The 56,009-nt window shown below is 69.5% G+C and carries 55 protein-coding genes and 1 tRNA gene (2 of these 56 running past the window's edge); 30 read left to right on the top strand and 26 right to left on the bottom strand.

Annotated elements, in window-relative coordinates; genetic code table 11:
* Window positions 1-721, bottom strand: the 5' portion of a protein-coding gene (gene metX, locus M9980_RS11720) for a homoserine O-acetyltransferase MetX (RefSeq protein WP_250751014.1). 392 nt of this gene lie to the left of the window's left edge; only the first 721 of its 1,113 coding nucleotides appear in the window; its start codon is at window positions 719-721; its stop codon lies off the left edge, out of view.
* 170 nt (window positions 722-891) lie between these two features.
* Window positions 892-2,457: a flavin monoamine oxidase family protein gene (locus M9980_RS11715; protein WP_250751012.1), complete on the bottom strand. Its 1,566-nt coding sequence runs from the start codon at window positions 2,455-2,457 to the stop codon at window positions 892-894.
* 75 nt (window positions 2,458-2,532) lie between these two features.
* Between M9980_RS11715 and hisC the strand changes: the two genes are divergently transcribed.
* Together hisC and M9980_RS11705 are read left to right on the top strand one after the other, a co-directional pair.
* Window positions 2,533-3,630, top strand: a complete 1,098-nt coding sequence (gene hisC / locus M9980_RS11710) for a histidinol-phosphate transaminase (RefSeq protein WP_250751010.1) — start codon at window positions 2,533-2,535, stop codon at window positions 3,628-3,630.
* On the top strand, window positions 3,630-4,538 hold the full coding sequence (locus M9980_RS11705) for a prephenate/arogenate dehydrogenase family protein (protein WP_250750997.1): 909 nt from the start codon (window positions 3,630-3,632) through the stop codon (window positions 4,536-4,538). Before hisC ends, M9980_RS11705 begins: the two co-directional genes overlap by 1 nt.
* Before the next feature lie 126 nt (window positions 4,539-4,664).
* Here the strand turns inward: M9980_RS11705 and M9980_RS11700 are convergent, their stop codons facing one another.
* The 4 genes from M9980_RS11700 to ftsE are packed head-to-tail and all read right to left on the bottom strand — an operon-like array spanning window position 4,665 to window position 7,493.
* Complete coding sequence (locus tag M9980_RS11700) at window positions 4,665-5,387, bottom strand: lysophospholipid acyltransferase family protein (RefSeq protein WP_250750995.1); 723 nt, start codon at window positions 5,385-5,387, stop codon at window positions 4,665-4,667.
* Window positions 5,384-5,857 (bottom strand): YdcF family protein, encoded by a 474-nt coding sequence (locus M9980_RS11695; protein WP_250754911.1) that lies wholly within the window; start codon window positions 5,855-5,857, stop codon window positions 5,384-5,386. The genes M9980_RS11700 and M9980_RS11695 overlap by 4 nt, the downstream gene beginning before the upstream one ends.
* 59 nt (window positions 5,858-5,916) lie before the next feature.
* Window positions 5,917-6,795 (bottom strand): cell division protein FtsX, encoded by an 879-nt coding sequence (locus tag M9980_RS11690; RefSeq protein ID WP_250750993.1) that lies wholly within the window; start codon window positions 6,793-6,795, stop codon window positions 5,917-5,919.
* Window positions 6,792-7,493, bottom strand: a complete 702-nt coding sequence (gene ftsE, locus M9980_RS11685) for a cell division ATP-binding protein FtsE (protein WP_250750990.1) — start codon at window positions 7,491-7,493, stop codon at window positions 6,792-6,794. Before ftsE ends, M9980_RS11690 begins: the two co-directional genes overlap by 4 nt.
* 167 nt (window positions 7,494-7,660) lie before the next feature.
* Here ftsE and M9980_RS11680 point away from each other — a divergent pair, with 167 nt between their 5' ends.
* Window positions 7,661-8,443, top strand: a complete 783-nt coding sequence (locus M9980_RS11680) for a zinc-ribbon domain-containing protein (protein WP_250750988.1) — start codon at window positions 7,661-7,663, stop codon at window positions 8,441-8,443.
* A gap of 18 nt (window positions 8,444-8,461) precedes the next feature.
* Here the strand turns inward: M9980_RS11680 and M9980_RS11675 are convergent, their stop codons facing one another.
* Window positions 8,462-9,565 (bottom strand): DUF3667 domain-containing protein, encoded by a 1,104-nt coding sequence (locus M9980_RS11675; RefSeq protein WP_250750986.1) that lies wholly within the window; start codon window positions 9,563-9,565, stop codon window positions 8,462-8,464.
* Window positions 9,566-9,653: 88 nt separating this feature from the next.
* On the opposite strand from M9980_RS11675, the gene M9980_RS11670 reads away from it, so the two are divergent.
* The 13 genes from M9980_RS11670 (at window position 9,654) to M9980_RS11610 (ending at window position 19,050) form a co-directional block, all read left to right on the top strand.
* Window positions 9,654-10,916: a glutamate-5-semialdehyde dehydrogenase gene (locus M9980_RS11670; RefSeq protein ID WP_250750984.1), complete on the top strand. Its 1,263-nt coding sequence runs from the start codon at window positions 9,654-9,656 to the stop codon at window positions 10,914-10,916.
* 31 nt (window positions 10,917-10,947) lie between these two features.
* On the top strand, window positions 10,948-11,199 hold the full coding sequence (locus tag M9980_RS11665) for a CopG family ribbon-helix-helix protein (RefSeq protein ID WP_250750982.1): 252 nt from the start codon (window positions 10,948-10,950) through the stop codon (window positions 11,197-11,199).
* Window positions 11,199-11,480 (top strand): type II toxin-antitoxin system RelE/ParE family toxin, encoded by a 282-nt coding sequence (locus M9980_RS11660; protein ID WP_250754910.1) that lies wholly within the window; start codon window positions 11,199-11,201, stop codon window positions 11,478-11,480. The genes M9980_RS11665 and M9980_RS11660 overlap by 1 nt, the downstream gene beginning before the upstream one ends.
* The gene (locus M9980_RS11655) at window positions 11,477-12,106 is read left to right on the top strand and encodes a nicotinate-nucleotide adenylyltransferase (RefSeq protein WP_250750980.1); all 630 of its coding nucleotides are present in this window, start codon (window positions 11,477-11,479) and stop codon (window positions 12,104-12,106) included. Before M9980_RS11660 ends, M9980_RS11655 begins: the two co-directional genes overlap by 4 nt.
* A 2-nt stretch (window positions 12,107-12,108) precedes the next feature.
* On the top strand, window positions 12,109-12,510 hold the full coding sequence (rsfS, locus tag M9980_RS11650) for a ribosome silencing factor (protein ID WP_422921364.1): 402 nt from the start codon (window positions 12,109-12,111) through the stop codon (window positions 12,508-12,510).
* 19 nt (window positions 12,511-12,529) lie between these two features.
* Window positions 12,530-12,949, top strand: coding sequence for a 23S rRNA (pseudouridine(1915)-N(3))-methyltransferase RlmH (locus M9980_RS11645; protein ID WP_250750979.1), 420 nt, complete (start codon window positions 12,530-12,532; stop codon window positions 12,947-12,949).
* Between the two features lies 1 nt (window position 12,950).
* On the top strand, window positions 12,951-14,147 hold the full coding sequence (locus M9980_RS11640; protein ID WP_250750977.1) for a murein hydrolase activator EnvC family protein: 1,197 nt from the start codon (window positions 12,951-12,953) through the stop codon (window positions 14,145-14,147).
* A 97-nt stretch (window positions 14,148-14,244) separates the two neighbouring features.
* Window positions 14,245-15,588 carry a S41 family peptidase gene (locus M9980_RS11635; protein WP_250750974.1) on the top strand — a complete coding sequence of 448 codons (1,344 nt, stop codon included), beginning with the start codon at window positions 14,245-14,247 and terminating at the stop codon, window positions 15,586-15,588.
* Between the two features lie 64 nt (window positions 15,589-15,652).
* Window positions 15,653-16,069, top strand: coding sequence for a disulfide bond formation protein B (locus M9980_RS11630; protein ID WP_250754908.1), 417 nt, complete (start codon window positions 15,653-15,655; stop codon window positions 16,067-16,069).
* A 56-nt stretch (window positions 16,070-16,125) separates the two neighbouring features.
* The gene (locus M9980_RS11625) at window positions 16,126-16,617 is read left to right on the top strand and encodes a demethoxyubiquinone hydroxylase family protein (protein ID WP_250754907.1); all 492 of its coding nucleotides are present in this window, start codon (window positions 16,126-16,128) and stop codon (window positions 16,615-16,617) included.
* 14 nt (window positions 16,618-16,631) lie between these two features.
* Window positions 16,632-17,030: a hypothetical protein gene (locus M9980_RS11620; protein ID WP_250750971.1), complete on the top strand. Its 399-nt coding sequence runs from the start codon at window positions 16,632-16,634 to the stop codon at window positions 17,028-17,030.
* Window positions 17,031-17,104: 74 nt separating this feature from the next.
* Window positions 17,105-17,620, top strand: a complete 516-nt coding sequence (locus tag M9980_RS11615) for a DUF2306 domain-containing protein (RefSeq protein WP_250750968.1) — start codon at window positions 17,105-17,107, stop codon at window positions 17,618-17,620.
* A gap of 2 nt (window positions 17,621-17,622) precedes the next feature.
* A complete protein-coding gene (locus tag M9980_RS11610) occupies window positions 17,623-19,050 on the top strand; it encodes a hypothetical protein (RefSeq protein WP_250750967.1) in 1,428 nt (475 codons plus the stop codon).
* Here M9980_RS11610 and M9980_RS11605 read toward each other — a convergent pair.
* The 5 genes from M9980_RS11605 to M9980_RS11585 all read right to left on the bottom strand — a co-directional run bounded on the left by M9980_RS11605 (window position 18,979) and on the right by M9980_RS11585 (window position 25,486).
* Window positions 18,979-20,295 (bottom strand): dicarboxylate/amino acid:cation symporter, encoded by a 1,317-nt coding sequence (locus M9980_RS11605; protein ID WP_250750964.1) that lies wholly within the window; start codon window positions 20,293-20,295, stop codon window positions 18,979-18,981. The two genes, M9980_RS11610 and M9980_RS11605, sit on opposite strands and share 72 nt — an antisense overlap.
* 277 nt (window positions 20,296-20,572) lie before the next feature.
* Window positions 20,573-21,697: a molecular chaperone DnaJ gene (dnaJ, locus tag M9980_RS11600; RefSeq protein WP_250750962.1), complete on the bottom strand. Its 1,125-nt coding sequence runs from the start codon at window positions 21,695-21,697 to the stop codon at window positions 20,573-20,575.
* Window positions 21,698-21,807: 110 nt separating this feature from the next.
* Complete coding sequence (dnaK, locus tag M9980_RS11595) at window positions 21,808-23,718, bottom strand: molecular chaperone DnaK (protein WP_250750959.1); 1,911 nt, start codon at window positions 23,716-23,718, stop codon at window positions 21,808-21,810.
* A gap of 173 nt (window positions 23,719-23,891) precedes the next feature.
* On the bottom strand, window positions 23,892-24,311 hold the full coding sequence (locus M9980_RS11590; protein ID WP_250750953.1) for a hypothetical protein: 420 nt from the start codon (window positions 24,309-24,311) through the stop codon (window positions 23,892-23,894).
* Window positions 24,308-25,486 (bottom strand): MBL fold metallo-hydrolase, encoded by a 1,179-nt coding sequence (locus M9980_RS11585; protein WP_250750951.1) that lies wholly within the window; start codon window positions 25,484-25,486, stop codon window positions 24,308-24,310. Before M9980_RS11585 ends, M9980_RS11590 begins: the two co-directional genes overlap by 4 nt.
* A gap of 267 nt (window positions 25,487-25,753) precedes the next feature.
* On the opposite strand from M9980_RS11585, the gene M9980_RS11580 reads away from it, so the two are divergent.
* A complete protein-coding gene (locus M9980_RS11580; RefSeq protein WP_250750948.1) occupies window positions 25,754-26,365 on the top strand; it encodes an opacity protein in 612 nt (203 codons plus the stop codon).
* Between the two features lie 83 nt (window positions 26,366-26,448).
* Here M9980_RS11580 and M9980_RS11575 read toward each other — a convergent pair whose 3' ends face one another.
* Genes M9980_RS11575 through M9980_RS11565 form a run of 3 tightly spaced genes read right to left on the bottom strand, consistent with a single transcriptional unit; the run spans window position 26,449 to window position 29,020 of the window.
* Window positions 26,449-26,769: a hypothetical protein gene (locus tag M9980_RS11575; protein WP_250750945.1), complete on the bottom strand. Its 321-nt coding sequence runs from the start codon at window positions 26,767-26,769 to the stop codon at window positions 26,449-26,451.
* A gap of 53 nt (window positions 26,770-26,822) precedes the next feature.
* On the bottom strand, window positions 26,823-28,343 hold the full coding sequence (locus M9980_RS11570) for a fumarate hydratase (protein WP_250750944.1): 1,521 nt from the start codon (window positions 28,341-28,343) through the stop codon (window positions 26,823-26,825).
* A gap of 11 nt (window positions 28,344-28,354) precedes the next feature.
* On the bottom strand, window positions 28,355-29,020 hold the full coding sequence (locus M9980_RS11565) for a glutathione S-transferase family protein (RefSeq protein WP_250750942.1): 666 nt from the start codon (window positions 29,018-29,020) through the stop codon (window positions 28,355-28,357).
* A 74-nt stretch (window positions 29,021-29,094) separates the two neighbouring features.
* On the opposite strand from M9980_RS11565, the gene M9980_RS11560 reads away from it, so the two are divergent.
* The 11 genes from M9980_RS11560 to M9980_RS11510 all read left to right on the top strand — a co-directional run bounded on the left by M9980_RS11560 (window position 29,095) and on the right by M9980_RS11510 (window position 45,759).
* Entirely contained in the window at window positions 29,095-31,164 is a 2,070-nt protein-coding gene (locus M9980_RS11560; protein WP_250750940.1) for a putative bifunctional diguanylate cyclase/phosphodiesterase, read from the top strand.
* Between the two features lie 55 nt (window positions 31,165-31,219).
* A complete protein-coding gene (gene ligA / locus M9980_RS11555) occupies window positions 31,220-33,301 on the top strand; it encodes an NAD-dependent DNA ligase LigA (protein WP_250750939.1) in 2,082 nt (693 codons plus the stop codon).
* 169 nt (window positions 33,302-33,470) lie between these two features.
* Entirely contained in the window at window positions 33,471-36,242 is a 2,772-nt protein-coding gene (locus tag M9980_RS11550; protein ID WP_250750937.1) for a TonB-dependent receptor, read from the top strand.
* Window positions 36,243-36,400: 158 nt separating this feature from the next.
* Window positions 36,401-37,438: a sensor histidine kinase gene (locus M9980_RS11545; protein ID WP_250754906.1), complete on the top strand. Its 1,038-nt coding sequence runs from the start codon at window positions 36,401-36,403 to the stop codon at window positions 37,436-37,438.
* A gap of 121 nt (window positions 37,439-37,559) precedes the next feature.
* The gene (locus M9980_RS11540) at window positions 37,560-38,366 is read left to right on the top strand and encodes a LytR/AlgR family response regulator transcription factor (RefSeq protein ID WP_250750936.1); all 807 of its coding nucleotides are present in this window, start codon (window positions 37,560-37,562) and stop codon (window positions 38,364-38,366) included.
* Window positions 38,367-38,703: 337 nt separating this feature from the next.
* Window positions 38,704-40,563 (top strand): ABC-F family ATP-binding cassette domain-containing protein, encoded by a 1,860-nt coding sequence (locus M9980_RS11535; RefSeq protein ID WP_250750934.1) that lies wholly within the window; start codon window positions 38,704-38,706, stop codon window positions 40,561-40,563.
* A 47-nt stretch (window positions 40,564-40,610) separates the two neighbouring features.
* A complete protein-coding gene (gene recQ, locus M9980_RS11530; RefSeq protein WP_250750932.1) occupies window positions 40,611-42,383 on the top strand; it encodes a DNA helicase RecQ in 1,773 nt (590 codons plus the stop codon).
* A gap of 10 nt (window positions 42,384-42,393) precedes the next feature.
* Window positions 42,394-42,819, top strand: a complete 426-nt coding sequence (locus M9980_RS11525) for a protein tyrosine phosphatase family protein (RefSeq protein WP_250750929.1) — start codon at window positions 42,394-42,396, stop codon at window positions 42,817-42,819.
* Between the two features lies 1 nt (window position 42,820).
* Window positions 42,821-43,219, top strand: a complete 399-nt coding sequence (locus M9980_RS11520; RefSeq protein WP_250750922.1) for a hypothetical protein — start codon at window positions 42,821-42,823, stop codon at window positions 43,217-43,219.
* 66 nt (window positions 43,220-43,285) lie between these two features.
* A complete protein-coding gene (locus M9980_RS11515; protein ID WP_250750920.1) occupies window positions 43,286-44,245 on the top strand; it encodes a sterol desaturase family protein in 960 nt (319 codons plus the stop codon).
* Complete coding sequence (locus M9980_RS11510; protein WP_250750919.1) at window positions 44,179-45,759, top strand: GMC family oxidoreductase; 1,581 nt, start codon at window positions 44,179-44,181, stop codon at window positions 45,757-45,759. Before M9980_RS11515 ends, M9980_RS11510 begins: the two co-directional genes overlap by 67 nt.
* On the opposite strand, the gene M9980_RS11505 is transcribed toward M9980_RS11510, so the two are convergent.
* The 4 genes from M9980_RS11505 to M9980_RS11490 are packed head-to-tail and all read right to left on the bottom strand — an operon-like array spanning window position 45,751 to window position 49,430.
* Window positions 45,751-46,545, bottom strand: coding sequence for a DUF72 domain-containing protein (locus tag M9980_RS11505; protein ID WP_250750917.1), 795 nt, complete (start codon window positions 46,543-46,545; stop codon window positions 45,751-45,753). The two genes, M9980_RS11510 and M9980_RS11505, sit on opposite strands and share 9 nt — an antisense overlap.
* A 10-nt stretch (window positions 46,546-46,555) precedes the next feature.
* Window positions 46,556-46,999, bottom strand: coding sequence for a lasso peptide biosynthesis B2 protein (locus M9980_RS11500; RefSeq protein ID WP_250750915.1), 444 nt, complete (start codon window positions 46,997-46,999; stop codon window positions 46,556-46,558).
* Window positions 46,993-48,729, bottom strand: coding sequence for an ABC transporter ATP-binding protein (locus M9980_RS11495; protein WP_250750913.1), 1,737 nt, complete (start codon window positions 48,727-48,729; stop codon window positions 46,993-46,995). The genes M9980_RS11500 and M9980_RS11495 overlap by 7 nt, the downstream gene beginning before the upstream one ends.
* Entirely contained in the window at window positions 48,726-49,430 is a 705-nt protein-coding gene (locus tag M9980_RS11490; RefSeq protein WP_250750910.1) for a class I SAM-dependent methyltransferase, read from the bottom strand. Before M9980_RS11490 ends, M9980_RS11495 begins: the two co-directional genes overlap by 4 nt.
* Window positions 49,431-49,535: 105 nt before the next feature.
* On the opposite strand from M9980_RS11490, the gene M9980_RS11485 reads away from it, so the two are divergent.
* Complete coding sequence (locus M9980_RS11485) at window positions 49,536-49,802, top strand: PqqD family protein (protein ID WP_250750908.1); 267 nt, start codon at window positions 49,536-49,538, stop codon at window positions 49,800-49,802.
* Here the strand turns inward: M9980_RS11485 and M9980_RS11480 are convergent.
* The 4 genes from M9980_RS11480 to M9980_RS11465 form a co-directional block, all read right to left on the bottom strand.
* Window positions 49,799-50,653 carry a hypothetical protein gene (locus tag M9980_RS11480; protein ID WP_250750907.1) on the bottom strand — a complete coding sequence of 285 codons (855 nt, stop codon included), beginning with the start codon at window positions 50,651-50,653 and terminating at the stop codon, window positions 49,799-49,801. The two genes, M9980_RS11485 and M9980_RS11480, sit on opposite strands and share 4 nt — an antisense overlap.
* Entirely contained in the window at window positions 50,653-51,510 is an 858-nt protein-coding gene (locus tag M9980_RS11475) for a hypothetical protein (RefSeq protein WP_250750906.1), read from the bottom strand. Before M9980_RS11475 ends, M9980_RS11480 begins: the two co-directional genes overlap by 1 nt.
* A gap of 15 nt (window positions 51,511-51,525) precedes the next feature.
* Complete coding sequence (locus M9980_RS11470) at window positions 51,526-52,758, bottom strand: putative 2OG-Fe(II) oxygenase (protein WP_250750904.1); 1,233 nt, start codon at window positions 52,756-52,758, stop codon at window positions 51,526-51,528.
* Window positions 52,759-52,868: 110 nt separating this feature from the next.
* Window positions 52,869-53,351 (bottom strand): DUF6456 domain-containing protein, encoded by a 483-nt coding sequence (locus M9980_RS11465; protein WP_250750903.1) that lies wholly within the window; start codon window positions 53,349-53,351, stop codon window positions 52,869-52,871.
* 97 nt (window positions 53,352-53,448) lie between these two features.
* Between M9980_RS11465 and M9980_RS11460 the strand changes: the two genes are divergently transcribed.
* On the top strand, window positions 53,449-54,012 hold the full coding sequence (locus M9980_RS11460; protein WP_250750902.1) for a helix-turn-helix domain-containing protein: 564 nt from the start codon (window positions 53,449-53,451) through the stop codon (window positions 54,010-54,012).
* Window positions 54,013-54,066: 54 nt separating this feature from the next.
* Here the strand turns inward: M9980_RS11460 and M9980_RS11455 are convergent.
* From M9980_RS11455 to M9980_RS11445, 3 genes are all read right to left on the bottom strand, one after another.
* Window positions 54,067-54,142: transfer RNA gene (locus M9980_RS11455), tRNA-Val, on the bottom strand.
* 279 nt (window positions 54,143-54,421) lie between these two features.
* Window positions 54,422-55,342: a hypothetical protein gene (locus M9980_RS11450; RefSeq protein WP_250750901.1), complete on the bottom strand. Its 921-nt coding sequence runs from the start codon at window positions 55,340-55,342 to the stop codon at window positions 54,422-54,424.
* A 177-nt stretch (window positions 55,343-55,519) separates the two neighbouring features.
* On the bottom strand, window positions 55,520-56,009 hold the end of the coding sequence (locus M9980_RS11445; RefSeq protein ID WP_250750900.1) for an NAD(P)(+) transhydrogenase (Re/Si-specific) subunit beta. Its footprint extends 1,007 nt past the window's final position; only the last 490 of its 1,497 coding nucleotides appear in the window; its start codon lies beyond the right edge, outside the window; it ends in the stop codon at window positions 55,520-55,522.

The raw sequence follows: 56,009 nt of genomic DNA, 5'->3' as shown, positions 1-56,009 counted from the left end.
GCAGCTTGCGCCCGAATTTCTCGGTGAGGCCCGCTTCCGACAGATAGGTGATGTGCGCGGCCATGCGTGCGACGGCGAGGCCCGCGGTCGGCGGATCGCCGACGTCGTAATAGGCGCCGCCGCGCCACTTCGGGTCGGCCATGATCGCCTGGCGTCCGACCTCGTGAAAGGCGATGTTCTGCGCCGAGTGGCGCGCGGCGCTGGCCAGCACGACGCAGGCGCGGACGCGCTGCGGAAACGTCGCCGCCCAGCTCAGCGCCTGCATTCCGCCCATCGACCCGCCCACGACCGCGGCGAGGGTGTCGATGCCGAGGTGGTCGATCAGCATCTCCTGCGCGCGCACCATGTCGCGGATGGTGATGACGGGAAACGCCATGCCGTACGGCCGCCCGGTCGCGGGATCGATGCTGGCCGGACCCGACGACCCCATGCAGCTGCCGATCACGTTGCTGCACACCACGAACCAGCGGTCGGTGTCGATCGGCTTGCCCGAGCCCACCATCCGCGCCCACCAGCCGGGCTTGCCGGTGCGGGGATGGGCGGAGGCGAGATGCTGGTCGCCGGTCAGCGCATGCGCGACGAGAATCGCGTTCGACGCGTCGGCGTTCAGCGTGCCGTAGGTCTCGTAGGCGATCTGGACCTGCGCCAGCGTGCCGCCGCCGTCGAGTGCCAGCGCACCAAGCGTCGCGCTGCGGTCGAGCCCGAAACGCGTGTCGGTCACGCGGCTGGGCCCACGAATGTTGACAAAGTTGACGCCCGAAACGGGGGGCAGGCGGCCCCGCGCGACCGCTGGTGCGCCGGGACAGCGGGGTGGGGCGGCGCGACGAGCGGCATGGCGCCGCTATGGCACGACTGCGACGATGTAGGACAGAGCGTTTACGCAGATGCGCGTCACCCCATCCGGCGTGCGGGCGCGCGGGCGGCGATGATCGCCTGTGCCGCCAGCCGCCCGGTCTGCGCACCACCGTTCATGTAGCCGGGATAGGCGTCGGACAGATGCTCGCCGGCGAAGATCACCGGGCCGGCGGAGAGTGGGGAGGACGCGACGCCGTTGGCCTCGGTCCAGATCAGGTCGGCGAATTTCGTCAGCTGCCCGGTGCGGAAATTGACATAGCCGCCGCCGGTAAAGGGCTCGTCGTGCCAGTTGGTGCGGCGGACGGTCGCGCCGGTGGCGGCGGCCATGCCGGGCACGCCTGCTTCGGCAAGCTTCGCCCAGCGTAACGCCAGTGCGCGCGCGTCGGGCAGGTCGGCGGCGCGGACCTCGCGGCCCCCGGTGAACCAGGTCCACACGCTGCCGGCGCCCGGCGACGGACGCACGCCGCCGTCCCAGCCGAGCGACGATCCGACGTCGTGCGCGACCTGCCAGATCTCGCCGCCGCGGCCGATCGGTTTTTCCCAGGGCCGCGCGGTCGTCGCGACCTGCACCTTGCCGTTCAGGCCCAGCCCGACCTCGGCGATGAATTGGCGCCACAGCGTCGGCAGCGGCACGCCGTAAGCGACCTTGCTCATCACCGATGCGGGCGTGGTAACGATGACGTTGGCGGCGTCGAAGGTCTCGTCGTTCGAGAAGGTCAGGCGCACGCCCGCACCCTTCGGATCAACGCGGGTCAGGCGGCGATAGGTGACGATGCGGCTGGCCAGCCGCTTGCCCATCGCCTCGACCAGCGTGCTGCTGCCGCCGGAGATCAGGAAGCGTTCGTCGCTGCGGCTGAGCACGTCGATGCGGCGCCCGGCGACCGAGGGCAGGTTGAACACCAGTTCGAGCGCGGAAGCCTGCGCGGGCTCGACCCCATATTCGGTGCGCGCGGTCGCCTCCATCAGGCGCCGTGCCCAGTCGTCGGGCATGAGGGCTGCGTATTTGTCGAGGTAGCCGGTGAACGACAGGCGATCGAGCGCGGCGGCGACCCGCGCATAATCCTTGTCGAGCGCGGCGGCATCGGCGTCGATCTGGCCGGCGATGCCGCGCAGGCCCGCGATCAGCCGGTCGCGCGGCAGCTCGGTGCCGCCATCGAGGATCATCGTGCGGTGGGGCGCGCCCTTGCGATCGATCAGCGCGATGCCGAACGCCTTGCACAGCGCGTGCATGTCGGCGTGCTCGGTGTTGACCAGCTGGCCGCCCATCTCGAACGGCGGCGCGCCTTTCGCACGGGCGGTGTACATGCGTCCGCCCAGCCGCGTGCGCGCTTCGAACAGGCGGGCGTCGATGCCGGCGTTGGTCAGGTGCCATAGCGCCGAGAGCCCGGCGATGCCGCCGCCGATAATCGCGACCGGGCCGCTCGCCGCGGCGCGCACCGGACGCGGCAGGGCGGCGGCCGCCGCCGTGCCCGCCAGCGCCACGATCAACTGGCGCCGCGACAGTCCGTCGCCGCCGGGCACGGGCGCAGGCAGCCCGCGCGCGCGCAGATGCTCCTGCCGCGCCGCCTCCATCGCCTGCCAGAAAGCCGTCGGTCCCCGCATCGTCGCCCCCTTGAGAACTGACGCCATAGCGGCGTCCGCTTGCCAAGGCGACAGCCTCCCGCGCATAGGCGGCACATGACGACAGCACCCGCACCCAAGCCGTGGATCATGGACATCGCGCCCTATATTCCCGGGCGCAGCACGACCGACGATGGCCGCAAGGTCGTGAAGCTGTCGTCGAACGAGAATCCGCTGGGCACTAGCGACGCGGCGCGGGCGGCCTTCGCGGGCGCGGCGCACACTCTGGAGCGCTATCCCGACGCGAGCGGCGCTGAGCTGCGCGAGACGCTGGCGGAGATGCACGGGCTCGACCCGGCGCGGATCATCTACGGCAACGGATCGGACGAGGTGCTGCACCTGGCCGCGGGCGCGTTCGCCGGGCCGGGGGACGAGGTGATCCACGTCCGCTACGGCTTCGCGGTGTACGAGATCGCGACGCGGCGGGTCGGCGCGACGCCGGTCATCGCGCCGGACAACGACTACGCCACCGACGTCGATGCGATCCTGGCCTGCGTCACCGATCGCACCCGGATCGTGTTCGTCGCCAATCCCAACAACCCGACCGGCACCTACACGCCGAAGGCCGAGATCGCGCGGCTGCACGCCGGGCTGCGCCCCGACATCCTGCTGGTGCTCGACCACGCCTATGCCGAGTATATCGAGGGCGATGCCGAGGATGGCGGGATGGCGCTGGCCGAGAGCGCGCCCAACGTGCTGGTCACGCGCACCTTCTCCAAGATGTACGGCTTGGCCGCCGAGCGGATCGGCTGGGGCTATGCGTCGGCGGAGATCGTCGCGGCGATGCACCGTATCCGCCTGCCGTTCTCGATCACCATCGCCGGGACCGCAGCGGCGATCGCGGCGCTCTCCGACCGCGACTTCGTCGATCACACGCGGGCGCATAATGCGCAGTGGCGGGCGTGGTTCGCGGACGAGATCGGCAAGATGGGCAATGCGGGCTTGCGCGCCGTGCCGAGCCAGGCGAATTTCGTGCTGGTGCTGTTCGAGGGCGATCTGACCGCCGAGGCCGCGTACAAGGGGCTGATGGACGCGGGCTATATCGTCCGCTGGCTGCCCGGACAGGGCCTGCCGAACGGCCTGCGCATCACTATCGGCACCGCGGAGGAGACGCAGGGCGTGCTGGCGGCGATCAGGGCGCTGGTAGAGGGCTGATGCTGCCCTTCGCGCGCGTGACGATCATCGGCCTGGGCCTGATCGGGTCGTCGATCGCGCGCGGGGTGCGTGCGGGCATGCCGGGGGTCGCGCTGTCGGGCTATGACGCCGATCCCGAGGTGCGGGAAACGGCGCGGGCGCTGGCGCTGGTCGACGATGTCGCCGATACACCCGGCGCGGCGTTGATCGATGCCGACCTGGTGATCCTGTGCGTGCCGGTCGGTGCGATCGGCGCGGTGGCGGCAGAGATCGCGGCCGACCTGCCTGCAGACGCGATCCTGAGCGACGTAGGGTCGTGCAAGGCAAGCGTGGTCGAGGCGTTGCAGGCAGCACTCCCCGCAGCAACGATCGTGCCGGCGCATCCGGTCGCGGGGACCGAGCGTAGCGGGCCCGAGGCCGGGTTCGCCGCGCTGTTCCACAAACGCTGGTGCATCCTGACCCCGCCCGAGGGCACGCCGGCGGTCGCGGTCGAGCGGGTCGCCGAATTCTGGCGGCGGCTGGGTGCCGACATCGACATCATGGCCCCCGACCACCACGACCGCGTGCTGGCCGTCACCAGCCATTTGCCGCACCTGATCGCCTATACCATCGTCGGCACCGCCAGCGACCTGGAGGAAGTGACGTCGAGCGAGGTTATCAAATATTCGGCGGGCGGTTTTCGCGACTTCACCCGCATCGCCGCGTCCGACCCGACGATGTGGCGCGACGTGTTCCTCAGCAACCGCGAGGCGGTACTCGACATGCTCCAGCGGTTTTCGGAGGACCTGAGCGAGCTGCAACGCGCGATCCGCTGGGGCAAGGGCGACCAGCTGTTCGACACCTTCACCCGCACGCGCGCGGTGCGGCGGTCGATCATCGAACAGGGCCAGGACGACGCACGGCCCGATTTCGGGCGCGGGGATCATTAGGATCGGGCGCGCTCACCCCCCCGCCGTTCGTCTCGAGTAGGGATCGAGCTTGTCGAGAGCCCGTATCAAGAGATGCCTGTCCTGTGGCACGGACCTCTCGATACGCCGTCTCGACAAGCTCGACGGCTACTCGAGGCGAACGAGGTTGTTAGAGTGGGCCGCGCCAACCTCCAGCACATTGATCGCCGCATGCACCAGCGGCTCGACCTCACGCCTGTTCAGCCCCGGCGCGATCGCGGGCTGGAAGGCGAAGCGGATGATGCCGGGGCGCTTGGGACCGTGTTTGGGCCAGACGTGGCCGCTGTCGATCGCGACCGGGACCAGCGGCATCTTCAGCGCGCGGTAGAGGCCGACGAAGCCCGGTTTCAGCTCGGGCATCGCGCCGGGCACGACGCGGGTGCCTTCGGGAAAGATCACCACCGATCGTCCGCTCGCCGCCGCAGCCTCGGCATCGCGCATCATCTGGCGCAGCGCACCCGACGAGCCTTCGCGGTCGACCACGATCATGCCGTAGCGCCGCGCCGCCCAGCCCCATACCGGGATGTCGGCCAGTTCCTTCTTCAGCACGATGACCGGCGCGTCGAGCAGGGCGACCATCTCGAACGTCTCGAACATCGCCTGGTGCTTGCCGGCGTAGAGTGCCGGGGTCGTCGGAATCTCGCCCGACACGACGACGCGCACGCCCTGCACCCAGCGCGCGCAGAACCGGTGGTAGCGCGTCCAGAACACCACCCACCAGCGCAGCGCCGCGGTGCCGAAGAGCGCCATCACCGGCGCCATCAACACGATCGGCACCGATCCGCCGAAGAACGCGGCGTTGAACGCCCAGGTGCGGACGCGCGCGATCATGCGTAGCCGACCAGGAAGGCCGCGCGCCGGACCAGGTATTTGTTGTACTCGCGCACCAGCATGCCGAACGCGGGGTTGCTCGGCACCGGATCGCCGATCACCTCGACCCCGTCGCCGAGCGCCTTCGTCAGTTCGAGGCGCGCGCGCGGCATGTGCCATTCGGCGGTGACGAGCCGGACCGACGTATATTTGTGGCTGCGCACCCAGGCGGCGGTTTCCTCGCCGTTGGAGCGGGTGTCGACCGCCTCCTTGCCGAGGTCGATGCAGCAGGTGAACAGGCGGCGCGGCACCTTGTACGCTGCGGCCAGTTCGGACGGGCGCACCGACGGGTCGGCGCCCGAGATCAGCATGCGCTTCGCTGCCTTGTCCTCCAGCAGCGCCAGCCCGTGCGGGATGCGCCCGGCGCCGCCGGTCAGCACGACGATGGCGTCGGTGCGGCGCGCGTCGGGAATGCCCTTCAGCGACAGCATGAAGGCCGCAAAGCCGAGCAGATAGGCAAGCGCGAAGACCGCGATGAGCCGCGTGATCCTCACAACACGCGCCTCAACGTGCCGACGACGGCGATGCGCGCGGCGAGCGTCGCCAGCAGCGCGAAGGCGAGCGGCAGCGCGGCGAGGATCAGCCAGTCGACGAGCGAGAGCGTTACGCCGCGCACCAGCGTCGAATCGAGCGCCGCGATCTGCGACCCGACCAGCGCCACCGCGACGAGCGCCGCCAGCGTGCCGATGGCACCGCCGGTCAGCGTGTCGAGCGCGATGCGACGCTGGAACAGGCGCGCCACCTGGATATCGGTCGATCCGAGCATGTGGAGCACATCGATGGTGTCGCGGTGCGTGTCGAGTCCCGACCGCGCCGTCAGCAGCACGATCGCCGACGTCGCGGTCGCCATCAGCAGGACGAGCCCGCCAGCCAGCCACGCGATCGACAGGACGAAGCTGCGCACCGGCGCAAGCCAGCGGGCGTTGCGATCGACCTGCGCGCCGGGCGCTAGGCTTCGGATGCGTGCCGCGGCGGCATCGGCGGTGGCGTCGCGCGCGTCGGCCAGGTCGACATCGACCATCACCGGGATCGGCAGGTCGGCGTCGAGCCCGGCATCGCCCAACCACGGGCGCAGCAGCTCCGCCATCTTCGCGCGCGGCACCGCCTGCGCCTGCACCACGCCCGGCACGCCACCGATCGCCACGACGGTGCGCGCGACTGCGGCGTCGTCGGGGGAGAAGATCTGCACGGTCAGCCGCCCGGCGAGCTGGCGGTCGAGCCCGGTCGCGGCGCCCAGCGTGCCGAGCCCGAGTGCCGCGACCAGCACCGTCAGGAACAGCATTACCGCCATCACCCAGCGCATCGCGCGGGTGCGGCGACCGTCGTCGAGCAGGCTGCGGCCCGCGGTGCCGGGCGACAGGCGGCTCACGGCTTCCTCGGCGGGTGGCGCAGCGATCCGGTGGGATCGGGCAGGCGCCCTGCATCGAGCCGCATCATGTGTGCGCCCGGAATGCGCTGGAGCAGCTGGAAGTCATGCGTCGCGACGACGACGGTGGTGCCCAGGCGATTGAGGCTTTCGAACAAATGCAGCAGCCGGTCGGCCATGTCGGGATCGACGTTGCCGGTCGGTTCGTCGGCGACCAGCATTTCGGGCCGGGTGATGACCGCGCGGGCGATGGCGATGCGCTGCTGCTCCCCGCCCGACAGCGTCGGCGGCTTCGCATCGGCGCGGTCGCGCAGGCCCACCCACGCGAGCATTTCGCGCACCGGCGCCTCGATCTCGGCCTCGCTCACGCCCGACACGCGCAACGGCAGCGCGATGTTGTCGGCGGCGGACAGGTGCGGGATCAGGCGGAAGTCCTGGAACACCACGCCGATGCGGCGGCGAAATCCGGGCAGCCGGTCGCGCGGCATCGTCACCGCATCCTCCCCGAACAGGCGGATGATGCCGCGCGTCGGGCGCTGGGCGAGGTACAGGAGCTTCAGTAGCGACGTCTTGCCCGCGCCGCTCGCCCCGGTCAGGAAATAGAAGGCGCCGGTCGCCAGCGTGAAGCTGACGTCGCTCAGCGTTTCCGGCCCGGTGCCGTAGCGCAAACCGACATTTTCGAACTGGACGATGTTCGCCATGCGGCCCGGCGGTGCCCCCAGCTGCGGGTTTGTTGTGGATAACCCGCATCGCACAGCCGTCGGGGGCGCTCAAGCGGCACGCGACTCTTGCCCGCGACTCGCGGTCGTGCTTAGATTCGCGGCAATTGCAAGGGCGCACGGGCGCCCGCTTTGACCGGACAGGCCCGATGATCCTCGAATGTACCGAGTGCAACGCTCGCTATCTGGTTCCCGACACCGCGATCGGCGCCGAGGGACGCACGGTGCGCTGCGCCAGCTGCCGGCACAGCTGGTTCCAGCCGCCGGCCCTGCTCGACCTGTCGGCGCGCGACCGGGTGGAGGCGGCGCCGGCCGCCGCCGCGCCGCCCGTGGTTGTTCCGGCGCCTGTCGCGGCGAAGGCCGCTGCTGTAGCCGCCCCGCTGCCGTCCGTCGGCGAGCAGCCGGCGCGCAGCCCCGAAATCCGCACCTTCGTCGACGATGCGGTCACCAATCCGCCGCCGGCGTTCGATGCCTTCGCGCATCGCCCGCCGTTCCGCCCGACGCGCAACCCCGCGAAACGCTGGACCGCGGCGGCGGTGGTCGCCGGCCTGTCGATGACGCTGGGCGCGGGGGCGATCCTCTATTCGGGCGCACCGGGGCTGGCGGCGCAGTTCGGCCTGCCGATCGGCGCGGCGGAGACGCCGCTTCGCTTCGTCGACCAGGCGATCGACCGCCGCGACATGGGCACCGGCAACGAATTGTTCGCAGTCAGCGGCAAGGTGGTCAACCCGACCGGCGAGACGCAGCGCGTGCCCAACATCCGCGTCGAGCTGCGCGATGCGCAGGGGCGGCTGGTGTTCGACTGGATGGTCGAGCCGCGGACGCGCTCGCTGGCGCCCAATGCCGAGGTGGCGTTCCTGAGCGGGCGGGTGGACGTGCCGGCCAATTCGAAGGTGCTGAAGCTGAGCTTCGCGAAAGGCGTCGCGCGCTGAACCCGACCGCGCCGACGGTCAGTCGGCGACGCCCAGGTACAGCAGCATCAGCACGAACATCGGCACGATGATGCCGATGAAATTGACCATCCAGAACGTCCGCCACAGCGCCCCGAACCGGGTGAGCAGATAGGCGCGCTTGAACTGGTGGTAGATGTGGACCGGCGGGATCGCGAGGGCCGCGATCACCAGCACCGCGTTCGGAATGCCGATCAGGCCCAGCAGCCCCAGCGCGACCATCAGCAGCGACATGAACGACAGCGAATAGGTCGCGAAGATCGCGTGGTCGTACAGCCCGACGCCGCGGCGCAGGGGAAACAGGATCCACAGGAACGGCAGCGACAGCGGGATCAGCGCCCAGCTGAATTTATAGGCCGAACTCTTCATCTTGTAGAGCAGCAGCTTCGGATTTTCCTTGGCATGCTGGACCTTCTGCTCGAACCAGTTGTCGGGCTTGCTCGGTGTCTTCGCTTTGGCGGCGGCGTCGGGCAGGAAGGCCTGCGCCTGTAGCACTTGGCGGCGGTCGTCGCGGGCGCTGGCGACGCGGCGCTCGGCGCGCGTGACCTCGGCTGGATCGGCCTCTGGATCGGCGCGCAGCTTCGCCAGCTGCTGGCTGCGGCGGACGAAATTGGCGTCGGCCTTGGCGCGCGCCTGGTCCAGGCTGGCGCGGGCCTTGTCCATGCCGCCCTGCACGCCCGCGCCGTTCAGGAAATCGCCGCCACCGATCGACCAGCCGGGGAGATTGGCGACGACCGCGAACAGCAGGAATACCGAGAACAGGAACATCGCCATCGGCGACACGAACTTCGCACGCTCGCCGTGGACATAGCGGCGGGTGAGCTCGCCGGGGCGGAAGGCAAGCTTCGGCAGCGTCGACCAGAACTTGCCCTCGAAATGGAACACGCCGTGGAGGATGTCGTGGACCAGCGCGCCGGCGGTGCGGTGGACGTGGCCGTGCTGGCCGCACATCCGGCAGAACGGGCCCTCGAGCGCCGCGCCGCAGTTCGCACACGCACCCGATGCGTCATGGCCGGAGGCGTCGGATGCGTGCAGCCGCTCCACCTCGCGCGCCAGGATTCCTCCCGTCGCGATCATCCCCGCGGTTTCGATAGCGTCGTTCATTGCCGTCCCCCGCCAACGGTCATGCCGCAGCGGCGCGCGGCGGTCGAGATGGTTTTGGCACGGGAGCGCGCGATGATAGGGTGGTCGGATGACCGATGACGTATCCGCCGCTGCCCTGATCGCCGACATGGGCCGGCGCGCCCGCGCGGCGGCGACGCTGCTGGCGGCGATGCCGTCCGCCGACAAGGCGCACGCGCTGACATTGGGGGCGGAGCGCATCCGCGCGGCGAGCGCCGGCATCCTTGCCGCGAACGCCGACGACATGGCCGCGGCAGAGGCGAACGGCCTGTCGCCGGCGATGCTCGACCGGTTGCGGCTGGACGAGGCGCGGGTGGCGGCGATGGCGGACGGGGTAGCGGCGATCGCGACGCTCGACGATCCGGTCGGCACGGTGATCTCCGAAAGCGCGCGCCCCAACGGCCTGCACCTCAGCCGCGTGCGCGTGCCGATCGGAGTGATCGGCATCATCTACGAAAGCCGCCCCAACGTGACCGCCGATGCGGGTGCGCTGGCGGCGATGGCGGGCAATGCCGCGATCCTGCGCGGCGGGTCCGAAGCGGCGCGCAGCAATGCCGCGATCCACACAGCACTCGTCGCGGGGCTGGTCGCAGGCGGGATGCCGGCGGACGCGGTGCAGCTGGTGCCGACGACCGACCGCGCCGCGGTGGGTGCGATGTTGCAGGCCGACGGCGTGCTCGACCTGGTCGTGCCGCGCGGGGGCAAGGGGCTGGTCGCGCGGGTGCAGGCCGAGGCACGGGTGCCGGTGCTCGCGCATCTCGACGGGATCAACCACGTCTTCGTCCACGCCGCCGCCGATCCGGCGATGGCGCGGCGGATCGTCGTTGACGCCAAGATGCGGCGGACGGGCGTGTGCGGAGCGATGGAGACGCTGCTGATCGACCGCGGATTTGGCGACGCGGGCGGGCTGGTGCGGGCGTTGCAGGACTCCGGCTGCGCGGTGCGCGCCGGTCCTGGCTTGCGTGCGGTCGTGCCGGGGCTGGAGGCGGCAAGCGATAGCGACTGGGATACCGAATATCTCGACGCGATCGCCTCGGCGGAGCTGGTCGACGGCCTTGGCGGCGCGGTGGCGCATATCGCCGCCCACGGATCGCACCACACCGACGCGATCGTGACCAAGGATGCCGCGGTCGCTGCGCGCTTCCTGGCATCGGTCGATTCGGCGATCGTGATGTGGAACGCGTCCACCCAATTCGCCGACGGTGGCGAATTCGGCCTGGGCGGAGAGATCGGTATCGCCACCGGCCGCCTCCACGCCCGCGGCCCCGTCGCGCTGGAAGGACTGACGACGTATAAATGGCTGGTGCAGGGGACCGGACAGGTGCGGGGTTGAATGCGCTGTAGTGAATGTATACATTCGCGACATGAGCAGCGCCGTCATATCGGGTCGGGTCAGCGCCGATCTTTCGACCAAGCTTGACCGTCTGGCGGAGCGATTGGACCGTTCGCGCGCATGGATCGTCGCGAAGGCTGTCGAGCATTATGTCGAGAGCGAACTCGAATTGCAGGACTCGCTGGACGAAGCCGAGCGTCAGATCGACCGTGGCGAGGTTTTCACGCAGGACGAAATGGACGCCTGGGTGGCTGGTCTGAAGCGCCGCGATACCGGCGCGTGATGCCGATCCTCTACGCGGCGCTGGCCCGTCGCGATCTTGAGCGGATCGAGCGGTACCACCGCGCGATCGATCCCGATCTCGCCGTGACGATCGTCGAAAGGATCGTCGCGGCCACTGGCGTGCTGCGCGACGTCCCGCTGGCGGGGCCGGCAACGGTTGAGGGTCACCGCCGCAAATGGCGGGTGGCAGGGACGCAGTACATCATCTTCTACCGCGTGGCCGCCACCGAAGTGCGCATCCTGCGCGTCATCCACGGCGCGCAGGCGGCGGCATCGCCATGACCCGCACCGGCCTTCTCGGCGGATCGTTCAACCCGGCGCATCGCGGGCACCGCGGCGTGACTCTGGCGGCGGTGCGGGCGCTGGGGCTGGACGAGGCGTGGTGGCTGGTGTCGCCCGGCAATCCGCTAAAAAGCGGCGCGAAGGACATGGCGCCGCTTGCCGCGCGGCTGGCGTCGGCGCGGGCGATGGCCAGGCGGGCACCGATCCGCGCGACCGCGATCGAGGCGAAGCTCGGCACCCGTTATACCATCGACACGCTGCGCGCATTGAAGCGGCGCTATCCGAAGCGGCGCTTCATTTGGCTGATGGGGGCCGACAACCTCGCGCAATTCCACCGGTGGAAGGCGTGGCGCGATATCGCGCGGGAGATGCCGATTGCGGTCATCGCGCGTCCGGGGTATGACGCAAGGGCCCTCGCAAGTCCGGCGATGGGCTGGCTGCGACGCCGGGTCCGACCGGTCGCGCAGGCGCAACACTGGACGAGATGGAGTCTGCCGGCGCTCGTGGTGCTGCGGTTTCGACCCGATCCGACCTCCGCCACGGCCGTCCGCGCCGCCGATCCCGACTGGTTCCGGCGTGCAGGCAGCAGCTTTTCCATGCGTTCCCGAAACCTAACCCCGGAGTAATCTTGGCCTCTCACCCGCACGTTCCCGGTTCGCCCTCCGGTTCGACCGATACCCCCGGCGGCGAGGCGCTGCACCGACTTGTCCTGGCGAGCCTGGAGGACGACCAGGCGGTCGAGACCGTGTCGATCCCGCTCGCCGGCAAGTCGAGCATCGCGGACTATATGGTCGTCGCCTCGGGCCGATCGACCCGCCAGGTCGCGTCGATGGCGACGAAGCTCGCCGAGAAGATCAAGGCCGAGTTCCGCGTGTCCGCCCGGATCGAGGGGCTGGCGACTGCCGACTGGGTGCTGATCGACGCCGGCGACGTGATCGTCCACCTGTTCCGCCCCGAAGTCCGCAGCTTCTACAATCTGGAGCGCATGTGGTCGTTCGGCGACGCGCCGTCGGGCGGCGAGCCGAACTGAATCACGGCGGTTCGCGCGCGTGCTGCTCCATATCGTCGCGCGCGGGCGGATCGGGCGGTGTGCCGAGGCCGATCTGGTCGGGCGGTATCTGAAACGCATTGCGTGGCCGACGCGGGTGACCGAGCTGCCCGACACCGGGGGCAGGATGCCGGCCGCGGACGGCGCGCGGATCGTCATGCTTGACGAAACCGGTGAGACGCCGGGGTCGAAGGCCTTTGCCGAGCGGCTGGGGCGGTGGCGCGACGACGGCGTGCGCGAGACGCGGTTCCTGATCGGTGCCGCCGACGGCTTCGACGATGCGGCGCGCGGGCAGGCCGACATGCTGCTGTCATTCGGGCGGCTGACGTGGCCGCACATGCTGGCCCGCGCGATGCTGGCCGAGCAATTGTGGCGTGCGACCTCGATCCTTGCCGGGCATCCGTATCACCGTGAGGGGTAGGGTGCTCCTCCACAAAACCGACCCGTGGCGCCCGTCGCTCCTGCTCGCCGTTGCCGCGGTGGCGCTGATCGGGGCGAGCGCGCCGCCCCCGACCGTCGCCGAGCAGCGCGCGGCGTTGCGGGCGGCGCGCGCCGCGTCGCGGGCGGCGGATACGCGCGCGGTGGCTCTAGAGCGCGCGGCGGACGCCGAGCGTGACGACGCGCTGAAGGCACAGGGCCGCGAGGCGGCGGTCGCGGCGCGCATCCGCGCGGCGGAGGCCGATATCGGCGCGGGACAGGCGCGGGTGGCGCTGACCGAGCGCGCGCTGGCCGCGGGTCGCGTGCGCCTGGCCGAGCGGCAGGCGCCGATCGCGCGGCTGGTCGCGGCGCTGCAATCACTCGCGCGGCGCCCGGCGGCGGTGGCGGTGGTGCAGCCGGGGACGGCGGAGGATATCGTGCGGGTGCGCGCGGTGCTCGGCACGTTGATGCCGGTGGTGCGCGCGCGCAGCGCCGGCGTCCGGGCCGAACTGTCGCGGGCGACGGCACTGAGGGCCGATGCCGATGCCGCGGTGCGCAGCCTGGCCGCGGGCCGCGCGCGGTTGCAGGGTGAGCGGCTGGCGCTCGTCCGCCTGCAAAGCGACCACCGGTTGCGCAGCGAGGATCTGGACCGCAGCGCGCTGGTCGAAAGCGATCGCGCGATCGCGCTGGGCGAGCGCGCGCGCGATCTGGTCGCGGGGATGGAGATCACCGCCGACGCCGCCGAGACGCGCGCGCGGCTGGCGGCGCTGGCTGGACCGTTGCCGCGGCCCGAACGGATCGGCGGAGTGGAGGAGCGCGCTCCGACGCGGTTCGGCACCGCCCCCTACCGTCTGCCGGTGCGCGGGCGCGTGGTCGAGGGGCTGGGCGAGGTGTCGGCCACCGGCGTGCGCGCGCGCGGCCTGACGCTGGCCACCACCGCCGGCGCCGCGGTCGTCGCGCCGGCGGCAGGGCGCATCGTGTTCGCGCGTCCCTTCCGCGACTATGGCACCGTCGTCATCGTCGATCATGGCGGCGGCTGGTCGAGCGCGATCACCGGACTGGACGCGGTATCGGTGGCGGTCGGCGATGCCGTGACGGCGGGGGCGCCGATCGGCCGGGTCGGCATGCGCGACGACCCGCGCATCGCGGTCGAGCTGCGTCGGCGCGGCGTTGCGGTCGACCTGGCGCAGCTGCTTGGTTGAGCCCCGCGTAATCGCGCGTTCAGGCGCAATGGCTTTTGCCTCTACCGGGCAAAGCCGCTAGATTCGCAAACAGTCACCAGCCGGAAAGCCGTCCACCATGTCGCGTACTACCAACCTGCTCGGCGCCACCGCGCTCCTCGCGACGATCGCCGCCGTGCCGCTGGCGACCGCGGCGATGGCAGAGGTCGATGCGGGCGCGTACCGCGACCTCGACGTGTTCATGGACGTCTATACCCGCGTGAAGGCGGATTATGTCGACAAGGTCGACGACAAGACGCTGGTGAAGGGCGCGATTCAGGGGATGCTCGCCGCGCTCGATCCGCATTCGAGCTATGTCGACGCGCTCGACTTCGACAATATGCGCATCGCGACCGAAGGGAATTACGGCGGCCTCGGGCTGACCGTCGGGATGGAGGACGGCGCGGTGAAGGTCGTCGCCCCGACCGAGGATACGCCCGCCTACCGCGCGGGCATCAAGTCCGGCGACTATATCACCCACATCAACGGCCAGCTGATCTACGGCCAGTCGCTGGACGAGGCGATCGAGGGGATGCGCGGGGCGCCCGGCACCAAGGTGTCGCTGACGCTGGTGCGCCCGGGCCGCGACAAGCCGATCGAGGTGACGCTGGTGCGCGAGACGATCGTGCAGAAGCCGGTGAAGTGGGAAGTGAAGAACGGTATCGGCATCATCAACATCAACACCTTCTCCGCGCGGACCGGCGCCGACACGCGCGGGGCGATCATGGCGATCGAGAAGTCGCTGGGCCATGCGCCGCTCGGCTATGTCGTCGACCTGCGCGACAATGGCGGCGGGCTGCTGACCCAGGCGATCGAGGTCAGCGACGTGTTCCTCGACCACGGCGAGATCGTGTCGCAGCGCGGGCGGACGAAGGCGCAGATCGAGCGATTCTACGCGACCTCGGGCGACCTGGCGAAGGGATTGCCGGTGATCGTGCTGACCGATTCGGGCACCGCGTCCGCGTCCGAGATCGTCGCCGGCGCCCTGCAGGACCATCACCGCGCGATCGTGATGGGCGAGCGCAGCTTCGGCAAGGGATCGGTGCAGACACTGCTGCCGATGAGCAGCAACACCGCGCTGCGCCTGACGACGGCGCGCTATTTCACGCCGTCCGGGCGGTCGGTGCAGGAGGGCGGGATCGAGCCCGATATCGCCGTGCCGCAGCTGAGCGACCCCGATTACAAGACGCGCCCCGTGTTCCGCGAGGCCGACCTGCGCCGCCACCTGGTCAACGAGGCCAAGGTCGACAACAAGGTGCTGGAGGAAGATACCAAGGACGATCCGCGCTTCGTCGCGACGCCGAAGGAGTTGGAGGCGAAGGGAGTCAAGGACTTCCAGCTCGATTACGCGCTGAAGACGCTGTCGCGGCTCGGGCCGGCGGTGCAGACCGCCGCCGCCGCATCGCCCGCGCGCAAGCGGTAGGGCCGTCGTGACCGCACCCCTCGTCACCGCCAATCGCCTGGCGCTGCTGGTGCCCGCGGCGCTGATGGCGGGTGCTCTGGGCTCGCAATATCTGGGCGGGCTGTACCCGTGCGAGATGTGCCACTGGCAGCGCTGGCCGCATTATGCCGCGATCGCGGTGGCGCTGGTCGCGTTCATGGTGACGGGCGGCGCCCGGCGCGCTCTGGTGGTCGTCGCCGCGCTGCTGATCGCGACGTCGGGCGCGATCGGGGTGTTCCACGCCGGGGTGGAATATGGCTGGTGGCCGGGGATCACCGGCTGCACCTCGACCGTTCAGGCAGGCGGGAGTGTCGAGGATATGTTCAGCAAGATCATGGCCGCACCGATGATCCGCTGCGACGTCGCGCAGTGGACGCTGGGCGGCGTGTCGCTTGCCGGGTGGAATGCGATCGTGTCGATTCCCTCGGCGCTCGTCATCCTGTGGCTGGCGGTGAAGCGGTGAGCGAGGCGGCCCCCACCGGCTGGCGCCCCGGCGACCGGCGCGATGCCACGCCGTCGATGATCCGCGTCGACCAGGCCGGCGAATTCGGCGCGACGCGCATCTATGCCGGGCAGCTGGCGGTGATGGGTGACCGCCACCCGATGGCGCGAAAGATCGCGCATATGGCGGCGCAGGAGGAGGAGCATCGCGCCTTCTTCGATGCGATGATCGCGAGACGCGGCGTCCGCCCGACCCTGCTCCAGCCGTTCTGGCATGTCGCCGGCTTTGCGCTGGGCGCGGTCACCGCAACGATGGGGCCGGAGGCGGCGATGGCGTGCACCGCCGCGGTCGAAACCGAGATCGACAAACATTATGCCGAGCAGCTGGACGAACTGGGCGACGGCGATCCGGAACTGTCGGGCGCGGTCGCACGCTTTCAGGCCGAGGAACTCGAGCACCGCGACACCGCGCTCGCCCACGGGGCCGAACGCGCGCCGGGCTATCCGGTGATGTCGGCGCTGATCCGGCTGGGGTGCAAGGCCGCGATCGCGGTGTCGAAGCGTATTTGACGAGGATGACAGAGATGAAGCACCTGATCGCCCTGCTGGCCGCGCCCTTTGCGGTCGCCATCGCCGCGCCGGCTGCGGCGCAGGATGCCCCGGTCGGCGGTGTCGTCTTCGTCTATGGCACCCAGAAGTGCCCGACGAACGCCGACGGCGACGAGATCGTGGTGTGCCAGCGGCGTCCGGCGGGCGAGCAGTTCCGCATTCCCAAGGAAATCCGCCAGCCCGAGATCAAGCCCGAATACCAGTCCTGGGCGACCAAGGCGCAGGACGCGCTGAACACCGGCGCTACGGGCATCGGCAGCTGTTCGACGGTCGGCCCGGGCGGCGGCATCGGCTGCGCCAACCAGGCCTTCGGTCGCGCTCGCCGCGACAATGCAGCGCGCGCGCGCGAGGATGGCGCGTACGTTCCCCAATAATCCCCACATCAAGCGCGTTGCCGGGCGGTCTGGCGCAGGTTAGCGTCGCGCCGTTTCTGGCTGGGGGGCTGACGATGGCGACGATCGCACCGGAGCGCGCACGCGAGCGTCCGCAATCGCTGGCCCCCGATCGCTATGAGCAAGTCCTGTCGGCGGGCGCGGTTTTGTTGCTCGGCTGCGTGCTGGTGGCACTGGCCAGGGGGCAGGCGGAGTGGTCGCGGGTGCCGTGGGTGGTGTGGCCGCATTTGCTGACGATCATCGTCGCGCTGGCGCTGACGCCGGTGATGTTGCTCAGGCAGCGCGGGGACGGGACTCACCGCGCGCTCGGCACGGTGTGGGTCGTCGCGATGCTGGCGACGGCGGCGCTCTCCTTCCTGATCCGCGAAAGCCGCCACGGGCAGCTCGGTTATATCCACATCCTGTCGGCGTGGGTGCTGATCCAGGTGCCGATGCTGTGGTGGCAGGCGCGCACGCACCAGGTCGCGCGCCACCGCCGCAGCGTTCGCGCGATGGTGACCGGCGCGCTGCTGGTCGCGGGATTCTTCACCTTTCCGTTCAACCGGCTGCTCGGCCACTGGCTGTTCGGGTGAGCGTGGCGACGCCGCGGGGGCGGCTGGCCGCGCTGATCTTCGCGCTCGTGTGGCTGTCATGCGCGTGGTTCGGTTCGTGGGAATGGAATCCGAACAATTCGACGCGGCTGTTCGCGGCGTTCTCGATCGTCGAGGAGGGCGATGCCACGATCGATCAATACGCCGCGCTGACGATCGACAAGGCGGCGTTCGACGGCCACGTCTATCTCGACAAGGCGCCGGGCGTCACGCTGATGGCGCTGCCCGCGGTGTGGCTGGCCGACCGGGCGAGCGGCACGCGAGGAGCCACGCGGTCGCTGGCGATCTACGATCCCGCCTCCGACCGGTTCATGCGCGCGCGGCTGCGGCTGGCGACGGCGAGCGGGGCGGCGCTGCTGATCGCGCTGGCGGCGGTGTGCGTGTTCCTGATGGGGGCGAGCCTCGGCGGGTCGAACGGCGCGGGCGCATTTGCGGCGATCGGCTTTGCGCTCGGTACGCCGATGTGGGGATGGTCGACCAGCCTGTTCGGCCACGCGCCGGTCGCCGCGCTTTATGCCATCGCGATCTGGGCGGTGTGGCGCGGAACAGGCGGCGCGCGGGCGTCATGGCGTCACGCCGCGGTCGCCGGGGCGGCGCTCGGCTGGGCGATCGTGGTGGAATATCCGGCGGTCATCGGTGGCGCGGTGATCGGGGTGTGGGCGCTCCTCCGACTGTGGCGGTACCCGGCGGCGGAGCGCGCCCGCGCGATGCTCGCGGCGGCGATCCCGGCGGTGGCGATGCTGGCGGTGCTGGCGGCGTATAATCTCTTCGCGTTCGGCACGCTGTTTCGCCTTGGGTATCAGGGCGTGGTCGGGTTCGACGGCATGAACCAGGGGCTGTTCGGGCTGACCTATCCAAAGCCTTGGGTGCTCTACGAGATACTGGTCGGCGGGCGGCGGGGGATGATCTGGGTCGCGCCGGTGCTGCTGCTGGCGGTCGCGGGGGTGGTGCGGCTGATCCGCGCGCCGGCGACGCGCGACATCGGCTGGCTGGCGGTGGCGGGGACGGTGGCGCTGTTCGTGTACAACGCGTCCTACGTCTATTGGGACGGCGGCAATTCGACCGGGCCGCGGCATGCGGTGCCGGGAATTGCTTTCCTTGCGCTCGGGCTCGGCCCGGCGTGGGCGGCGGCGCGGAGCGGACTGGAGCGCGGCGCGGCGCTCGCGCTGCTGGTGGTGTCGGTCGCCATCAACCTGACGATCGCCGCGGCCGAGATCGTGAGCGGCGGGCAGGGGCGCTTCCCGCTGTTCAGCGACGTCATCGGCGACCGGTTCCTGAAGGGCCAGCTGCGGACGTTCCCCAGCGAATGGCTCGGCTGGGGCGTGTGGCAGGGGCTGGCGCTATACCTGCTGCTGGCGGGCTTGATCGGCTGGGGCATCGTGCGCGCGGTCCGTCGCAATCCCCTCGGCTGAGCCGCCGCTGCGATAGGCGGCCTCGTCCAGTGCGCCCTGCATCCGCGCCACCGTCGTCGCGACGGTCAGGTTCGCGCTCGCGCTCGGCACCGTGCGGGTCATGTCGAGCAACCGGTCGAACGGCAGGACCAGCCCGACAACCAGCGCGGTCTGTTCGGGCGACACGCCGACCGCGCCGAGCATCGCCGCGAGCATGAACAGCGAGGCGGAGGGGACCGGCGCGGTGCCGAATGCGGCAAGCGCCCCCGTCGCGAGCATGATCGCCAACATCGTGCCGTCGGGAACGATGCCGAGCGCCTGCAATGCGAACTGGCCGAGCAAGCCGACGTAGAGCGCGGTGCCGTCCTTGCCGATGCTGGCGCCGAGCGGCAGCACGGTCGAGGCGATGGCGCGGTCGACCCCCAGCCGCGTCTCGGCGACCCGCAGCGCGACCGGCAGCGTCGCCGACGACGACGCGGTCGAAAAGGCGACGGCCAGCGCATCGACGATCCCGCGGAAGAACGGCAGCACCGGCAGGCGCGCGACAAGGCGCAGCACCGCGCTGTGGATGACCGCCATCTGGAACAGCGAGGCGGCGACGACGCAGAGCGCGAGCCAGCCGACCGTGACGAACACACCGAGCCCTGCGGTGGCGATGGCATTGGCGATCAGCGCCATCACGCCGAGCGGGGTCACCTCCATGACGATGCCGACGATGCGGAACAGGACCGCGGACAACCCCTCCAGCAGCCGCGCGACCGGGCGCCCCGCCTCGCCCGCCGCCAGCGTGCCGACGCCGAGCAGCACCGCGGTGAAGATGATCGCGAGCATGTCGCCCTTGGCCAGCGCATCGACGATGTTGAGGGGGACGATGCCGACGAGCTGTTCGTACGGGGTGACCGGCTTGCCGAGCGCATGCGGTGCGACCCCGGCGAGCGCGGCGCCGGCGCCCGGCTGCACGATCAACCCCGCCGCCATGCCGACGCTGACTGCGATGAGCGTGGTCGTCGCGAAGAGCAGGATCGTCCGGCCTCCGACCGCGCCGAGCCTGCGCACATCGCCGAGCGCGGTGATGCCCGCGGCGATCGTAACCAGCACGATCGGCACGACCAGCATGCGGATCGCGCGAACGAACAGGTCGCCGAAGACCTGGACGAAAGGGGCGATGGCCGGGGCGAGCGTGCCGATGAGCACGCCGATCACCAGCCCCCCGACGACGCGGCGCCAGAGCGGTATCGCGAACCACGCGCGGGCAAGGCGGGTCATGGGCGGGCGCGGGTGGCGGCGATCATGCGCCGGTTATGGCGCGGTGGGTGGGGAGTGCAATGGTGGGTGTTGGGTCGCCGCGCAACGCACTCTGGCCTCCCCCTCCTTAATCCGTTCGCCTCGAGTAGGCGTCGAGCCTCTCGACACGCTCGAGACAGGCTTGTCGAGACGCCGTATCGAGAGGTGGGTGCCCGGAGAGAGGCCTTCTCGATACGCGCTCTCGACAGGCTCGATCGCTACTCGAAGCGAACGGTTGGGGGTTGGGGGACGACAACCCCTACCCCAGCGCCGCCTTGATCTTCGCGAAGAAGCCGGTGCTTTCCGGGCATTCCTCGCCGGTTTCGGTTTCGCGGAACGCTTCCAGCAGCTCGCGCTGTTTGGCGCTCAGGCGGGTCGGCATTTCGACGTCGATGCGCACGACCAGGTCGCCGCGGCCGCGGCCTTGGAGGACCGGCATGCCGAGGCCGCGCTGGCGCAGTTCGCGGCCGCCCTGCGTGCCGGGGGCGATCCGGATGGTGTGGGTGTCGCCGTCGAAGCCAGGCAGCTCGATCTCGCCGCCCAGTGCTGCGGTGGTGAAGCTGATCGGCGCGCGCGCGAACAGCGTCGTGCCCTCCCGGGCGAAAATCGCGTGCTTCTTGACGTGCAGGAAGATGTAGAGATCGCCGGGGGGCGCGCCGCGCGCGCCGGCTTCGCCGCGGCCCTGCAGGCGCAGCTTCGTGCCGTGATCGACGCCGGGCGGAATCTCGAACGGGATGGTGCGGGTGGTGTCGACCCGGCCCTCGCCGCGGCATTTGGTGCACGGATCGGTGATGACCGCGCCGGCGCCGTTGCAGCCCGGACACGCGCGTTCGAAAACGAACGGGCCCTGCTGCGAGCGGACCTTGCCGTGGCCGTTGCACAATGCGCAGGCGCGCGTGCCGGTGCCCGGCGTCGCGCCCGAACCCTCGCAGGTCTCGCACAGGCTGGAGACGTCGACGGTGATCTCGTCCGACTTGCCGTGGAAGGCGTCGTCGAGCGTGATTTCGAGGTCGTAGCGCATGTCGGCGCCGCGGCGCTGCTGCTGCGGGCCGCCGCGCCCGCCGCCCATGAATTCGCCGAACACGCTTTCGAAGATGTCGGAGAAGCCACCGAAATCGCCCGAGCCGCCACCGCCGAAGCCGCCCTGCCCGCCGTTCTTGAACGCGGCGTGGCCGAACCGGTCGTAGGCGGCGCGCTTCTGCGGGTCCTTCAGGCAGTCATAGGCTTCGCTGACCGCCTTGAACTTCGCCTCGTGATCCTTGCACCCGCCGTTCTTGTCGGGGTGATATTTCATGGCGAGCTTGCGGTACGACGCCTTGATCGTGGCGTCGTCCGCGGTGCGCGTGCATTCGAGCAGCTCGTAATAATCGACTTCGGTGGTCATGCAGGGCCCCCGCCCAAAACGGCGCAACCGCCACGTCCGGGCAGGCGACGCTCACGAAGTCGGTCTTCGTGGAGCGCCACGCCCGCGAAATGACGGTTGCGGTACACAGGTCAGGCCTTCTGGTTGTCGTCCACGTCCGAGAATTCGGCATCGACGACGTCTTCCTGCGGCGCGTCCGCTGCGGCACCGTCGGCAGCGGGGGAAGCATCCGCCGCCTGCTGCTTCTCGTAGATCGCCTGGCCGAGCTTCATCGCGACCTGCGCCAGCGCCTGGCTCTTATCGGTCATGGCATCGGCGTCGCCGCCCTCGACCGCGGTCTTGGCTTCGGCGACCGCCGCCTCGATCTCGGACTTCAGGGCAGGCTCGACGTTGTCGCCGTGCTCGGCAAGCTGGCGCTCCGTCGTGTGGATCAGGCTCTCGGCGTTGTTCTTCGCCTCGGCAGAGGCACGACGCTTCTTGTCCTCGTCGGCGAACGCCTCGGCATCCTTCACCATCTGGTCGATGTCGGCGTCGGACAGACCACCGCTCGCCTGGATGCGGATCTGCTGCTCCTTGCCGGTGCCCTTGTCCTTGGCGGACACGTTGACCAGGCCGTTCGCATCGATGTCGAACGTGACCTCGATCTGCGGCACGCCGCGCGGGGCGGACGGGATGCCGACAAGGTCGAACTGGCCGAGCAGCTTGTTGTCCGCCGCCATCTCGCGCTCGCCCTGGAACACGCGGATGGTGACCGCCTGCTGGTTGTCGTCCGCGGTCGAATAGGTCTGCGACTTCTTGGTCGGGATCGTCGTGTTGCGGTCGATCATGCGCGTGAACACGCCGCCCAGCGTCTCGATGCCGAGCGACAGCGGCGTCACGTCGAGCAGCAGCACGTCCTTCACGTCGCCCTGCAGCACGCCGGCCTGGATCGCGGCGCCGATCGCGACGACCTCATCCGGGTTCACGCCGGTGTGCGGCTCCTTGCCGAAGAAGTCCTTCACGACGTCGCGGACGCGCGGCATGCGGGTCATGCCGCCGACCAGAACGACCTCATCGATCGCGTCGGCCTTGAGGCCAGCGTCGGCCAGCGCCTTCTTGCAGGGCTCGAGCGTGCGCTTGACCAGATCCTCGACCAGCTTTTCCAGGTCGGCGCGAGTGATCGCCTTGACGAGGTGCTTGGGGCCGTTCTGGTCGGCAGTGATGAAGGGCAGGTTGACCTCGGTCGAGGCTGCCGACGACAGCTCGATCTTGGCCTTTTCCGCGGCTTCCTTCAGGCGCTGGAGGGCGAGCTTGTCCTTGGTCAGGTCGATGCCCTCGGCCTTCTTGAACTCGTCGGCAAGGTACTGGACGATCTTGGCGTCGAAATCCTCGCCGCCCAGGAAGGTGTCGCCGTTGGTCGCCTTCACCTCGAACACGCCATCGCCGATCTCGAGGATCGAGATGTCGAACGTACCGCCGCCAAGGTCATAGACCGCGATCGTCTTGTTGGTGTCCTTCTCGAGGCCGTACGCCAGCGCCGCCGCGGTCGGCTCGTTGATGATGCGCAGCACTTCCAGGCCGGCGATCTTGCCGGCGTCCTTGGTCGCCTGACGCTGGGCGTCGTTGAAATACGCCGGCACGGTGATGACCGCCTGGGTCACCGTCTCGCCGAGATACGCCTCGGCGGTTTCCTTCATCTTCTGGAGCGTGAAGGCGCTGATCTGCGACGGCGAATAATCCTCGCCGCCGGCCTTCACCCATGCATCGCCGTTCGAGCCGCGCACGATGGTGTACGGGACCAGCTCGGTATCCTTCTTGGTCACGGGATCGTCGAAGCGGCGGCCGATCAGGCGCTTCACCGCGAAGATCGTGTTGTCGCCGTTGGTCACCGCCTGGCGCTTCGCCGGCTGGCCGACCAGCCGCTCGCCATCCTTGGCGAAGGCGACGATCGACGGCGTGGTGCGCGCGCCTTCCGCATTCTCGATCACCTTGGGCTTGCCGCCCTCCATCACAGCTACGCAGCTGTTGGTCGTGCCAAGGTCGATGCCGATCACTTTTGCCATAGTTTCTGCCTGTACCCCCAGGGTTCTCGAACAATTGAAATCGCACGGCGCGGGAACCTTTTGGGAAAGCTGCCCGCACCGCAGTTACCGCCGCGATATAGGTGGGGTGCGCTTGGTCGCAAGGGTTGCCGGCGAGGCCGCCGATCGCAAGTTTTTCCCGAGGTGGGAGCGCCTTAGAGCAGGCGGCGGTAGGCGATGCGGTGCATGGCCATGCCGATCGCGGCGGCCAGGAGGGCGGGCGCAAGGCCGGTGAGGAGCGCGCTGGCGAGCCGGTAGCGGTCGAGCGGGGCCGCAGGCAGCTGGACGAGCGCGGCGATGCCGAGCGCCAGCGCGAAGCCGGTGAGGGCCGCCGCGCCGGGCCCGCGGCGATTGGCGCGGTGGAGGAACAGCCACGGGATGCCGGCGACCGCGACGATGGCGACCGTCGTGGCGAGGCTCGCCAGCAGCCATGTCAGGGCAAGCGCCGCGATTCCGTGCGCGCCGCCGTTCGCGAACAGCGCGGTGATCGCCGCCCCGCCGAGCGCGCCACCGGCGATCAGGGCATGGCCGGCGCGGTCGATCGAGGCGACGTACCAGGCGCCCGTGCCGCTCATTGCAGCGCGCGCACCGCCGGCGTGTCGAGGCAGGCGACCAGCGCCTCGCGGGTCAGCGGGGGCGCTGCGGCGGGCGCGGCATAGGGCGCGACGACCTGCGGCACGCCGATCGCGACCGGGGCGAAGCCGCTCTGGCCGGTGCAGCGCATCGCCGCCGCCAGCAGCTTGGGCGGCGTATCATACGCCTCGTAGCTCAGGCGGAAGGTGCCCCAGTGGATCGGGAAGGCGCGCGCGGCGCCCAGCCGGCGGAACACCTCGACCGCGTCGATAGGGCCGATGTGGCTGCCCGACACCATCTGCCCGGGGACGAAGCGGAACGCGCCGATCGGGATCAGCGCCAGGCGGATCGGCCCGAGGGCAGCCGCCTCTACCGGCCAGTTGCCGTCGCCCATGCCGGTGTCGCCGGCGAAGAAGACGTTGCCGCCGGGCAGCGCGACCACGAAGCTCGACCACAAGGCACGATTGCGGTCGGCGAACCAGCGGCTGCCCCAGTGATGGTTGCGGGTGACGTGGACGCGGACCGCAGCGGCGGGATCGCCGACCGCCACCGACTGGCCCCAATCGAGCGCCTGCGCCTCTATTCCCACTGAGCGCAGGATCGCGTCGTTGCCGAGCGCGGTGACGATCAGCGGGCGATCGCGTTGCCACAGCGCCTTCAGCGTGGCGAGGTCGAGATGGTCGTAGTGATTGTGGCTGATGAGGACGACGTGGATGCGCGGCAAGTCGGCGAGCGCGACGCCGGGGGCCGCCACGCGCTTCGGCCCGAAGCCTAGGGGGCCGGCGCGCTCGCTCCACACCGGGTCGGTCAGGATGTTGACCCCTCGCGTCTGGATCAGCGTCGTCGCGTGGCCGATCCACGTCGCGACCATCGCGTCGCCGGCCACGCTCGCGGCAGGTTTGCCCGCGGCGACCGGCACCGTCGTCGGCCATGCGGGTCGCCCGTCGTTGCCGGTCACGTAGCGCCAGAAGAAGCCGCCGCGGCTGCCCCCGGTCGGCGGGGCGGTGGTGTCGTCGCCATCGGGATTGAAGAAGCGCGCGCCGTCGAAATGGTCGCTGACGTCGCCGCGGTAATAGACGCGGTCGAGGAAGTGGGGGACGATCGTCACCGCCAGCCCGACGGCGATCGCCAGCCACAGCAGGATGGTCACGGCGATGCGCAGCGCGGTCAGGATCATGGACCCTTCGCTAGCGTGCCCGGCGCCGCCCGCAAAGCGCGGATTTCCGGGCGACTGCTGCCGCGCCGTTGCCGCGTTCCTGCCCGGTTTCGTTCATCGCCGCGACAGGAAGTGTTGCAGTGCAGCAACAGATTCGCGGACTTTCCGATTATTGCGTCGAGCCGTGCAACCCGGCGGGGCGGGGCGTGTTCAGCCGGTCCCGACGCGGTCGCCGCCTGCCACATTGGCTCGGCCCGCCTCGATCAACGACACAAGGTTACCAGTTTCATGCGCAAGACTTATCTCGCCGCCGTCCTCGCCGCGACCACGCTCGCGGTCCCCGCTTTCGCGCAGGACGTGCCCGCCGATCAGACGACCTCGACCGAGGCGACCGCGCCAGACGGCACTCGCGCGTTCGGCATCGAGCCGTATTTCGGCATCATGGGCGGCTGGGAGCAGTTCGACAGCGAGCCGAACCGTGCCGGCATCCCGCAGGTCAACCGCAACAACGAGCTGAACGGCAGCCTGGTGCAGGGCGTCGCCGGCGTGAACGTGCCGCTGGGCCCGGTGTTCGTCGGTGCCGAGGGCAACGTCGCCAAGGGCGTGTCGGGCGACATCGACTGGGAATATGGCGCCGCCGGCCGCTTCGGCCTGCGCGCCGGTGACTCGGGGCTCATCTACGGCAAGGTCGGCTACCAGTGGGTCAACTTCGCCAAGCGCGTGCCCGGCAACCGCGACTATAACGACGTCACTTACGGCGCCGGCTTCGAAGTCGGCCCGAAGGACATCGGCCTGGGCGGCATCACCGGCAACTCGGGCTTCCGCCTGCGCGGCGAAGTGTCGACCTTCGGCGACTTCCACAGCTTTCGCCCGATGCTGGGTGTCATCACGCACTTCTGATCGGTTTCGCCGATCCTGTAACTGCGTAATGGGCGGGCCGTTCGGAAGGACGGCCCGCTTTTTTTGTGTCGGTTAACGCCCCGTCAGCTGCCGCTTGCGTCCACCATAAACGTTTGAGCTTTCCCGCGAGAAGACGGTTCCCACCCTGCTTTTAGCGCGGCGTGCACGCAATTCGCGACAATCGCGTCGTTGATCTGCGGGCGCCTACGATGTGGTGAACCGTTGCCGGACCGCGGCATGGGAAACTCCAGCACCGCCTCACGTTGTTCGTTCGCTTGGCGCACCGAAACAGTCATCCCCCGCCAGCCATCTGCGTGGCACCACTGGGGCTCACGCTGCAAAGCCCATTCATATTTCAGACCATCAACCTCAATGGTCCCAGCCAGATCGCGGGTGTGGAGCATGCCGCGATCATATCAGCGCTATCGCGGCTTTCCACCCAACAGCAGCCGCTCCCTCACACCCCCGCCAGCAACCCTTCCTTCGCGATTTTCTCCCGCCATACCAGCGGGGCGAGCGTATGGACGTTCTGGCCTTCGCTATCGACGGCGACTGTTACCGGGAAATCGGCGACCTCGAATTCGTAGATCGCCTCCATGCCCAGATCCTCGAAGCCGACGACCCGCGACCCCTTGATCGCGCGGGCGACGAGGTAGGCGGCGCCGCCGACCGCCATCAGGTAGGCGGACTTCGCCTCGGCGATCGCCTGGGTCGCGGCGGGGCCGCGTTCGGCCTTGCCGACCATTGCGAGCAGGCCCTGATCGAGCATCATCCGGGTGAACTTGTCCATCCGGGTCGCGGTGGTCGGGCCCGCGGGGCCGACGACTTCTGCGCCGACCGGATCGACCGGGCCGACGTAGTAGATCACGCGGCCCTTGAAGCTGACGGGCAGCTCCTCGCCCTTGGCCAGCATGTCGGCGATTCGCTTGTGCGCGGCGTCGCGGCCGGTCAGCATCTTTCCGTTCAGGAGCAGGCGGTCGCCGTGCTTCCAGCTCTGCACGACTTGCGGGCTCAGCGTGTCGAGATCGACGCGGATCGCCGCCTTGTCGGGCGTCCAGTTGACGTCGGGCCAGTCGGCGAGCTTCGGCGCCTCGAGATACACCGGCCCCGACCCGTCGAGCGTGAAGTGCGCGTGGCGGGTCGCCGCGCAATTGGGGATCATCGCCACCGGCTTCGACGCGGCATGAGTCGGCCAGTCGAGGATCTTCACGTCGAGGATGGTGGAAAGCCCGCCCAGCCCCTGCGCGCCGATGCCGAGCGCATTGACCTTGTCATACAGCTCGATGCGCAAAGCCTCGATATCGTCCTGGGGCCCGCGCGCCTTCAGCTGGGCCATGTCGATGCTGCCCATCAGCGATTGCTTGGCGAGCAGCATCGCCTTTTCCGCGGTCCCGCCGATGCCGATGCCGAGCATGCCGGGCGGGCACCAGCCGGCGCCCATCTGGGGGATCATCTCCAGCACCCAGTCGACGATCGAGTCGCTGGGGTTCATCATCTTGAACTTGGACTTGTTCTCCGAACCGCCCCCCTTGGCCGCGACGTCGACGCTGACGGTCGCGCCGGGGACCATCTCGACGTGAAGGACGCTCGGCGTATTGTCCTTCGTATTGCGGCGGGTGAAGGCGGGGTCGGCGAGGATCGAGGCGCGCAGTTTGTTCTCGGGATGGAGGTAGGCGCGGCGCACGCCCTCGTCGACGACCTCCTGCAGGCTCTGCGATCCGTCCAGGCGGCAATCCTGGCCCCACTTCACGAACACCGTGACGATGCCGGTGTCCTGGCAGATCGGGCGATGCCCCTCCGCGCACATGCGGCTGTTGGTCAGGATCTGCGCGATGGCGTCCTTGGCGGCCGGGCTCTGCTCAGCCTCATAGGCGACGCCCAGTGCGCGGATATAATCCATTGGGTGGTAGTAGCTGATGAACTGCAGCGCGTCGGCGACGCTTTCGATCAGGTCGGCGGGGCGGATCGTGACGGTCATGGGCGATCCCGTTAATCGCGTCCCTCCGGCGCGCCAAGCGGGAACATGTGGCGGTAAGGCCGCGCCTCGTCGAGCGCGCGGGCATAGGACGGGCGCGCGAGCAGGCGGTCGCGGTACGCCCACAGGTCTGCGAAGCGGCGCGGGATCGGATAGGACCAGTCGGCGTAGAGCAGCGCCGGCGCCGCCGCGCAGTCGGCCAGGCTGAAATCGGACCCTGCCGCCCATTCGCGGCCCCGCATCCGCGCGTCGAGCCAGGCGTAGCTGGTGTCGAGCATCGCCTGCGCCTCGCGCACCCCGCGCGGGTCGCGCTCGCCATCGCGCAGCACGTCGGCGACGATCTTCTGCTGCGGCGTCATCACATAATTGTCGACGAAGCGATCGAGCATCCTGACTTCGACCGCGGCGAGGGGGGCGGCGGGGACGAACCGCATCGGGCCGGGATGGACGGCGTCGAGGTATTCGATGATCGTGCTCGCCTCCGCGACCATGCGATCGCCGTCGGTCAGCACCGGAAACTTGCCGATCGGCCACAGCGCGGCGAAGCGGCTGGCGACCGGCTCGGTACCGTCGAGCACGCAGTATTCGCACGGGGTCGCGTTCTCGTAGAGGGCGGTCAGAACCTTCTGACAATAGGAGGAAAGCGGGTGGGCGTAGAGCTTCAGCGTGGGTTCGGTCATGACCGGTTTTTCGCTCCCCGTGTCTCTGACGATTTCTTAACTCCCCGCGCCCTAATTCTCCAGCCGTGGCGGGCATGATTCAATCCTTGCGGGGTATCGGCGGTGGCGTGCGGCGGTTTGCCGGCGGCGTCGACAGCTGGGACGAGGAGACGCAGCGCCGCGCGCTCCTGTCGCTGAAGCTCGTCAACGAATTCGAGGAACAGGGTTCGGGCTGGTTCTGGCAGACCGACCGCGAAGGTCGGATGACCTATCTGTCGTCGAAGGTCGCGTGCCAGGTGACCCCGATCGGCAAGCCCGCACTCGGCCTGCCGCTGACCACCCTGTTCCAGATCGACAGCGACCAGCCCGATACCGAACGCACGCTCGGCTTCCACCTGTCGTCGCGCACCTCCTTCGCCGAATATTCGGTGCGGCCGGGGACCGAGGATACCGAACGCTGGTGGTCGATCTCGGGCCGCCCGATGGTCGATGAGCGCGGCAATTTCCAGGGCTTCATCGGCTGGGGCAGCGACCTGACCGAAAAGCGCCGGTCGGAGGCGGAGATCACGCGCCTCGCGCTGTTCGACAGCCTGACCGGGCTAGCCAACCGCCAGCGCATGAAGCTGTCGCTCGACCAGACGCTGGCGCTGACCGCGACGTCGTACCGGCAGGTGTCGCTGCTGCTGCTCGACCTCGACCGGTTCAAGGCGGTCAACGACACGCTCGGCCACCAGGTCGGCGACGAATTGCTGAAGCAGGTCGCGAGCCGGTTGCTGCGCACGGTCGGCGACGCAGGCCTCGTCGGGCGGCTGGGCGGCGACGAATTCCAGGTCGTGCTGCCGAGCGAATCGCACCGCGACCGGCTGGCGACGCTGGCCAACAACATCATCGTCGCGCTGTCGGCGCCCTATTTCATCGGCGGGTCGTCGGTGACGATCGGCTGTTCGATCGGCATCGCCATCGCGCCCGACGATGGCAGCGATTCGGAGACGCTGGTGCGCAACGCCGACCTCGCGCTGTACGCCGCCAAGGGCGACGGGCGCGGGCTGCACCGCTTCTATCAGCAGGAGATGCTGGCCGGCGCGCAGAGCCGCAAGGTGCTGGAGGACGATCTGCGCCAGGCGCTGGTGCAGAACCAACTGCACGTCGCCTACCAGCCGCTCGTCGCCACCTCCGACGCGCGGATCGTCGGGTATGAGGCGCTGCTGCGCTGGGAACATCCGATCCGTGGGGGCATCAGCCCGGCCGACTTCATCCCGATCGCCGAGGAATGCGGGATGATCGAGACGCTGGGCGAATGGGTGATGCGCACCGCCTGCCACGACGCGGCGCAGTGGCCGGACCATGTCCGCGTCGCGGTGAACGTATCGCCGATCCAGTTCGCGAACCCCGCGCTCCCCTCGATCGTCGCCAATGCGCTGGCCAGTTCGGGCATTGCGCCCGACCGGCTGGAGCTGGAGATTACCGAGGGCGTGTTCCTGAACGAAACCGCGTCGTCCGACGCGATGTTCGCGAGCCTGAAGGGCCTAGGCGTGCGCCTCAGCCTCGACGATTTCGGTACCGGCTATTCGTCGCTCGGCTATCTGCGCAAGGCGCCGTTCGACAAGATCAAGATCGACCAGAGCTTCGTGCGCGGCGCCGCGATCGCGGGCAACCGCAACGCCGCGATCATCAAGGCGATCGTGACGCTGGCCGATACGCTGGGCATGGAAACCACCGCCGAAGGCGTCGAGACGCAGGACGAGATCGCACTGATCCGCGAACTCGGGTGCAGCCACATCCAGGGCTGGGTGTACGGCAAGGCGATGCGCGCCGAAATCGTGCTGGAGGTGCTGCAAGCCGGCGGTCAGGCGCGGCTGGTCGGCCATCGCACCAGCCGCGCGGCGCGGGTGAAGATGCTGCGCTGGGCGAAGCTGGAGATCGGCGGATCGCGCGGCGACGTGCGTATCCGCAACCTGTCGACCACCGGCGCGATGATCGACGGGGTCGCGTTCGACGGCGATGTCGAGGGGCTGAAGGTCCGCATCGAAATCGTCGAGGGCCGCATGATCGACGCCGAGATGCGCTGGTCGGCGGACGGACAGGCGGGGATCGCCTTTGCCGAGCCGATCGACCTGGAGCGGCTCACCGCGCCGGTCAGCAAGATCCGCCGCGCCGCCGCGTGAGGACGACACCCGACCCGTCTTGATCGCAGGCGGCGCGCTCCGTACCCGTCGCAGCATGACCGCGCCGTCGCCCGCCACGCCCGAAGATGCCGCCGCCGAGCTGGAGCGGCTGGCGCACGACATCGCGCGGCACAACCGCCTCTATCACACCGACGACGCGCCCGAGATCAGCGACGCCGACTATGACGCGCTGATGCGCCGCAATGCCGCGATCGAGGCGGCGTTTCCCGAACTGGTGCGCGCCGATTCGCCCGCGCGGCTGGTCGGCGCTGCACCGTCGGGGCATCTTGCCAAGGTCGCGCACGCGCGCCCGATGATGAGCCTCGACAATGCGTTCTCGGCCGAGGACGTCGCCGATTTCGTCGCCCGCGTCCGCCGCTTCCTGAAGCTCGCCGAGAACACGCCGGTCGCGCTGACCGCAGAGCCCAAGATCGACGGGCTGTCCTGTTCGCTGCGCTACGAGGGGCGCCGGCTGGTCCGCGCGCTGACCCGCGGCGACGGGACGACCGGCGAGGACGTGACCGCCAACGTCCGCACGATCGAAGACGTGCCGCAGAGCCTGCCCGCGGACGCGCCCGATCTGGTCGAGATCCGCGGCGAGATTTACATGGCGAAGGCCGATTTCCTGGCGCTCAACGCTCGCCTGCTCGCCGAGGCCGAGGCGGCGGGCAAGGACGCGCGCCAGTTCGCGAATCCGCGCAACGCCGCCGCCGGATCGCTGCGTCAGAAGGATGCCGCCGTCACCGCCAGCCGACCCTTGCGCTTCCTGGTGCATGGTTGGGGCGAGGCGAGCGCGGTGCCGGGCGACACCCAATATGACGTGATCCGCGCGGTTGCCGGCTGGGGCTTCCCGGTCGCCGACACCTTCGAACGCTGCGCCGATACCGCCGCGGCGCTGGCGGTGTACGACCGGATCGAGGCGCAGCGCGCCGACCTGCCGTTCGACATCGACGGGGTGGTGTACAAGGTCGACCGCCTCGACTGGCAGGCGCGGCTGGGCAGCGTCGGGCGGGCGCCGCGCTGGGCGCTGGCGCACAAGTTTCCCGCCGAGCGCGCGCAGACGACGCTGGAGCGGATATCGATTCAGGTCGGGCGCACCGGCAAGCTGACCCCGGTCGCGCGGCTGGAGCCGGTGACGGTCGGCGGCGTGGTCGTCAGCAACGCGACGCTGCACAATGCGCACGAGATCGCGCGGTTGGGCGTGCGCGAGGGCGACCGCGTAGTCATCCAGCGCGCCGGTGACGTCATCCCGCAGATCGTCGAGAATCTGACCCGCGACACCGAGCGCCCCGCCTATGTCTTCCCCGATCACTGCCCCGACTGCGGCAGCGAGGCGGTGGCCGAGGAAGGCGAGGTCGACATTCGCTGCACCGGCGGCCTGATCTGTCCGGCGCAGCGGCTCGAACGGCTGAAGCACTTCGTCAGCCGCGGCGCGCTGGATATCGAGGGGCTGGGGGAGAAGACGCTGGTCGAGTTCATCGACCTCGGCTGGATCGCCGAGCCCGCCGACATCTTCCGCCTGGCCGCGCACCGCGACGCGCTGGTCGGGCGCGAGGGGTGGCAGGCGAAATCGGTCGATGCGCTGCTCGCCGCGATCGCGGCGAAGCGCGCGCCCGATGCCGCGCGGCTGCTGTTCGGGCTGGGCATCCGCCACGTCGGGCAAGTGACCGCGCGCGACCTGATGCGGATGTTCGTCGCGCTGCCCGCATTGCGTGCGGCAGCGGAAGCGGCACGGGAGGGTGACGCCGACGCCGCGCACCGTTTCGCGCTGATCGACGGCGTCGGCCCCGCCGTCGTCACCGCGCTCGGCGACTTCTTCCATGAGCCGCACAATGTGCGCGCGTGGGACGACCTGCTCGCCGAAATCGCGCCGCCGCCGTTCGTGGTCGAGACGCGCGCCTCACCGGTCAGCGGCAAGACGGTGGTGTTCACCGGCACTCTTGAGACGATGAGCCGCGACGAGGCCAAGGCGCAGGCCGAATCCCTCGGCGCGCGCGTGGCCGGGTCGGTGTCGGCGAAGACCGACCTGGTCGTCGCGGGCCCGGGCGCCGGATCGAAGTTGAAGAAGGCCGCCGAGCTCGGCATCGAGGTGATCGACGAGGCGGCGTGGGGTCGGATTGTCGCGGACGCGAATTAGTTCCCTCAAAGTGATGCTTTTTTGCAACGCAGCAAGACAACCGTGATCGCGCGACTCGACGGCACCCCCCGGCGTCATTTATTGGTCACAAACCGAGAGCAGGGCGCACCGCGTGGGTGGCGCAGGCGCCACGCTCGAGCGACGATGCTCTTGAGGGGAAATTTCTACAATGCGCATGAAGCTGTATGCCGGCGTGGCGTTTGCCGCGCTGCTGGTTCCGGGGGCGGCCTTCGCACAGTCGACCGGCTCGATCGATTTCGAGAATGAAGGCGAGATCGTCGTCACCGGCGCCCGCACCAACGACGCCGGCGGCATCGAGGTTCCGGACACGTCGAAGGCGAAGGCTGTCCTGAATCAGGAATTCATCAGCCGCCAAGCACCGGGCCAGACGATCAACGACACGATCAACAACCTGCCGGGCGTCAGCTTCCAGAACAACGATCCGTTCGGTTCGGCGGGCGGCACGCTCACCATCCGCGGCTTCGATTCGACCCGCATCAGCCAGACGTTCGACGGCGTGCCGCTGAACGATTCGGGCAACTACGCGATCTATTCGAACCAGCAGCTCGATCCCGAGCTGATCGAGCAGGTCAACGTCAACCTGGGCACCACCGACGTCGATTCGCCGACCGCCGGCGCGACCGGTTCGACCGTCAACTACCGCACGATCGTGCCGTCGAAGGACTTCAGCGTGAAGGTCGTCGGCAGCCGCGGCGACTTCGACTATTTCCGCACCTTCGGCCTCATCCAGACCGGTGAGATCTTCGACGGCGGTCCGCGCATGTTCTTCGCCGCCAGCCAGGCGCGCAACAACGTCGTGTTCAACAACGTCGGCAAGATCCGCAAGCAGCAGTACAATGCGCGTATCTGGCAGGACCTGGGCACGAACGGCGACTTCATCTCGGTGTCGGGCCACTACAACGTCAACCGCAACAACTTCCAGGGCTCGCTGCCGCTGCGCTACGACACGACGATCCAGACGGTCTCGGGCACCAGCCCCAACCAGACGATCGCTACCGCGCCGCGCGTGCTGGGCTCCGGCTCGGCCAACCGCTTCCTGATCGGTAACGAGGATCCGCGCTACTCGGTCGGCGTGGGCGATGCGAACTACACGAACGGCCGCTGCCTGACCAACCAGGTGGCACGCGCCGGCGTCGCCGATACCGCCAACAGCTGCGGCTCGACCTTCGACGAGCGTTTCAACCCGTCGAACACCGGCAACTTCCGCGGCGCCTCGCGCTTCTCGATCACCGACAGCGTCGTGCTGACGGTCGATCCGAGCTATCAGTTCGTCAAGGCGAACGGTGGCGGCACGGTCGTGGCGCAGGAGGCCCTCCGCGACGTCAACCCGGCGCTGCTGAACCCGGCGCTGCCGTCGTCGTCGACCAACCCCGCCAACTCGAACTGCAACACGACCGGCAACAGCCCGACGACGAGCTGCCAGTCGGGCTACATCGGCGGCGTGCCCTATTTCGGGCGCGACCTGAACGGTGACGGCGATACGCTCGACACGATCCGCGTGCTGGCCCCCAGCCAGACCGGCACGAAGCGCATCGGCGTGATCGCCGGCCTGCGCTGGAACCTGAACGACGACAACACCTTCCGCCTCAACTACACCTATGACCGTGCGCGGCACCGTCAGACCGGCGAAGTCGGCTTCCTGTTCGCCGACGGCAAGCCGCGCGACGTGTTCCCGATCAACTCGCCGGCCGTCGACGTCGGCGGCAACGTGCTGCAGAAGCGTGACCGTCTATCGTACGCGATCCTGCACCAGGTGTCGGGCGAATATCGCGGCGAGTTCTTCGACAACAATCTGGTCGTGAACCTCGGCATCCGTGCGCCGTTCTTCAAGCGCAACCTGACCAACTATTGCGCCACGTCGAGCGCTGCCGGCTTCGTCGAGTGCTTCGGCACCAACACTGCCGCGCAGTCCGCCTATCTGTCGACCAACCCGACCGTCACGATCGCGCCCGGCACCACCGCGCCGATCCAGGGTCCGCAGCAGCGCATCTTCAACTACAAGAAGATCCTGCCGAACGTCGGCCTGACGTATAACCTGACGAACCAGTTCTCGACCTTCTTCAACTATTCGAAGGGTCTGCAGGTGCCGGGCACGGACAACCTGTACAACTCGTTCTTCTTCCCGCTGACCACGGCGCAGGCGCGCCCGCGTCCGGAGACGACCGACAACTTCGACGGTGGCCTCCGCTTCCGTTCGTCGAAGATCCAGGCGCAGTTCACCGGCTGGTACACCGACTATAAGGATCGCCTGGCCTCGTCCTACGATCCCGACCTCGACCGCACCGTGTACCGCAACCTGGGCCGCGTGAAGAAGTTCGGCTTCGACGGGTCGATCGCCTACCAGCCGATCCGCGAATTCAGCGTCTATGCGTTCGGTTCGTATCTCGACTCGAAGATCCAGGACAACGTCCTGATCGGTCGCACCACGGTTGCAGGGCCGCTCGGCGCTGCGGGCACGGCATACTACGCCAACACCGCCGGCAAGCGTGAGGGCGGTTCGCCGACCTACACCTTCGGTGGCGGCGCGAATGCGATCCTGGGCCCGGTCGAGCTGGGCTTCACCGCCAAGCGCACCGGCCCACGCTACATCTACGACACGAACGAGGTCGTCCGTCAGGCACTGACCGTCAACGGCGTGGTGCAGACGTTCCAGATCTACGACAACAAGACGCCGGCTTACACGCTGGTCGATGCCAATGCGCGTGTCGGCCTGGAGTGGGCGGGGCTGAACAAGGAAACCTATTTCCAGTTCAACCTCATCAACGTCTTCGACGAGAAGTACGTCGGTGGCTTCCAGAGCAACCTGAACCAGGGGCCGACGTTCAACACCGCCGGCACGATCACCAACTACGGTTCGCCGCCCAACGCACAGCTGGGCAACCCGCGCACCTTCATCGCATCGCTCATCGTCGGCTTCTAAGCCGCACGTCGATCCGATCAGGACCTTCGAGGCCGCCGTCCTACCCGGGACGGCGGCCTTTTCTTTGCCCTGTCGGCGCGGGGCGGCTACAGGCGGTCGTCGTGAGGCCTGCGATCTTTTCCCGACCGTTCTTCGAACAGAAGAGCCGCGCGTTCTGGATGCTCCAGGCGGCGGGCTGGTCGGGCTATCTGCTGCTGCGCGCGGTCGTCGGCGTGTCGAACGGCATCAGCGTCGAAGGCGTGCTGGCCGTCATCATCGAATCGATCGTCGGCTATTGCATCACGCTGCTGCTCTCGACGCTCTACGGCTATTACCGGCGCCTGCCGCGGCTGACCGGGGTCGCGATGACGGTCGCGACGCTGCTGGCGGCGACGGTCATCTACGCGATCATCCAGGCGTTCAATTTCAGCTTCATCCGCGCCGCCGACACGCCGATCAGCTGGCCGCTGGTGATCGGGTCGAGTTTCGTACCCTTCACGGTGCTCGGCGGGTGGACGGCGCTCTATTTCGGAATCAACTGGTATCTGATCGTCGAGGAGCAGGTCGACCGCATGCGCCTGCTGGAAAGCGAGGCGTCGTCGGCGCAGCTGGCGATGCTGCGATACCAGCTGAACCCGCATTTCCTGTTCAATACGCTGAATTCGATCTCGACGCTCGTCCTGCTGAAACAGACCGAGCGGGCGAACGCGATGCTCAGCCGCTTGTCGGCGTTCCTGCGCTATACGCTCGCCAACGAACCTACCGCGCACGTGACCGTGATGCAGGAGGTCGAGACGCTGAAGCTGTACCTCGACATCGAGAAGATGCGCTTCGAGGCGCGACTCCGCACCGTGTTCGACATCGATCCGCGCGTCGAAAAGGCGCGCCTGCCCTCGCTGCTGCTCCAGCCGCTGGTCGAGAATGCGATCAAATATGCCGTCACTCCGCAGGAGGAAGGCGCTGAAATCGCGGTCACCGCTCGGCTCGTCGGCGACCGGGTGCAGATCGCCGTGTCCGATACCGGACCCGGCTTGATCGGGGGGCCGCGTCGGCCGACCCTTTCAACCGGGGTGGGCCTTACCAATATCAGGGAGCGGCTGGCGCAGGCGTACGGGCCCGAGCACCGCTTCGAGACGCAGGCACGCCCCGGCGACGGTTTCGCCGTGGAGATCGAGATACCGTTCCAGCTGGAGGAACCGGCACGACAGGCAGCATGATCGAGTTTCCGGCCCGCCTGGCCCCCATCCGCCGCCGCCGGGAAAACGTGCGCGGACCAGGGGCGAGCAGGCCGTCGGAGGGGGCAGAGTTTCACCACGCCATTACGAACTGCGAGGCAGCATGACCATCCGAACCATCCTAGTCGACGACGAGCCACTGGCGATCCAGGGTCTCGAGATCCGGCTGCAGGAGCATGACGACGTCGAGATCATCGACAAATGCCAGAACGGTCGCGAGGCGATCAGCGCGATCAAGACGCACAAGCCCGATCTGGTCTTCCTCGACATCCAGATGCCGGGCTTCGACGGCTTTTCGGTGATCCAGGGCCTGATGGAAGTCGAGCCGCCGCTGTTCGTGTTCGTCACCGCCTATAGCGACCACGCGCTGAAGGCGTTCGAGGCGCAGGCGGTCGATTATCTGATGAAGCCGGTCGACGAGGCGCGGCTGGCCGACACGCTGGACCGCGTGCGTCAGCGCCTGACCGAGAAGCGCGGCGCGGGCGAGGTCGACCGGCTGAAGGAAGTGCTGGCCGAGGTCGCGCCCGAATCGGTCGAGGCGATCGCGGACGGCGGCGGCGCGGGCGAACATGCGTCGAGCCGGTTCGAGAAGCTCATCAACATCAAGGATCGCGGCAAGATCTTCCGCGTCGACGTCGACACGATCGAGGTCGTCGAGGCCGCGGGCGATTACATGTGCATCAAGACCGGCGACAACACGCTGATCCTGCGCCAGACGATGAAGGACCTGGAAAAGCGCCTCGACCCCCGACGGTTCCAGCGCGTCCACCGCTCGACCATCGTCAACCTGGACCTGGTGCGGCAGGTGAAGCCGCACACCAACGGCGAATGCTTCCTGGTGCTCGATTCGGGTGGGCAGGTGAAGGTGTCGCGGTCGTACCGGGATGTGGTGGCGCGGTTCGTCCACTGACGCGGGCGGCGCGCACTTTGCCTAAGCAAAGTGCCGACTCGCCACGGCGGGCGGCGGCGCGGCGCAGCCGCTCCGTCCGACGGCGTGGCGGTTTATGCCTCCCACATTCGTCTCGAGTAGCGATTGAACAGGCCGCAGGCCGTAGCGAAAGCGCGTATCGAGAGACTGCGGTCCGGCAACCCTGTCTCGATACGAGCCCTCGATACGCGGCGTTGCCGCTACTCGGTCTCTACTCGACACGAACGGCTATGAGGTAGAGAGGGCCGGCAGAGAATGGGGAGATGCCGCCCCGCTCCTCGCCTAGCGAAACCGTGCTGCATCTGCTAACGGCGCGGCCATGCTCAACCTCAACGGCATCACCGTGCGCCTTGGCGGCCGCACGATCCTCGACGGCGCGACCGCGGCATTGCCGCCGGGGAGCCGGGTCGGGCTGATTGGGCGCAACGGCGCGGGCAAGTCGACGATGGTGCGGGTCATCGCCGGCCAGCTGGAGCCCGATGGTGGCTCCGCCGACATGCCGCGCGGCGCGCGCATCGGTTATATCGCGCAGGAAGCGCCGTCGGGCGACAAGACCCCGTTCGACACGGTGCTGGAGGCCGATACCGAGCGTGCCGCGCTGATGGCGCTGGTCGAGACCGACGTCGAGCCCGACGTGCTGGGCGATGCGTACGAACGGCTGATCGCGATCGACGCCTATACGGCGCCGGCACGCGCCGCGCGTATCCTGCTGGGGCTCGGCTTCGACGAGGCGATGCAGGCGCAGCCGCTCGACAGCTTTTCGGGCGGGTGGAAGATGCGCGTCGCGCTCGCCGCGCTGCTGTTCTCGCAGCCCGACCTGCTGCTGCTCGACGAGCCCAGCAACCACCTCGATCTCGAAGCGGTGATGTGGCTCGAGGATTTCCTGAAGAGCTACAAGGCGACGATCGTCGTGGTCAGCCATGAGCGCGATTTCCTGAACAACGTGGTCGACCACATCCTGCACCTGCAGAACGGAAAGATCACGCTGTACGCGGGCGGTTACGATTCGTTCGAGAAGCAGCGCGCCGAGCGCATGGCGCAGCTGGCCGCGGCGAAGGCGAACCAGGATGCGCAGCGCGCGAAGCTGCAGGACTATGTCGCGCGCAATTCCGCCCGCGCATCGACCGCGAAACAGGCGCAGAGCCGGCAGAAGATGCTGGCGAAGATGCAGCCGATCGCCGAGCTCGCCAACGATCCGACGCTGTCGTTCGGCTTCCCCAACCCGAGCGAGCTCCGGCCCCCGCTCATCACGCTCGACATGGCCGATGTCGGCTACGGCGACCGCCCGATCCTGAAGAAGCTCAATCTGCGCATCGACCCCGACGACCGCATCGCGCTGCTGGGGCGCAACGGCAACGGCAAGACGACGCTCGCGCGGCTGCTCGCGGCACAGCTGGCGCCGATGGGTGGCGGGATGACCGCGACGGGCAAGATGAACGTCGGATATTTCACCCAGTATCAGGTCGAGGAACTCGACACCGACGATACCCCGCTCGAGCACATGACGCGCACGATGAAGGGTGCGTCGCCCGCCGCGGTGCGCGGGCAGCTGGGGCGGTTCGGCTTTTCGGGCGACAAGGCGACGACGAAGGTCGGCAAGCTGTCGGGCGGCGAGCGCGCGCGCCTGGCGCTCGCGATCATCACCCGCGATGCGCCGCACCTGCTGATCCTCGACGAGCCGACCAACCACCTCGACGTCGATGCGCGCGAGGCGCTGGTCCAGGCGCTGAACGACTATTCGGGCGCGGTGATCCTGGTCAGCCACGATCGCCACATGGTCGAACTGACCGCCGACCGGCTGGTGCTGGTCGATCACGGCACGGCACGAGAATATGACGGGACGCTCGACGATTATATCGCGATGATCCTGTCCGGCGACGGTGCGGGCGGATCGGCCAAGGCGAAGAAGAAGGACAAGGCGGCCGCCGTCGCCGCGCGCGAGGCCGAGAAGGCGCTGCGTGCTGCCGCGAAGGACGCCGAGGGCGAACTGGCGAAGCTGACCGAGCAGCGCACCGCGATCGAGCGCGCGATGTTCGACCCCGCGACCGCGGCGGGCGAGCTTGCCAGGCTGTCGATGAGCGACCTGATGAAGCGTCGCGCCGACCTGACCGATCGCATCGACGCGGCGGAGACGGCGTGGATGGAAGCGAGCGAGGCGCTGGAGCGCGAGGCGGCCTGACGCCCATCGGTTGCGGCGGTGGGGCGGTTCCCCTAGGCGGAGCGCCCGTGTCCGATCCCCGCGATACCCTCCAGTCCGTTTTCGGCTTTCCCGACTTCCGCGGCGTCCAGCGGCAGGTGGTCGACCGCGTGCTCGCCGGCCAGTCGACGCTGGCGGTGATGCCGACCGGAGCGGGCAAGTCGCTGACCTACCAGCTGCCCGCGGTGATGCAGACGGGGACGTGCGTCGTCGTCTCCCCGCTGATCGCGCTGATGCACGACCAGTTGCGCGCGGCGACCGCGGTCGGCATCCGTGCGGCGACGCTGACGAGCGTGGACGAGAACCGCGCGGAAACGCGCGGGAGGTTCCTCGATGGCGCGCTCGACCTGCTCTATGTCGCGCCCGAACGCGCCTCGACGGGTGATTTCCGCGAGTTGCTCGATCGTGGGAATGTCTGCTTGTTCGCGATCGACGAGGCGCACTGCGTGTCGGAATGGGGGCATGACTTCCGCCCCGACTATCGCCTGCTGCGCCCGCTGCTCGACCGGTTTCCGGAGGTGCCGCGCTTGGCGCTCACCGCGACCGCCGACCGCCACACCCGCGCTGACATCCTCGACCAGCTCGGCATCCCGCAGGACGGGCTGATCGTCGCCGGGTTCGACCGGCCCAATATCCAGTACCGCATCGCGCCCAAGGACAATGCGACCCGCCAGATCGCCGACTTGATCGCCGAGCAGCCGGGGCCGGGCATCGTCTACGTCCCCTCGCGTGCGGGGACCGAGAAGATGGCGGCGGCGTTGGCGAAGACCGGGCGGCCGACGCGCGCCTATCATGCCGGGCTCGACCCCGCGATGCGCGCCGCCAACCAGGCGGCGTTCGTGGCGAGCGAGGACATGGTGATCTGTGCCACGGTCGCGTTCGGGATGGGGATCGACAAGCCCGACGTGCGCTTCGTGGCGCATGCCGGCCTGCCGAAGTCGATCGAGGCCTATTATCAGGAAACAGGGCGCGCCGGCCGCGACGGTGATCCCGCGGTCGCGCATCTGTTCTGGGGCGCCGAGGACTTCGCCAAGGCGCGGCAGCGGGTGGGCGAGGTCGAGCCGGCGCGTCAGGCGGGCGAGCGTACGCGGCTGGCGGCGCTGGGCGGGCTGGTCGAGACGACCGGATGCCGCCGCAAGCTGCTGCTCGCGCATTTCGGCGACGACGCGCCCGAGAATTGCGGGAATTGCGACAATTGCCTGAACCCGCCGGTCGGCACCGATGCGACCGAAGTGGCGCGCAAGTTCCTGTCGGCGGTGTTCCGCACCGGGCAGAGCTTCGGCGTCGGCTATATCGAAGCGATCCTGACCGGCCAGTCGAGCGAACGCAGCCTGATGAACGGGCATGAGGCACTGTCGGTGTTCGGAATCGTGGGTGGCGAGGAGGCGGCGCTCATCAAGCCGGTCGCGCGTGCGCTCCAGACCCGCGATGCGCTGCGTGCCAATCCGCACGGGGGGCTGGAGTTCGGGCCCGGTGCGCGCGCGCTGTTGAAGGGGGAGGCGACGCTGTCGCTGGTAGTGCCACCCAAGCGCGAGCGGCGGCGGCGCGGGGGTGCAGCGAGTGGCGCGGCGGCCAATCCGGTCGGCAACCCGCTGTTCGAGGCGCTGCGAGCGACCCGGCGCGAGCTGGCGCAGGAAGGCGGGGTGCCGCCCTATGTCATTTTCCACGACTCTGTGCTGCGCGACATGGCGACGATCCGCCCCGCGACACTTTCTGCGCTGGGCACGATCACGGGCGTTGGCGCGCGCAAGCTGGACGCTTATGGTGACGCGTTCCTGGCCGTGATCCGCCAATTCGCTTGAAAGACCCTAGATGATCCGCAGAATCGACGACCATGTGAGCGTGGCCCCCCAGATTTCGGTCGAGGAAGTCGCCGCGATCGCGAAGGCCGGCTATGCCGAGATCGTCAACAACCGCCCCGACGATGAGGAGCCGGGGCAGGTATCGGGTGCGGAGATCCAGGCGGCGGCGGAGGCCGCGGGCATCGCGTACCGCGCGATCCCCGTCACCCACGCCGGCTTCTCGGGCAATCAGGTCGAGGCGATGGCCGCGGCGCTGACCGCGGCGGCGGGGCCGGTGCTTGCCTATTGCCGCTCTGGCACGCGCAGCGCGCATCTGTGGGCGCTGTCACGCGCGCGCCTCGGCGACGATCCCCAGACCTTGGTGAACAAGGCGGCGTCGGCGGGCTACGACATCAGCGGGATTCGGGCGATGCTCGACACGCTCGCCGCCCAATAAGGTGGACTGGTACCAGCTCGGCGGGTCGCTCGCCGCGATCCTCGCGCTGGCCGGGATTGCGCGGCTGCTGCGGCTGGGCGAAAGCCGGATCGACAGCCCGGCGAAGGCGATCGAATTCGCCGAACATGCGCTGGTCGGTTTCCATGGGGAGCGCGCGATCGTCAGTGAGGACGGCGGTGCCGCGCTCGTCGCGGGCAATGGCACGATCGCGGTGCTGAAACGCCACGGAGCGAAGGTCGTGGTGCGCCGCCTGCTGCCCCCGCTGAAACTGCGCGAGGCGGTCGAGGGCGTGACCGTCGAAACCGGCGAGACGCTGTTCGGCGCGGTGACGCTGCGCGGGGTGCTGGTGGCGGAGGTACGCGCGCTCGGCGGCGAGGTGGTGCTGCGGACGGTGCATTGATGCCGGCGATCCTCCCCTTGCAGGGGAGGATTGTTGGGCCACTGACACAGGTGTAAGCACGGACCCGTGCCGACGCTGCCCAACCCGGTCAATCTGGCGATCCCCGCCTTCGTCCTGCTGGTACTGGCGGAGATGGTCGTGGCGCGCGTCAAGGCGCGCGATCGCTATTGCCCGCGCGATACGCTGACGTCGATGACGCTGGGGCTGGGCAGCACGATCGCGGGCGTGCTGTCGGGCGGGCTGGTGTTTGCGATGGCGACTTGGGTGTACCAGTATCGCGCGTTCGACATCGGATATGCCTGGTGGGCGTTTCCGGTCGCGTTCGTCATCGACGACCTCGCCTATTACTGGTTCCACCGCACGGCGCACCGCGTGCGCTGGTTCTGGGCGAGCCATGTCGTCCACCATTCGAGCCAGCACTATAATTTGTCGACTGCGCTCCGGCAGACGTGGACGGGCTTCTTCAGTCTGGCGTTCCTGTTCCGCCTGCCACTGTTCCTGATCGGCTTCCCGCCGGCGCTGGTGTTCTTCGTGGCGGGCGTGAACCTGGTCTATCAATTCTGGATCCACACCGAAGCGGTCGGACGGATGCCGAAGTGGGTGGAGGCGGTGATGAACACGCCGTCGCACCACCGCGTCCACCACGCGACCAACCCGCGCTACCTCGACCGCAACTATGCCGGCGTGTTCATCTTGTGGGACCGCATGTTCGGCACGTTCGAGCCCGAGCGCGACGACGAGGCGCCGCGCTACGGCATCGTCCGCAACCTCGGCAGCTTCAACCTGCTGTGGGCGGCGACGCACGAATGGGTCGGCATGGCGCGCGATGCGTGGGGGACGCCCGGCTGGCGCAATAAGCTGGGCTATCTGGTGCGCGAGCCCGGCTGGAGCCACGACGGCAGCCGCGAGACATCGGACATGATCCGCGCGCGCTGGTCCGAACATCAGGGGGAGCAGGCATGGACGAAGCCGACATCGTCGTCATCGGTGGTGGATCGGGCGGGGCGGCGGTCGCCGGGCGGCTGAGCGCGGATGGCCGTACCCGCGTCGCGCTGATCGAGGCGGGCGGACGCAACACCGGCTTGCGCACGCGGATGCCGGGCATGATGCCGTTCCAGACCGACGCGACCAACTGGCGCTACGAAACGGTGCCGCAGAGCGGCCTGTCGGGCCGGCGCGGATTCCAGCCGCGGGGGCGGGGCCTGGGCGGATCGAGCGCGATCAACGCCATGCTGTACGTGCGCGGCGCCGCATGGGATTACGACAATTGGGCGGCGCTGGGGTGCGAGGGCTGGGCGTACGACGACGTGCTGCCCTATTTCCGTCGATCCGAGCACAATGTCCGCGGCGCCGATGCCTATCACGGCGACGCCGGGCCTTTGTGGGTCAGTGACCAGGAGTACGCCCACCCCGGCAGCCGCGCCTTCATCGAGGCGGCGGCGAGCTTGCAGATCCCGCTCAATGACGATTTCAACGGCGCCCGGCAGGAGGGCGTCGGGCTGTACCAGGTGACGCAGAAGGGCGGCGAACGCTGGACCTCGGCGCGCGCCTATCTCGATCCCGCGCGCGCCAATCTCCACATCGTCACCGATGCCGCGGCCGAGCGCGTGCTGTTCGAGGACGGGCGCGCGTGGGGCGTCGCCTATACCCGCGGCGGGGAGACGCACACGATCTGCGCGCGCGGGGCAGTGGTGCTGGCGGGCGGGGTGTTCGCGACGCCGCAATTGCTGATGCTGTCGGGGATCGGCCCGGCGCGGCATCTGGCCGAACATGGCATCGGGGTCCGGATCGATCGCGGCGCGGTCGGCGCGAATCTGCAGGATCACGTCGATTATGTCGCCTCGTTCGAGACGGCGCTCGGCGGGTTCATGGGGCGGTCGCTGAAAGGGTCGCTGTCGGGCATCGCCGGCATGCTGCGCTGGCTGCGCAACCGCACCGGGCCGATGACGACGCCGTTTGCCGAGGCGGGCGGGTTCCTGACCACCGATCGCGATGCGCCGGCACCCGACGTGCAGCTGCATTTCGTGATCGGCATGGTCGAGGATCATGGGCGCGCGAAGGTCGCCGGGCATGGCTACAGCTGCCACGCCTGCGTGCTGCGGCCCGAGAGCCGCGGCAGCGTGCGCCTTGCCAGCGGTAACGTGCGCGACATGCCGTTGATCGATCCCGCCTTCCTGACCGACGAGCGCGATATGGCGACGCTGGTCCGCGGGGTGCGCGCGATGTACCGCATCCTGGAGGCGCCGGCGATGCAGGCGTTCGCGCCGCAGGATCGCTATCCGATCGACCTTGCCGATACGCAGGCGCTCGAGGCCTTGATCCGCGCGCGGGCGGACACCGTCTATCACCCGGTCGGCACCGCGCGGATGGGCGCGGACGGCGACGCGGTGTGCGACCCGCGGCTGCGCGTGCGCGGGGTTGAGGGGCTGTACGTCGCCGACGCGTCGATCATGCCGCGCCTGGTCAGCGGCAACACCAATGCGCCGTCGATCATGATCGGCGAACGCGCGGCGGAGTTCGTCCGCGCCGACCTACGCTAGCCGCGCGATCAGCGCCTGCGCCGCCGCCGGATTGCGGACCTTCGCGCCGCTGATGAAAAACACGAAGGTATCGCGCGGCGTTCGCGCGGCGTCGTTGGTGACATAGGGCAGGCCGGCGGGTTCGCCGCCCGCCGCCCAGTCGCGCGCCACCGCCGCCCAGCGGCCGAGCTCGGCGGGGGAATAGCCGGTGGGCTCGTCCTCGATCGCCGTTTCCAATCGCGCATAGACGAAGTCGCCGGTGACGTCGGCGATCGCCGGATATTCGTCCGACTGCGCATAGACGATCGCGACACCGGCGGCGCGGCACAGCGCGACGAATTCGGGCACGGCGAAGCTGTCGTGGCGGACCTGCACCGCGTGGCGCAGCGCGATGCCGTCGTGGCTGGCGGGCAGCAGCTTCAGGAACGCGCCGAAATCCTCCGCGTCGAATTTCTTCGTCGCCATGAACTGCCACAGGATCGGCCCCAGCTTGCCGCCCAGCTCGGTAATCCCCTGCCCGACGAAGCGGGCGACCGATTCGCCGGCGTCGGCCAGCAACTTGCGGTTGGTGCAGAAGCGCGAGGCCTTCAGCGTGAAGACGAACCCGTCGGGCGTCTGGTCGCGCCAGTTGGCGAAGGTCGCGGGCTTGAAGCCCGAATAATAGGTGCCGTTCACCTCGATCGCGGTCAGTTTCGACGCGGCATATTCCAGCTCGCGCTTGATCGGCCATTTTTCGGGGTAGAAGGCGCCGCCGCGCCACGGCTCGAACGTCCAGCCGCCGATGCCGATTCGAATGGGATGGGTCATGGGCGCCAGCCTAGTCGAAGCGCGCGACCGCCACCATGTCAGGATCGACCGGAAAGCCGGTGACGCCGATCGCGCCGACGCGGACCCAGGCGTGCGCGCGCATCGCGCCGGTCGCGGGGTCGACCGCGGCGCCGAGGTACAGCGCATTGGGGATGCGGCGCGCGTTCAGCATGCGCTTGGCAGCGGCGGCTTGCTGAAAGCACAGCGCGCGGAACGGGGCGTTGCGCGCGGCGATGGCGATGGCGCGGCGGATCCTGCGCGCGGTGTCCGCCGCCGCCGGATCGACAGGGGCGAGGGGCGCATCGGTCGCAGGCGCGATCCGCGTGCCGAGCCGCGGGGCGACGTGGCGGAACGGTACCACCGCCAGCCACAGCCGCGCCGCCGCCAGCCGCGCGAAGGCCGCGGCGATCAGGCGGCGGTCGTCGGGGCTGAGGCTGCGCAGGCGCCTCAGCACCGCGTGTCGCCCGCCAGCGTGCCGCCCGCGAACGTCAGCAGCCGGCGGCAGATCGCGAGCGTCTCGGCGCGGTGGGCGACCAGGATGATCGTCATGCCGGGCCGGGCCGCAACGACCGCGTCCAGCACCGCGCGTTCGGTGGCAACGTCGATCGCGTTGGTCGCCTCGTCGAGGATCAGCAGCTCGGGCGCGCGGACCAGGGCGCGGGCGATGGCGATGCGCTGGCGCTCGCCGCCCGACAGCCGGCTGCCGCGTTCGGCGACGACGGTGTCGAGCGCGTCGGGCATCGACCGCACCAGCGCGTCGGCGCCGGCGACGGCCAGCGCCTGCCACAGCGCGGCGTCGTCCACCTCGCCCATCCCCCAGCTGAGGTTGCGGCGCAGGCTTTCGTTCAGCAGGTACGGATCCTGCGCGACATAGGCGATCCGCGCGCGCCATGCGGTCGAATTGGCGTGGGTGAGCGGGATGCCGCCGATGCGCACCTGGCCCTCGTCGGGCTCGAACAGGCCGGCGAGGATATCGACGAAGCTGGTCTTGCCCGCTCCCGATGCGCCGACGATGCCGACGATCTCCCCCGGCGCGATGGCAAGCGATACGTCGTGCAGCGTCGGCGCGGCGGCACCGGGGTGGGTGAAGCCGACGCGGTCGAACGTGACGGTGCCGCCGGGCATGGCCGCCGCGGACGAATCGTCGCTGCCCCCGCGGCTGCGCGCCAGGTCGCTCTCCAGCACGCACAGGGTGTCGTAGGAGGGCAGCAGGCTGACGAACTGCTGGAGGTTCTGCTGCAGCGTGCGGACCGGGCCGCTCATCCGCCCGAGGACGGCGAGGGTCGCGATCAGCGTCACCGTGGGGATGCCGATCGCGACGCCCGCAAAGGCGAGCGCGGCGCCGATCAGGGCGATCGCGCTGCTCGACACCAGGCCGATGCGCGTCTGGTATCGCTGGTAGGCGCGCAGCTGTTCGGTCAGCCGCACGCCGATCGCGTTCGATTCCGCGGCGAAGGCGGGGGCCATGTTCTGCGCGATCGCCATCTTCAGCCCGCCCAGGAACTGGCCCGACGAATCGAGCATCCGGAAACTGCCGCGCGACATCGCCAGCCCCATGCGCGACGCGCGGCGCGTGGCGGGGACGAGCACGACGAAGCCGATGACGACCGACGCCAGCCCGATCGCCGCCATCGCCGGCGACAGCAGCACGACCAGCACCGTCTGCACCGCCAGCAGGAACGCCGCGATCAGCACCTGCAGCATCAGGTGGATGGCCGCCGACAGGCGCGACACCTCGCTGGAGAGCGCATGGGTGACGCGGGCGTGGCGCAGGCCGACAATGTCGATCCAGCGCGCCGCGGCGAGCGTCGCGACGAGCTGCGCGCGGCGGCCCTCGACGAAGCCCAGTTGCAGGTCGGAGAGGATCGCGTCGCGCCACGCCATGACGACGGCGCGCAGTGCGATGAGTGCCGCGAAGATGCCGAGCAGCACGCCCAGCCGCGCGGTCATGTCGCCCGCGCCGACGATCGCGAAGGCATCGTCCAGTACGCCCGCGAAGCGTCCGCTCGCCTGACCGGTCAGCACCGCCAGCATCGGCACCAGCATCGCCAGCCCGACACCCTCGAGCACCCCGCCCGCCGCCATCAGCGCCAGCGCCACCGCACCGCGCCGCCCGGCATAGGCGGCGACGTCGCCGACGAACAGGCGCGCCGTCGCGATCGTCCCGCGGGGTGCGTCGGTCATGCCGCGCGCCGCCGGTACAGCCGCGCGATCGTCGGCTGCGGCACGATGCGGCGTCCGTCGCGATCGAAGCGCGGGCCCTTGGCCGGCCAGACGCCGCGATCCCCGACCGGCTCGAGCAGCGGCGCCGCGGAGGCATCGGTGACGAGATATTGCGCGTGCTCGACGATCAGCAGCCCGCCTGTCTTCAGCAGCGCGGCAAGCTCCGCCACCTGCCGGTCGAACAGCGCGAAGGGGTAGAAATCGGCGATCGTCTCGCGCCCCTCGTTCTCGACGCCGTGGGGCCGGCGCTGGAGCACCGCCATGCAGAAGATCGCGTCATACGGCCCCGCCGCCGCGACGCCGGCATCGTCGGAGGCGAGGAAGCGCGTGCGCGGATCGTGCGGCCAGCGCGCGCAGGCCGCCAGCATCGCGCAGTTCAGTTCCGCCCCGACGATGTCCGCGTCGGGGAAATAGCCGCGCAACGACACGACCTCCTCCCCGCTGGAACAGCCATAGGACAGCAGGGTCGGTCGCGGCCGGTCGGCCAGCAGGTCGCGCGCGGCGGCGAACAGCCGGGGATAGCGATCGATCCGGGTCAGCGTCACGTCCTGGTGGATCCGGTCGCGGTGGCGCCGGCGCGTCGCGATCTCCGACCGGGCGCGCGCATCGGCCAGTCGCCGCGCGCCGCGCCATAGCCAGGTCAGTGCGCGCATCGGCCCCATGCGCCATCTCTATCGTCCCGCCAGCGTGCGGCAAGCACCGCGCCATGTTGCGAAGGCAAGCATAGCTGGTCTAGGGTCGAAGCCATTGGGGTTTGGGGAAATCTGATGAGCATCTGGGTCCAGTCTGCCGATTGCGTGGGCACCGAAGTCGACGATTCGCTGATCCTGATCGACATCACCGGCGGGCAATATTGCGCGCTGAACGGTACCGCCGCGGCGATCTGGTCGGTGATCGAGCAGCCGACCGGCGAGGATGCGATCGTCGAGGCGATGGTGGCGAAATATCAGGTCGCGCCCGAAACCTGCGCGCCATCGGTCGCGACCGCGCTCGAGCGGCTGGAGACGCTGAACATGGCAAAGCGCGTCCGCTAGGATCGCACGGCGCGGACGGCGGCGATCGCGGCCTCTGCGCGCCGCTCCACAGGGACGGCGCGATCGTGGCCGGCGGGGGGCAGTATCACGACCGAAATCGCCTCCGCCGCGCGCCCGAGCAGTCCGAGCCGGTCGGCGAGGCGCGGCATCGCCGCCATCCAGCGCGGGCGGTAGAGCTGCCGCGTCAGCAGCGACAGGCGCGCGACCGCACCGTCCGGCAAGCCATCATCGCCGCGCACCAGCAGGGTGGTGAGCGGAACCGGCGCGCGTGGATCGACGGTCGCCGACGGGCGGTGCAGCCGCTTCGCTTCGCCCGGGGCCAGCCCGCCGCTCGGCACCAGTCGGATCGCGGGCCGCCCCGGCCACACCGCGACACCGCCGGCGTTCGCGCTCAGCACCGACAGGTCGTCGGACACCAGCCGCGCGCCCGCGGCGACCAGCGCGGCGGCCAGCGTCGATTTGCCCGCGCCCGACGGGCCGCAGACGATCACCGCGCTGCCGTCGATCTCCACGCTGCTGCCGTGGATCGGCACGGTGCCGCGCCACGCCGCCAGCAGCGCCGCGACCGTGCCGTACAGCGCGTCGGGCGGGGCGGCCGGGCGAACCGCGGTCGTCCAGTCGATGCGGTTGCCGTCGCGCATGTCGAAGGTCGCGCCGTCCTGCGCGAAGCGGATGCCGTCGGCGAAGATCCGCCCGTTGTTGATCGTCCGTCCGCCGGGTCGGTCGGCGAGCGCCGCGTGCCAGACGACCGTCACGTCGGCGGGCCGCGCTGCGTCCGCGGCTGGCGGGAACAGCGGCAGCGGCAGGTCGGAGGACCAGTGCAATCCGAAGGCGGTGGCATGGTGGCGCATCAGGCGCGCGCGCCGATCGCGACGATGACGGCATCGACCGACGCGGCGAAATCGGGTTCGGGCGACCAGCGCCACACGGGACACGCACGCGCGGCTGCGGCAAGCGTCGGCATCACGCTTGCCTGCAGGCTGAGCAGTTCGGGCACGCGCGGGCGGTGGCGGTGGCGCAGCAGCGTCGCGAGCGCATCGACGCCGGAGAGGCGTGTCGTCCGGTCGGCATCGGGCGCGATCTCGATGATCGCGGCCAGTCGCGCGCTGCGTCGCTGGCGGGACGGGGGGATGGGGCACCAGCGCCGCGCGTCGTCCGCCCCGGCATCGCGCAGGTGCAGGCCGCCGGGCAGTCCGCTTGCCAGGATCGCGTCGCCGTTGTCGGACAGCGCCACGCTGTCGTCGGCGACGACGTCCCATCCCGCGGCGTACAGCTGGTCGAGCACGCGCGACTTGCCCGCGCCCGATGCCCCCACGACCGCCACCGCGTCGCCGCCCGGCGGCGCGGCGCAGGCGGCGTGGAGGACCGGCGTGCCCCGCATCCACACCAGCGCCGGCAGCGCGGTCGCGATCAGCAATCCGGCGACGTCGGGATGGGCAGGATCGGCGCAGTCGACCACGATGCCGTCGCTCGCGATCCGGTAGCGCGCGGGGCCGGGCAGGAAGACGAGCGCGTCCCCCGCGCGGGCATAGGGACCGACGCAGGCCGAGGCATCGGGCACCACGACGTGGCCCCGTTCGATCCGGACGTCGGCGTGCGCCGCCATAGGCACGCCGCAAAGGACTCCGGGAACGGGCAGGGCACTGCGGATCGCCAGCCCCCAGCCGACGCCGTCATACACCCGCGGGGGTTCCTCCGTCGTCGCCATCGCCGCACGCCCGCTTCAGGCGGGGACGATGTCGAACGCCACGCAGATGCGGCGCCGGTCGCCGCCGTGCGGGAACGTGCGGTGAAACGCCTGCGACGGAAACAGCAGCAGCATGCCCGATCGGGGCCGCACCAGCGTCTCGCCATAGGCTGTGGCGATGGCGCCATCGACCGGGTCGTCGGGCAGGCCGAACGCGATGCACCCCTCTCGCCCGGTGCCGTTCACGATCGCGTCCGGCACGTCGACATAATAGACGCCGCTCATCCACCCGCCCTGGTGGACGTGCCATTCCTCATAGCCTTCGGCGTCGGTCAGCACGCTCCAGTTGTGGAAGATCGCACGGTCGGGCCGGGTCGCGACCCACGGATGGTCGATCGCGTCGTGGCGGCGTGCGGCGTCAAGGACGCGCGCCGTGATCGCATCGCGCAGGGCGCGGTTGGCCGGCACCCGCCCGGTCGCGGGACGATCGACCCGCCAGGAATGCGACGACGCCACGCCGTAACGGCCATAGCGCAGGTTCGCATGGCCGTTCAGCTCGGCCGACAGATCGGCGTTGAAGCCCTCGAGCGACGACCAGCCGTCTGGCACCGGGAGCGTTTCCGACACCAGGAAATCGGGCACGCCGATCAGGCTGCGCGCGGTCGCGAGGTCGCCGAGCATCGCATGCGCCTCCCCCATCGCCGCCAGCAGCCGTGCGTGGTTGGCGCCGCGCGCGCGCAAGGCGTCGGCAACCGCCAGCGCGGTGTCGGGCTGGCCGCGCCGCAGCAGCAATGTCATCCTTCGTTTCGCGGCGTCGACGTTCGCCGGGTCGGCCTCCAGCGCCGCCTCCAGCAGCGTCAGCGCTCCGTCGCGGTCGCCCAGCAACGTGCGGATCTTGCCGTGCAGCGCCAGCGCGGCGGCACGGGGTTTCGGCTCGTCCGCCGCCGCCGCGGCGCGGGCGGCAAAGCCATCGGCGCACGTCATGTCGCCATCATGGTCGCGCGACATATAGGCGATCGCCACGGCAAGCAGGTCGCTGGCGGCACCCGTATCCTCGGCCAGCGGCGTGCCGAGCGCGATCACGTCGTCGAACGCGTCGAGCAGCAGCGACAGGCTGACGTAGCCGCGGCGCAGCGCCTCCGTCGCGGGCTGGCGGTCGATCGCCTGGCGCAGCAACGCGCGCTCCTGCTCCATCGGCAGCGCCTTCGCCGGCTCCGGCTCGATGGTGAGCGCCAGGCGGGGTGGAGCGGCGACGGCGGTACGGCTCATGCGCGATTTCGGCCCAGGGGAAGCGCGCGGGAGGCGCGTGTGGATGACGCCGCCACTATCGCCGCGCCACCGACGAATAGCAAACGCCGCCGGCCCCGTGGCTGCGCGCCCTAGCCTAGGCGGTAATGGCCGGCGAGCCGGTCGAGCGCGAGGCCCAGTACCAGCTTGCCGGCGCGGCTTGGCCAGCCGAGCGATTTTTCCGCAGCCGCCAGCCCTTCGCCCGCGCACACCACGCGCCACAGCACGTCGGACAGGCCCGGACCCGCCGCGGCGACGGCGGCGTCGAAGCGGCGCTTGGCGGCGATGCCGGCGAGGGTCGGGTCGAGCATGTCGGGCGCCGCGCGTCGCCCCCCGGCGGACGGCGCGGCATCCCAGCGCATCGTCACGCGCGGGCCGAGCTGTGCCGTCTCGTAATCGGCGCGCAGCCGTTCGCCGGCCTCGAACTGCCGGGCATCGACATGGCCGCGCGCGCGCAGCCACGACAGCGGCGATTCGGCCAGGTTGACGGTGACGCTGCGCCCCGACCGCTGCCGTGGGCGCGCGTCCGTCGTGACGCGGCCATCCTCGATCGCTCGTTCCGCCAACACGCGCATGTCCATCTCCCGATCCACCGATTCGGCGAGGGCTTGCCACGGCGTCGACGATGTAGGACAGGATAAACGAACCCGATAGGTTAGGAACGCCGCGCCCATGATTACCGCGATCCGCGAAGTCCGCCGCGCGAAGGGGATGACCCTCGACGATGTCGCCCGCGCGTGCGTGCCGCCGACGACCGCGCAGACGATCGGGCGGCTGGAGACGGGGACGCGGACCGTGTCGGTCGGCTGGCTCAACCGCATCGCCGCGGCCCTGGGGGTCGAGGCATCCGATCTGGTGACCTTGCCCGACCGGCCCGACATTGCGGTGGCGGCGGTGCTCGACGCCGCGGGCGCACACGCGCCGCGCCGCGCGGCGACGGTGGCGCCGCCGCGGGCGGAGCCGGGGCTGGTCGCGGTGATGGTCGCCGGCAGCGTCGGCGACTACCGCGCGGGCGACCACATCTGGTGCGAGCGGCTGGCGCCCGACGGCTTTGCCGGCGCGCTCAACCGCGACGTGCTCGTCCCGCGTCCGGCGGGGCGCTACATGTTCGCGCGGCTGATTGGGCGCGAGGGCGACCGGCTCCACCTGCTCCCGCTCGGCAGCGGCGCGCGCCAGCAAGTCGTGTCCGACCCGCCCTGGATCGCGCGCGCGGTGCGGCTGGTGCGGGGCCTGTGACTGGAGCCGTGACTTGGGCTGTGGCTGGGGCCGTGACTGGGGCCATAACGGGAGTGGTGGGCGCTGACGGGCTCGAACCGCCGACCCTCTCGGTGTAAACGAGATGCTCTACCAACTGAGCTAAGCGCCCTCTCTCGAGGAAATCGCGTCATAGCGCGGTTTGCTTGGCGGGCAAGCGGGGCGTCGCGGACGGGGGCGGACCAATCGCCGTTGCTGGGGGAGATCGGAGGCACTCTCCCTGTGTCCTGCACGACTGCTGGCCTGCCGGAGCGTCGGGGCCGCGTCGCCGAGGAAGGCGCGTGATGTCCGCAGCGGAGCGGCGGCGATCCGGGCTCCGCGCAGCCTTGTCCGCTCGCGGTTTCCCCGGCCTCGATCCGCCCCCGTTTGCCCGCTCGCCGAGACTCGCCGCCTACGCCGGGGACAGCCCGGCGCGCTGGGCGGCGGCGAAATAGCCGTGCATGCCGCTGCGCGCGCGCGGGGACAGGCCGATATAGGCGCGGCGGCGGTCGCGCTGGTCGGGCTGGCGTTCGAACAGGCCTGCATCGACCATCGTGCCGATCCAGCGCAGCGCGGTGGTGCCCGGCACCGCGGCGGCAATGCAGAGGCTGGAAACCGACACGCGGCGATGCTCGATGCCGGCGGCGAACAGGTCGAGCAGCATGTCCCACGCCGGGTCGGCGAACAGCTCGCCGGGGAAGAAGCCGCTGCGCAGGCGCCGGGCGCGGATCAGATTGCGCACGTCGGTGCCGGCGATGTCGCTGGTCGCCGGCGGCTCGTGCAGCTCGCTGCCGAACCGGAGCGGCGATTCGCGCGCGGCCGGACCGGGCGTTTCGGGGGCGTCGCGGCTGAGGCGCATCAGCGTTTCGGCGAAGCGCGATACCTCCGCATTCAACTGTCGCATGCGTTCGTCGTCGGCGCGGCTCACGTCGTGAAGCGCGTGCGTCCGCGACAGTGCCGCGAGCGCGACGACGCGGTCGGTGATCGTCGCGTCGCACACGACCGATGCCGTCCCGTCGGGGATGGCCGCCCAGGCCGCGTCGATCTCCTTGTGCGACACCGCGACGACCATGCCGGCGCGACACTCCTGCGCCTGCCGGGCGACGACCGGCAACAGTTCTGCGATCGCATCCTCGTCGGTGCCGGCGAGTTCGACGATCACGCCGTCGATGCGGCTCTGCCGGTCGAGGCGCGTGGTGGCGGCGGCGAGCGGGACGGTGTCGGCGACCCGCCCCCCGCCGTCCGCCACCGCGGCAGTCGCGAGCGCCGCTCCGGCGGGAGTATCGGCAATGATCAGGAAAAGGCGTTCATCGCCATAGCTTGGCCCGGACATCTCAGCGTACCCCTGTACAAGGTTCGTGATCTGTTCCGAGCATGCAAAGTTCCTCCAATACGGACCAGAGGCAATTGTCGCCGAAACGGCTTTATTCGCTAGCTACTTGTTCCAATTTGGAGGGATCGGGCAGCGGACATTGGGCAGGGGGAGGCGGCGGACCGGCTCGCTGCCCGCTCAGTCGAGCGACTTGACGATCTCCTCGACCATCTTCTTGGCGTCGGCGAGCAGCATCATCGTATTGTCCATGTAGAACACGTCGTTGTCGACGCCGGCGTAACCGACCCCGCCCATGCTGCGCTTCACGAACAGCACGGTCTTCGCCTTTTCGACGTCGAGGATCGGCATGCCGTAGATGGGGGAGGTCTTGTCGGTCTTGGCCGCCGGGTTGGTCACGTCGTTGGCGCCGATGACGAAGGCGACGTCGGTCTGCGCGAATTCGCTGTTGATGTCCTCCAGTTCGAACACCTCGTCATAGGGGACGCTGGCTTCGGCGAGCAGTACGTTCATGTGCCCCGGCATGCGGCCCGCGACCGGGTGAATCGCGTATTTCACGCGGACGCCGTGCTCCTTCAGCTTGTCGGCCATCTCGCGCAGCACGTGCTGCGCCTGCGCCACCGCCATGCCGTAGCCGGGCACGATGATGACCTGTTCGGCCTGTTGCATC

It is taken from the genome of Sphingomonas donggukensis (assembly GCF_023674425.1).
GTDB lineage: Bacteria > Pseudomonadota > Alphaproteobacteria > Sphingomonadales > Sphingomonadaceae > Sphingomonas > Sphingomonas donggukensis.
The sequence above is the reverse complement of the archived record's forward strand: the minus strand, read 5'-3'. Positions and strand labels throughout refer to the sequence as shown.

Bases quoted from the DNA above. Each gene is read 5' to 3' on its own strand.
- M9980_RS11670 (WP_250750984.1), top strand. From the start codon at position 9,654: ATGACCGATGACGTATCCGCCGCTGCCCTGATCGCCGACATGGGCCGG.
- M9980_RS11480 (WP_250750907.1), bottom strand. From the start codon at position 50,653: ATGCGCCACCATGCCACCGCCTTCGGATTGCACTGGTCCTCCGACCTG.
- M9980_RS11665 (WP_250750982.1), top strand. From the start codon at position 10,948: ATGAGCAGCGCCGTCATATCGGGTCGGGTCAGCGCCGATCTTTCGACC.
- M9980_RS11550 (WP_250750937.1), top strand. From the start codon at position 33,471: ATGCGCATGAAGCTGTATGCCGGCGTGGCGTTTGCCGCGCTGCTGGTT.
- M9980_RS11485 (WP_250750908.1), top strand. From the start codon at position 49,536: ATGAGCATCTGGGTCCAGTCTGCCGATTGCGTGGGCACCGAAGTCGAC.
- M9980_RS11495 (WP_250750913.1), bottom strand. From the start codon at position 48,729: ATGACCGACGCACCCCGCGGGACGATCGCGACGGCGCGCCTGTTCGTC.
- M9980_RS11680 (WP_250750988.1), top strand. From the start codon at position 7,661: ATGATCCTCGAATGTACCGAGTGCAACGCTCGCTATCTGGTTCCCGAC.
- M9980_RS11570 (WP_250750944.1), bottom strand. From the start codon at position 28,343: ATGACCGTCACGATCCGCCCCGCCGACCTGATCGAAAGCGTCGCCGAC.
- M9980_RS11695 (WP_250754911.1), bottom strand. From the start codon at position 5,857: ATGCTGTCGCTGAAGGGCATTCCCGACGCGCGCCGCACCGACGCCATC.
- M9980_RS11630 (WP_250754908.1), top strand. From the start codon at position 15,653: ATGGCGGGTGCTCTGGGCTCGCAATATCTGGGCGGGCTGTACCCGTGC.
- M9980_RS11470 (WP_250750904.1), bottom strand. From the start codon at position 52,758: ATGAGCCGTACCGCCGTCGCCGCTCCACCCCGCCTGGCGCTCACCATC.
- M9980_RS11525 (WP_250750929.1), top strand. From the start codon at position 42,394: ATGATCCGCAGAATCGACGACCATGTGAGCGTGGCCCCCCAGATTTCG.
- M9980_RS11460 (WP_250750902.1), top strand. From the start codon at position 53,449: ATGATTACCGCGATCCGCGAAGTCCGCCGCGCGAAGGGGATGACCCTC.
- M9980_RS11585 (WP_250750951.1), bottom strand. From the start codon at position 25,486: ATGATCCTGACCGCGCTGCGCATCGCCGTGACCATCCTGCTGTGGCTG.
- M9980_RS11615 (WP_250750968.1), top strand. From the start codon at position 17,105: ATGGCGACGATCGCACCGGAGCGCGCACGCGAGCGTCCGCAATCGCTG.
- M9980_RS11450 (WP_250750901.1), bottom strand. From the start codon at position 55,342: ATGTCCGGGCCAAGCTATGGCGATGAACGCCTTTTCCTGATCATTGCC.
- M9980_RS11635 (WP_250750974.1), top strand. From the start codon at position 14,245: ATGTCGCGTACTACCAACCTGCTCGGCGCCACCGCGCTCCTCGCGACG.
- dnaK (WP_250750959.1), bottom strand. From the start codon at position 23,718: ATGGCAAAAGTGATCGGCATCGACCTTGGCACGACCAACAGCTGCGTA.
- M9980_RS11660 (WP_250754910.1), top strand. From the start codon at position 11,199: ATGCCGATCCTCTACGCGGCGCTGGCCCGTCGCGATCTTGAGCGGATC.
- M9980_RS11565 (WP_250750942.1), bottom strand. From the start codon at position 29,020: ATGACCGAACCCACGCTGAAGCTCTACGCCCACCCGCTTTCCTCCTAT.
- M9980_RS11540 (WP_250750936.1), top strand. From the start codon at position 37,560: ATGACCATCCGAACCATCCTAGTCGACGACGAGCCACTGGCGATCCAG.
- M9980_RS11590 (WP_250750953.1), bottom strand. From the start codon at position 24,311: ATGAGCGGCACGGGCGCCTGGTACGTCGCCTCGATCGACCGCGCCGGC.
- ligA (WP_250750939.1), top strand. From the start codon at position 31,220: ATGACCGCGCCGTCGCCCGCCACGCCCGAAGATGCCGCCGCCGAGCTG.
- M9980_RS11535 (WP_250750934.1), top strand. From the start codon at position 38,704: ATGCTCAACCTCAACGGCATCACCGTGCGCCTTGGCGGCCGCACGATC.
- M9980_RS11675 (WP_250750986.1), bottom strand. From the start codon at position 9,565: ATGAACGACGCTATCGAAACCGCGGGGATGATCGCGACGGGAGGAATC.
- M9980_RS11560 (WP_250750940.1), top strand. From the start codon at position 29,095: ATGATTCAATCCTTGCGGGGTATCGGCGGTGGCGTGCGGCGGTTTGCC.
- M9980_RS11510 (WP_250750919.1), top strand. From the start codon at position 44,179: ATGGACGAAGCCGACATCGTCGTCATCGGTGGTGGATCGGGCGGGGCG.
- ftsE (WP_250750990.1), bottom strand. From the start codon at position 7,493: ATGGCGAACATCGTCCAGTTCGAAAATGTCGGTTTGCGCTACGGCACC.
- M9980_RS11605 (WP_250750964.1), bottom strand. From the start codon at position 20,295: ATGACCCGCCTTGCCCGCGCGTGGTTCGCGATACCGCTCTGGCGCCGC.
- M9980_RS11490 (WP_250750910.1), bottom strand. From the start codon at position 49,430: ATGGGGCCGATGCGCGCACTGACCTGGCTATGGCGCGGCGCGCGGCGA.
- M9980_RS11505 (WP_250750917.1), bottom strand. From the start codon at position 46,545: ATGACCCATCCCATTCGAATCGGCATCGGCGGCTGGACGTTCGAGCCG.
- M9980_RS11545 (WP_250754906.1), top strand. From the start codon at position 36,401: ATGCTCCAGGCGGCGGGCTGGTCGGGCTATCTGCTGCTGCGCGCGGTC.
- dnaJ (WP_250750962.1), bottom strand. From the start codon at position 21,697: ATGACCACCGAAGTCGATTATTACGAGCTGCTCGAATGCACGCGCACC.
- M9980_RS11465 (WP_250750903.1), bottom strand. From the start codon at position 53,351: ATGCGCGTGTTGGCGGAACGAGCGATCGAGGATGGCCGCGTCACGACG.
- M9980_RS11575 (WP_250750945.1), bottom strand. From the start codon at position 26,769: ATGCTCCACACCCGCGATCTGGCTGGGACCATTGAGGTTGATGGTCTG.
- M9980_RS11475 (WP_250750906.1), bottom strand. From the start codon at position 51,510: ATGGCGACGACGGAGGAACCCCCGCGGGTGTATGACGGCGTCGGCTGG.
- M9980_RS11580 (WP_250750948.1), top strand. From the start codon at position 25,754: ATGCGCAAGACTTATCTCGCCGCCGTCCTCGCCGCGACCACGCTCGCG.
- hisC (WP_250751010.1), top strand. From the start codon at position 2,533: ATGACGACAGCACCCGCACCCAAGCCGTGGATCATGGACATCGCGCCC.
- M9980_RS11705 (WP_250750997.1), top strand. From the start codon at position 3,630: ATGCTGCCCTTCGCGCGCGTGACGATCATCGGCCTGGGCCTGATCGGG.
- M9980_RS11655 (WP_250750980.1), top strand. From the start codon at position 11,477: ATGACCCGCACCGGCCTTCTCGGCGGATCGTTCAACCCGGCGCATCGC.
- M9980_RS11620 (WP_250750971.1), top strand. From the start codon at position 16,632: ATGAAGCACCTGATCGCCCTGCTGGCCGCGCCCTTTGCGGTCGCCATC.
- M9980_RS11700 (WP_250750995.1), bottom strand. From the start codon at position 5,387: ATGATCGCGCGCGTCCGCACCTGGGCGTTCAACGCCGCGTTCTTCGGC.
- M9980_RS11715 (WP_250751012.1), bottom strand. From the start codon at position 2,457: ATGCGGGGACCGACGGCTTTCTGGCAGGCGATGGAGGCGGCGCGGCAG.
- M9980_RS11625 (WP_250754907.1), top strand. From the start codon at position 16,126: ATGATCCGCGTCGACCAGGCCGGCGAATTCGGCGCGACGCGCATCTAT.